The organism is Mesorhizobium sp. M1273 (assembly GCF_040318195.1).
GTDB lineage: Bacteria > Pseudomonadota > Alphaproteobacteria > Rhizobiales > Rhizobiaceae > Mesorhizobium.
In genome coordinates this window covers 56,729-113,452 of sequence record NZ_JAMYLV010000018.1, presented here as the reverse complement: position 1 = coordinate 113,452, position 56,724 = coordinate 56,729, and the positions used below count along the sequence as shown (strand labels likewise).

Below are 56,724 nucleotides of genomic sequence, written 5' to 3'. Positions count from 1 at the left end.
TGCCGTCTGCCAGAAGCTTACGGATGTGGTCGCGGGCAAAGCGGGCGATCTGCGAATTGAAGCCGCCGCACAGACCGCGTTCGGCCGTGCAGACGACAAGCAGATGCACGTCGTCCTTGCCGGTGCCGGTCATCAGCGCCGGGGCATCGCCGCCGCCGCCGATCGCCTGGGTGATGTTGGCCAGCACCGCGCCCATGCGCTCCGAATAGGGACGCGCCGCTTCCGCCGCTTCCTGCGCGCGACGCAGCTTCGCCGCGGCGACCATCTGCATCGCCTTGGTGATCTTCTGCGTCGCCTTGACCGAGGCGATACGGTTACGAAGGTCTTTTAACGAAGGCATGCTTCAAACCTGATCCCGTCCGTCCTGCTCAAGCAAAGGTCTTGGCGAAGGCGTCGATTTCTGCCTTCAGCCTGGCGCGCAGATCGTCGGACAGCGCCTTCTCCTTGCGGATGCCGTCGAGCACGTCCTTGCCGGCCGAGCGCATATGCGACAACAGGCCATGCTCGAACTTGCCGACCTGGTTGATCGCCAGCTTGTCGAGATAGCCGTTGACGCCGGCGAAGATCACCGCGACCTGCTCCTCGACTTTGAGCGGCGAGAATTGCGGCTGCTTCAACAGCTCGGTCAGACGCGAGCCGCGGTTGAGCAGGCGTTGCGTGGCGGCATCGAGGTCGGAGCCGAACTGCGCGAAAGCAGCCATTTCGCGGTACTGCGCGAGCTCGCCCTTGATTGACCCGGCAACCTGCTTCATCGCCTTGATCTGCGCCGAGGAGCCGACGCGCGACACCGACAGGCCGACATTGACCGCCGGGCGCACGCCCTGGAAGAACAGATTGGTTTCCAGGAAGATCTGGCCGTCGGTGATCGAGATGACGTTGGTCGGGATATAGGCCGAAACGTCGTTGGCCTGCGTTTCGATGATCGGCAGCGCCGTCAGAGACCCGCCGCCGTTTTCGTCGTTGAGCTTGGCAGCGCGCTCGAGCAGGCGCGAGTGCAGGTAGAAGACGTCGCCGGGATAGGCCTCGCGGCCCGGAGGACGGCGCAGCAGCAGCGACATCTGGCGATAGGCGACGGCCTGCTTCGACAGATCGTCGTAGCTGATCAGCGCGTGCATGCCGTTGTCGCGGAAATATTCGCCCATGGTGCAGGCGGTGAACGGCGCCAGGAACTGCATCGGCGCCGGATCGGAGGCGGTCGCGGCGATGATGATCGAATAGTCGAGTGCGCCGCGCTCTTCCAGGACCTTGACGAACTGCGCCACCGTCGAGCGCTTCTGGCCGACGGCGACATAGACGCAGTACAGCTTTTCCTTCTCAGGGCCGTTGTCGTGCACCGATTTCTGGTTGAGCATGGTGTCGAGGATGATCGCGGTCTTGCCGGTCTGGCGGTCGCCGATGACCAGCTCGCGCTGGCCGCGGCCGACCGGGATCAGCGCGTCGATGGCCTTGAGGCCGGTCGACATCGGCTCGTTCACCGATTTGCGCGGGATGATGCCGGGCGCTTTGACGTCGACGCGCTTGCGTTCGGTGGCCTGGATCGGGCCTTTGCCGTCAATCGGGTTGCCGAGCGCGTCGACGACGCGGCCGAGCAGGCCCATGCCGACGGGCGCATCGACGATGGCGCCGGTGCGCTTGACGGTGTCGCCTTCCTTGATGTCGCGGTCGGCGCCGAAGATGACAACGCCGACATTGTCGGCTTCGAGGTTAAGCGCCATGCCGCGGATGCCACCGGGGAACTCGACCATCTCGCCGGCCTGGACATTGTCGAGGCCGTAGACGCGGGCGATACCGTCACCGACGGACAGCACCTGGCCGACTTCGGAGACCTCGGCCTCCTTGCCGAAATTCTTGATCTGGTCTTTCAGAATTGCGGAAATTTCCGCGGCGCGGATGTCCATCAGCCGACCTCTTTCAGTGCAAGCTTGAGCGAATTGAGTTTGGTTTTGAGCGACGTATCGATCTGGCGCGAGCCGATCTTGACCACCAGTCCGCCGAGCAGCGACGGATCGACGGTGACCGTGATCGCCACGTCCTTGCCGGCGACGCTTTTCAGCGCTGCTTTCAGCTCGGTTTCCTGGGCAGGCGTCAGCGCATGCGCCGAGGTGACCTCGGCAGCGGTCTCGCCACGGTGTTCGGCGGCGATCTGGCGGAACCCCTTGATCATGCCGGGAACGGCGAACAGCCGGCGATTCTGGGCAACGACGCGCAGGAAATTGCCGGTGAGGCCGGTGATCCCCGCTTTGTCGGCGATCGCGGCGATCGCCTTGGCCTGGTCCTCGCTGGAGAAGACCGGGCTCCTGATCAGCCGCGAAAGGTCAGCGCTGCCTTCGAGCATCGCTTCGAAACTGTTGAGGTCGGCCTCGACGCTGGCGACCGAATTGGTCTGCAGCGCGAGTTCGAACAGCGAACCCGCATAGCGTTCTGCGACACCTGAGATTGGCGATGACGATTGGGCCACGGACCGTCTTTTCTCTTGTCTGACAGGCCGCAGATTGTTGGCGCGAGCAAAAACTCTGGCTAAATCTTTGACCTTACTGCATTTTTCCAAGCACGGAGGCGCGGCTTCCGCTATCCCCGGTCGAAAGTCGATTGCCGTCTAGCACAGGCATTTTCAGACCGCAATGCGTCGTCCGGCATGGTTTTCAGGCACTATTGTCGCATCCGCCGGGCGAGTTCAGCAACCAACCCCGGATTGATCCCTGATTCAGGGCAAAAAGCCGAAGGCGAAGGCAAGCGGCAGCGCCGCCAGCACCAGCTCGACGAGGATGGATGCCCAGTTGAACGGCGTATTGGCGCCGTCCGACATCATCGATAGCAGCCGGCCGAAGGCGGTGAATAGCCAGGAGAAGCCGAGCGCCATGTAGAGCAGCGGCTGCGCCAGGAGGATGCAGCACAGGCTGAGGCCGAGATAGAACCCCGACATCCGGCCGCGCCCCTCGGCGATCGCCGCCGCCTTCTCCGGTCTGACCTGCAGCCGCAGGATGCGGAATGCCAGCTGTGGCGCCAGGAATAGCAATAGGCCGAGCAATAGGGTCGCGACCGCGCTCGACCACGCCAGCCACTCGCCCTGGCTCATCGGCCACGGAAACGCAAATTCCATCTTGTCCCCTCTTAAATGCATATTCAAAATTTCGGGCATTCTAGCGAAGCAAGAGACATACGCCAGATGGGCATCGGCAATTTGCGGAAGCCTGTCCTCTGAGCCCCTTCACAAAAAGCTCTGCGGGTCGATGTCGACCTGGACTCGCACCGAGCCCCTTATCTTCGGCCCCTCGGCCAGCATGGTGCGAATGAACCCTTGCATGTCGGCGCGCCGTTCGCCCTGGATCAGCAGGCGAAAGCGATGGCGGCCGCCGATCAATGACAGCGGCGCCTCGGCCGGGCCGAGCACGAACAGGTCGGTGGCTTGCGGCGCGGCGCGACGCAGGCCACGGGCGTGCGCTTCGGCTTCGGCCCGTGTCGCCGCGCTGACGATGACGCCGGCGAGCCTGCCGAAGGGCGGCAGCCCCGCCCGCTCACGCTCGGCGATCTCGCGCTCGTAGAAGGCCTCGGCATCGCCTGAGACGATCGCGCGCATCACCGGGTGGTCGGGTTGGAAGGTCTGCAGCAGGCCGAGGCTTTTCTTGCCGGTGCGGCCGGCGCGGCCGGTCACCTGGCTGAGTAGTTGGAAGGTGCGCTCGGCGGCGCGCGGGTCGCCATTGGCAAGGCCGAGATCGGCATCGACCACACCGACCAGCGTCATGTTGGGGAAGTTGTGGCCCTTGGCGACGAGTTGCGTGCCGATGACGATGTCGGCCTCGCCATTGGCGATGGCTTCAAGCTCGAGCCGCAGCCGCCGCACGCCGCCCATCAGGTCCGACGACAAGACGATGGTGCGGGCATCGGGGAAATGCGCGACGACCTCCTCGGCGATGCGCTCGACGCCTGGCCCGCAGGCGACCAGATGATCGAGCGTGCCGCATTCCGGACAGGCTTCGGGCCGGCGTTCATTGTGCCCGCAGTGGTGGCAGACGAGCTGGCCGCGAAAGCGGTGCTCGACCAGCCAGGCCGAGCAGACCGGACAGCCGAAGCGGTGGCCGCAGACCCGGCAGAGCGTCAGCGGCGCATAACCGCGCCGGTTGAGGAACAGCAGCGACTGTTCCTTTCTTTCCAGCGTCTGCCGTATATGGCCGAGCAGTACAGGCGACAGGAAGCCGCCGCGTGCAGGCGGCGCGCGGCGCATGTCGATCGTCTTGAGATCGGGAAGTGCCGCCTCGGCAAAGCGCGCCGAAAGCACCGCCCTGCTGTAGCGGCCCTGGCTGGCATTGACTCGGCTTTCGACCGACGGTGTCGCCGAGGCGAGCACGACCGGAAAGCCGCCGATATGGCTGCGCACCACGGCCATATCGCGCGCGTTGTAAAAGACGCGATCCTCCTGCTTGTAGGCGGGATCGTGCTCTTCGTCGACGACGATCAGTCCAAGCTCCCTGAACGGCAGGAACAGCGCCGAGCGCGCGCCGGCGACGACCCGCACGCCGCCTTCCGCTACCTGCCGCCAGACCTTTTCGCGCATCCTTGGCGGCAGATCCGAGTGCCATTCCGCCGGCTTGGCACCGAACCGCTCCTGGAAGCGTTCGAGAAAAGCGTGGGTCAGCGCAATTTCCGGCAGCAGGATCAGCACCTGCTTGCCGCGATCGAGCGCGGCCGCAACCGCCTCGAAATAGACCTCCGTCTTGCCGGATCCGGTTACACCATCGAGCAGGGTGACGCCGAATGTGCCGGTCGCGACGTTGGTGCGCAGCATCTCGGCTGCTTCGCTCTGGTCCGGCATCAGTGAAGGCACGGCGTAGCCGGGATCGGGTGCTGCGACCACCGGCCGCGGCGGGATCATCACCGTCTGGAATACGCCCTGCGCCCGCAGCCCGTCCACCACCGTCGACGACACGCCTGCCGCATGCGCCAGGCCGGATCGCGTCCAGGCAAGTCCGCCTTCGGCTGTCTCCAGCACGCGCATCCTCGCCTCCGTCATCCGGTCGGGCTTGGCGAAGGTGCGCTGCAGCCCTTCGATCCACGGCTCCGGATCGAACGCCTCCGGCGCCCTGAGCAGCATGCGCGCCACCATGCCGGGCGGCGACAGCGTGTACTGCGCCACCCAATCGACAAAACGCCGCATCGCGCGGTCGATCGGCGGGCAGTCGAAAACCTGCTCGATCGGCCGCAACTTCTTCGCGTCGACCATCTCGACGGCGCCGTCCCAGACGATGCCGGCGACCTGGCGGGGCCCAAGCGGAACGCGCACGATCGAGCCCGGCACCACGCGCATACCAGCCGGCACGGCATAGGTGTAGGGGCGCTCGGCGGGCATCGGCACCAGCACCGGTGCGGCCGCGACAAAGGGCGAATCTTCGATCATGAGGCGTGACCTTGCCCCGACTTTGGTCTAGATCAAAGTCCGACCCCGAATGTGCATGACGTGCACATGAAAAATCTTCAGGAGACCGCCATGAAATTTTTTGTCGACACCGCCGATGTCAAGGAAATCCGCGAGCTGAACGATTTGGGGCTGCTCGACGGCGTAACCACCAATCCGTCGCTGATCCTGAAATCCGGCGGCAAGATCGCCGACGTCACACGGGAGATCTGCGAGATCGTCAAGGGCCCGGTCTCGGCCGAAGTCGTCGCCACCGAATACAAGGACATGATGGCGGAGGCCAAGATCCTGGCCAGGATCGCCGACAATGTCTGCATCAAGGTGCCGCTGACGCTCGATGGCCTGAGAGCCTGCAAGGACATCCGGTCGGACGGCCGCATGGTCAACGTCACGCTGTGCTTCTCGGCCACCCAGGCGCTGCTCGCCGCCAAGGCCGGCGCTTCCTTCATCTCGCCGTTCGTCGGCCGCATCGACGACAGCGGCTGGGACGGCATGGAGCTGATTGCCGATATCCGCACCATCTACGACAATTATGACTTCCAGACCGAGATCCTGACCGCTTCGGTGCGTACCGTGAACCATGTCAAGCAGGCGGCGCTAATCGGTGCCGATGTCATCACCGCGCCACCGGCGACGCTCAAGGCACTGGTCAAGCACCCGCTGACCGACAAGGGCCTGGAGCAGTTCCTCGCCGACTGGGCAAAGACCGGGCAGAAGATCGGCTGAAGCGACTATCCTACGAACAAAAAAGGCCGAGCAATCGGCCTTTTTTGCAGATTGCGCACTCCGGAAAGACCTAGCTTGCCGCCGGCTTGCCGTGCTTGATCAGATCCTGGGCGATCGACAGCCGCAGCACATCTGCCAGCTCGCGCGCCGCACGGTTCTCGGCGTCGATCTGGGCCCGGTATGACGCGAATTCCTGGCGCGGCCTGTCGTATGACGACGGAATCGAGCGCTTGCCCCTAGCTATGACCGTGCCCGTCTTGGCATCGCTGAGCACATAGTTGGCGGTCAGCGTTACAGTGCCGGCCGTCGGCTCGTCCTCGTCGGTCGTGACCTGCTCGATTGCCGCCGATTCGACGAGTTCGGAGACGCCGAGATCAAGCGAATAGACCGGCGAAGCCGGCTCGCCGGCGCCCTGGCCGAGCGCGAAGATCAAATTGTTGCGGACCTGCTGGGCGTAGCGGGTCTTGACCGGCTTGACCGAGATCGATGCCAGCTCGGCAGCAGCGCCGACCTGCGAGCCGGCGACCAGCGGCGCGCTCGAATAGAGCGGCCGCACCGTGCAGGCGGAAACCAGCGCCACCGAGGCGAGCAGCCCGCAAAGCACGACACGGCGCAGCGTCAGCTCTGTCTTTCGCGGATCAGGCAACGACATTGACGATCCTCTGCGGCACGATGATCACCTTGCGCGGCGCCTTACCTTCGAGCGCTTTCTGCACGAAGTCGAGAGCCAGAACCGCTTTTTCGACCGCACCTTGGTCCGCGTCTCGGGCAATTGTCAAATCGCCGCGCTTCTTGCCGTTGACCTGGACCGGCAGCACGATCTCGGCGTCGACGACAAGCGAGGCATCGTAGTCCGGCCAGGGCCGTTCGGCGACAAGGTCGGTGCCGCCGAGCGTCTGCCAGCACTCCTCGGCCAGATGCGGCATGACCGGCGCGATCAGGTGCACCAGGATCTCGACGGCCTCACGGCAGGCCGCTTGCAGCGCCGGACCGGCCTTGCCCTCTGCCGCCTCGTTGAGCGGTACGGTCAAGGCATTGGCGAGCTCATAGATGCGGGCGATGGCGCGGTTGAAGGCGAGCTTTTCGATATCCTCGCCGACCGACTTCAAGATCTTGTGCGCGGCCTTGGACACTGTCCCGGCCTCGCCGTCCTTCGCCGCCTCTGGCCGGACTCCGGCGAGCGATTCGGCAGCCGTCGACACCAGGCGCCAGATGCGCTGGATGAAGCGATGCGCGCCGGCCGCACCCTCGTCGGTCCATTCGACATCGCGCTCGGGCGGCGAGTCGGACAGCATGAACCAGCGCGCCGTATCGGCGCCGTAGCCGTCGGTGATCTCTTCCGGACTCACCGTATTCTTCTTCGACTTCGACATTTTTTCGAGCGGACCGATCACCGCCTCTTCGCCGGTGGCGATTTCGAAGGCGCGGCGCTTGCCGTCGGCGTCTTCCAGCCTGACCTCGCTTGGCGCAAGCCAGCGGCCGTTCGAGGCGCCGCCAACCCGATAGGTCTCGTGCACCACCATGCCTTGCGTGAACAGGCCCCTGAACGGCTCGGCGAGATCGACATGGCCGGTCTCGCGCATGGCGCGGGTGAAAAAGCGCGAATAGAGCAAATGCAGGATCGCATGCTCAATACCGCCAATATACTGGTCAACCGGCAGCCATTCAGTCGCGGCCTCGGGATCGGTCGGATCATTTGCCCACGGCGCGGTGAAGCGAGCGAAATACCACGAAGAATCGACAAATGTGTCCATCGTGTCGGTTTCTCGCCGCGCATCCTTGCCGCAACGCGGGCATTTGACGCGCCGCCATGTCGGATGGCGATCGAGCGGATTGCCCGGCCGGTCGAACTCGATGTCGTCCGGCAGCTTGACCGGCAGGTCGGCTTTCGGCACCGGCACCACGCCGCAATCCTCGCAATGGATCATCGGGATCGGGCAGCCCCAATAGCGCTGGCGCGAAATGCCCCAGTCGCGCAGGCGGAAATTCACCTTGCGCTCTGCCATCGGCCGGTTGCCGATGGTCCTTTGTTCCAGCAGCTTCGCCACCTCGTCGAATGCCTGATCCGGCTTCATGCCGTCGAGGAAGCGCGAATTGATCATCGCGCCATCATCGACGTAAGCCTCGTCGATGACCTGGAAGCTTCCTTGATTCTCGCCTTCCGGCATCACCACCGGAATGACCGGAAGGCCGTATCTGTTGGCGAAGTCGAGGTCGCGCTGGTCATGTGCCGGGCAGCCGAAGATGGCGCCGGTGCCATAGTCCATCAGCACGAAATTGGCGACGTAGACGGGTAGCGTCCACCTCTCGTCGAACGGATGGACGACGCGAATGCCGGTATCGAAGCCCTTCTTCTCGGCCGTCTCCAATGCCGCCGCCGAAGTGCCCATATGGCGGACTTCGTCGATGAACTTTGCCAGTGCCGGATTGTCTTCGGCGGCCTTTTTGGCCAGCGGATGGTCGGCCGCAATCGCCATGAAGGACGCGCCGAAGATGGTGTCGGGCCTGGTCGTATAGACTTCGAGCTCATGCTCGCCGGCGATTGGCTTGGCCAGCGGCCAGCGGATCAGCAGCCCTTCTGAACGGCCGATCCAGTTCGCCTGCATCAGCTTCACTTTTTCCGGCCAGTCGTCGAGCTGATCGAGCGAATCCAGCAGATCCTGCGCATAATCGGTGATCTTGAAGAACCACTGCGTCAGCTCGCGCTGTTCCACCAGCGCGCCTGAGCGCCAGCCGCGTCCGTCGATGACCTGCTCGTTGGCAAGCACCGTCATGTCCTCCGGATCCCAGTTGACCTTGGAGGATTTGCGCGTCACCAGCCCCTTCTCGACGAAATCGAGGAACAGCATCTGCTGGCGGTGATAGTAGTCGACATCGCAGGTGGCGAACTCGCGCGCCCAATCGAGCGACAGGCCCATGACCTTGAGCTGCTCGCGCATGGCGGCAATGTTCTGATAGGTCCAGTCCTTGGGATGGACCTTGTTCTGCATCGCCGCGTTTTCGGCTGGCATGCCAAAGGCGTCCCAGCCCATCGGGTGCAGCACGTTGAAACCCTTGGCCCGCTTGTAGCGCGCCACCACGTCGCCCATCGTATAGTTGCGGGTATGGCCGATATGGATGCGCCCCGACGGATAGGGGAACATCTCCAGCACGTAGTATTTCGGGCGCGGGTCGTCATTGTCGGCTTCGAACAGCTTCTTGGCGTCCCAGGCCTTCTGCCATTTGGGCTCTGACGCGCGCGGATTGTATCGTTCGGTTGCCATCGGGTGTTTTTCACTTAAAAGCATGCGCGAGCCGCCGGACAATGCCCGGGCGGCTCAGGAAATGTCGTCGCGGTGTTCACCATGGATTGCCGGACCCGTCAACTGCGGCGATCCGGCGAAAAGCCAAACACAGGCAGGATATTGGCATGGCGAGCGCCGCCGAACAGCTTTTCACGGTCAAGGCAAGGATCGCTGCCGCCGAGCGCGAGGCAGGCCGTGAGGCCGGAGCGGTGACGCTGGTCGCGGTCTCGAAAACCTTCGACGCCGCCGATATCCGCCCCGTCATCGAGGCCGGCCAGCGCGTCTTCGGCGAAAACCGCGTCCAGGAAGCACAAGCCAAATGGCCGGCACTGCGGACGGCGTTTCCCGACGTCGAGCTGCATCTGATCGGTCCGCTGCAATCGAACAAGGCCAAGGAAGCGGTGGCATTGTTCGACGTCATCGAAACCATCGACCGTGAAAAGATCGCCGCAGAGCTGGCCAAGGAAATCGCCAGGCAGGGCAGGACGCCAAGGCTCTATGTCCAGGTCAACACCGGCTCCGAGCCGCAAAAGGCCGGCATCGAGCCACGCGAGGCTGTCGCCTTCGTCGCCCGCTGCCGCTCGGTTCACGCCCTCGCCATCGAAGGGCTGATGTGCATTCCGCCGGCCGACGAGAACCCCGGTCCGCATTTCGCGCTGCTGGAAAAGCTTGGGCTCGAGGCCTGCGTCGACAAGCTCTCCATGGGCATGTCCGGCGACTACGAAACCGCGATCGCCTTCGGCGCGACCAGTGTCAGGGTTGGATCGGCGATTTTCGGCGCCAGATGAGGCACAGCCGGCCTTAGGCCACAAGCTGACATTGACTAAGCCAGCGTATAGAAACGGAACGTTTCGTTCCTATATCGGTCGAGTTATTCTCAACCCGTCTGGAGCCACCATGCGTTACAATCAACTTGGAAATACGGGGATATTCGTCTCCGAACTTTGCCTCGGCACGATGACGTTCGGCGCGGCCGGCGAGAACGCCCAATGGGGCCTGATCGCCAGCCTCGACCAGAAGGGCGTCGACCAGATCGTTGCCCGCTCGCTCGCCGCCGGCGTCAATTTCTTCGACACGGCGGATGTCTATTCCTTCGGCGCCTCGGAACGGCTTCTCGGCCAGTCGCTCAGGAACCTTGGCGTCAACCGTCAGGACGTGATCATCGCCACCAAGGTTCATGGCGCCATGGGCGGCGGCCCGAACCAGCGCGGTTCCTCGCGCGGCCACATCATGGATTCGGTCGAGAGCAGCCTCGAGCGGCTACAGCTCGATCACATCGATCTCTACCAGCTGCACGGCACCGACACGGTGACGCCGATCGACGAAACGCTGCGGGCGCTCGACGACCTGGTTGCCGCCGGCAAGGTCCGCTATGTCGGCGTCTCGAACTGGCAGGCCTGGCGCATCGCCAAGGCGCTGGGTATTGCGGAGCGCAAAGGCTTTGCCCGCTTCGAGACCGTGCAGTCGTATTATTCGATCGCCGGCCGCGATCTCGAGCGCGAAATCGTGCCGCTGCTCAACGAGGAGAAGCTCGGGCTGATGGTCTGGTCGCCGATGGCTGGCGGCCTGCTCTCCGGCAAATACGGACCGGGCGCCCCCGGCAATGGCGAGGGCCGTCGCGCCAGCTTCAATTTCCCGCCGGTCAATGAGGACCGTGCCTGGGCAGCGGTCGCTGTCATGCGCGAGATCGCCGTCAAGCACGGCGTCAGCGTCGCCACGGTGGCGCTCGGCTATGTCCTGGCCAAGCCATTCGTGATGAGCGTCATCATCGGCGCCAGCCGCATGGAGCAGCTGGAACAGAACCTTGCAGCCACCGAGTTGCAGCTCGATGCCGATGATCTTGTTCGCCTCGACGAAGTCAGTGCCCTGCCCGCCGAATACCCGGGCTGGATGCTGGAGCGTCAGGCGGCCGGCCGGCGGCCGGCGCCCTTTGTGCCGAAAAAGTAGTTCAATTTACCTTCGATTTGATGCTTCGGGAGCCGGCAGGCTCCCTATCTTTTTTTGGGCTCAAGTCAGCCGAACAGTCTCGACCAAAAAGTCCAAAAACGCCCGCACCCGCGCCGGCAGATACTTGCCTTGGCCGACATAGACGGCGTGGGTGAGTTCCTCGTCGCCGGGATTGAAATCTTCCAGCAGCGGCAGAAGCCGGCCGGCGGCAATGTCGGCCTCCACATGCCAGCGTGCCAGCCGGGCGATGCCCGCCCCCGAGAGCGCCATCAGCCGCATCGCCTCGCCGTCGCTGACCAGCGTATTTCCGATGATCGACAGGGTGATCGGTTTGCCGGCCGCGTCGATAAAAGGCCAGCCCTCGAGGTGACGAACGAAACGGAATCCCATCCGGTTGTGACGATCGAGGTCGGCGGGCGTCTTGGGCGTGCCACGCGCTTCGAGATACGATGGCGCCGCAACGACGACCACCCGGCTCTGCCCGAGCTTGCGCGCCACCAGCCGTGATTCGCCGAGCGGCCCGGCGCGGATGGCGACGTCAGCGCGCTCCTCCATCAGGTCGATGACATCGTCGGTCAACACCAGATCGACCGAGATTTCGGGGTAGCGCTCTAGGAAACGCGGCAAAAGCGGGATCAGCCGATGCTGCCCGAAAGGCACGTAGCTGTTGATCCGCAGCCGGCCACGCGGCGCGGCACCCGCCGCTGCCTCGCGCTCGGCCGCCGCCATGTCGGCAAGGACGCGCACGCCGCTGTCGAAGAACGCCGCCCCCTCCGGCGTCAGTTGCAGCTTGCGCGTCGAACGGCTGACCAGCCGCGCACCAAGCCGCGCCTCCAGCCGCGCGATCAGCTTGCTCACCGCCGACGGCGTCATCCGCAACGCGCGGGCAGCGGCTGAAAAGCTGCCCGCCTCGACGACGCGGACGAACACTTCGATCTCGCCGGAGCGATTGATGTCGGGCCTGGCCATTGGTGAATCTATTTCACAGACGATGTGCCCGATGCAAGGCTGGTTCACAGCACATCGCGGCACGATCTTCCGGATCGGGGCGTGGGAGGACACGGCGCCCGTCGTCAAAACTGGTCGTCATCGAAGTGGGAACCGCCATGCCCCTTGCTCTTTACGCTCTTGCCGCCGGTGCCTTTGGCATCGGCGTCACCGAATTCGTCATCATGGGCCTGCTGCTCGACGTCAGCACCGATCTCGGCGTCTCGATCTCAGCTTCCGGCCAGCTGATTTCTGGCTATGCGCTGGGCGTCGTCATCGGCGCGCCGCTGCTGACGATCGCGACCGGCCGTTGGCCGCGCAAGACCGTGCTTCTGGCGCTGATGGCGATCTTCACGCTGGGCAACCTCGCTTGTGCGCTTGCCCCAGACTACTGGACGCTGATGGGTGCGCGCGTACTGACCGCCTTCGCCCACGGTACCTTCTTCGGCGTCGGCTCGGTCGTGGCGACCGGACTGGTGGCGCCCAACAAGAAAGCCTCGGCGATCGCCCTGATGTTCACCGGCCTGACCATCGCCAACATCCTCGGCGTGCCCTTCGGCACATGGCTCGGCCAAGCCTTCGGCTGGCGCGCGACCTTCTGGGCGGTGACCCTGGTCGGCATCGCCGCCTTTACCATCATTCTGCTGCTGGTGCCGCGCAGCCGAACAGAGCCTGAGAAGAGCAATTTGCGCGCCGATCTCGCCTTGCTCGGCCGCGCGCCGGTCCTGCTTGGCTTTGCCACCACCGTGCTTGGCTATGCCGGCGTCTTCGCCGTCTTCACCTACATCGCCCCGTTGCTGACCGAGATCACCGGTTTTGACGAGACAGCGGTGTCGCCGATCCTGCTGGTCTTCGGCGGCGGCCTCATCGCCGGCAACCTCGCCGGCGGCAAGTTCGCCGATCGCTGGCTGGTACCGTCCGTTCTCGGCAGTCTCGTCGTGCTGGCGCTGGTGCTCGGCACCATGACCTTCGCCCTGCACAGCCAGGTCATGGCCGTTATCTATGTCGGCCTGCTCGGCGCCGCCGCCTTCGCCACCGTCGCGCCGCTACAGTTATGGGTGTTGCAGAAGGCGCAAGGCGCCGGCCAGAGCCTAGCTTCATCCTTCAACATCGCCGCCTTCAACCTCGGCAATGCGGCCGGCGCCTGGCTCGGCGGCGTGGTCATCGCCCATGGTCCCGGCCTCGGTGCCGTCACCTGGGTCGCGGCGCTGTTGCCACTTTCAGCGCTTGCCGTAGCGGCGTTTGCGCTGCGTCTCGACCGAGATCCTGTCCTCGCTACACCGGAAATCGCGCGGTCATAGAACGCAAACCTCAGCCAATCTTTGAAACAGCCATCCTTCCACAAGGAGCAAACCCATGGATTATCGAAATCTTGGCGCATCAGGCCTGAAGGTCCCGGTGCTCTCGTTCGGCGCTGGAACCTTCGGCGGTTCAGGCCCGCTGTTCGGTGCCTGGGGCAACAGCGATGCGGCGGAAGCACGGCGGCTGGTCGACATCTGCCTTGAGGCCGGCGTCAACCTGTTCGACACCGCCGATGTCTATTCGAATGGCGCTTCCGAACAAGTGCTCGGCGCTGCCATCAAGGGCCGCCGCGACGCCGTGCTGATCTCGACCAAGACCTCGCTGCCGATGGGCGACGGTCCCAACGATGCCGGCTCGTCACGTTCACGCCTGATCAAGGCCGTCGAAGACGCGCTGAAGCGTCTTGGCACCGATTACATCGACCTGCTGCAACTGCACGCCTTCGACGCCGCAACACCGATCGAGGAGGTGCTGTCGACGCTGGACAGTCTCGTGCGCGCCGGCAAGCTGCGTTATGTCGGCGTCTCCAATTTTTCCGGCTGGCAAGTGATGAAGTCGCTCGGCCTGGCGGATAGACATGGCTATCCCCGATACGTCGCCCATCAGGTCTATTACTCGCTGGTCGGACGCGATTATGAATGGGAGTTGATGCCGCTCGGCCTCGACCAGGGCGTCGGTGCGCTGGTGTGGAGCCCACTCGGCTGGGGCCGCCTGACCGGCAAGATCCGCCGTGGCCAGAAGCTGCCTGAGAAAAGCCGGCTGCACGACACGGCAAGCTTCGGACCGCCCGTCGAGGATGAGCATCTCTATCGGGTCGTCGACGCGCTTGATGTTGTCGCCGAGGAAACCGGCAAGACCATACCGCAGATCGCCATCAATTGGCTGCTGCAGCGGCCGACCGTCGCCTCCGTCATCATTGGCGCGCGCAACGAGGAGCAGTTGCGCCAGAATCTCGGCGCCGTCGGCTGGTCCTTGACAGCCGAGCAGATGAAGAAGCTCGACACGGCAAGTGAGGTCACCGCACCCTATCCGTATTTTCCCTATCGCCGGCAGGAGGGTTTTGCCCGGCTGAACCCGCCCGCAGTCTGACGCTCCAAAAGCTGGGCGGCGGCTCCCAGACTGCCGCCCGCCCGGCTAATGCAGAACGAACTCGCCGTCGACCTTGCGCCATTCGTTCGGCGCGATCAGCTTCTGGTGCGTGTAGCTGACCGAATGCAGCGGGCCTTCGAGCTTGGCCTTCCAGAACTCGATGAAGCGGATCAGCACGGGAAATTTCGGGGCGATGTCGTAATCCTGCCAGATGAAGCTCTGCAGCAGATGCGGATGATCTGGGAAGTGATAAAGAATCTTGGCCGTGGTCAAGCCATAGCCCTTGAGCATCAGGTCCATTTCTGAATGGTCGCGCATTGCCGGTCCCCTGGTTGATTCTCCTTCCTCCCAGCCTGAAATTGTGCACCCCATTTGCTTATTCGTCTATTGATATTTCTGCGATCAAACCAGATTCCTCCCGCAAAAACATGCGCTTAGCAGCCGCCTCACGAGAGTGCTGACACCGCCCGGCAAGGCACCTGCGGCATCCCGCCGCGCGAATCCAACGTCTAATGTTGCCGTCACCGCCGAACTGTTAATAATGCGCGCGAATTCGCGGCCGCATCGCCGCGATCCTGCCGGCGGTCAAGCCGGCGGTTTGGTTTTGGGGAGGAAGGCGAAGAAATGTCCGATGTTCATGTCCATCGCGTCCAGCCGGCGTGGAAGAAGAACGCGCTGATTGACAATGACACCTACCTGAAATGGTACGCCGACAGCGTCAAGAACCCGGACAAGTTCTGGGGCAAGCACGGCAAGCGCATCGACTGGTTCAAGCCCTACAGCAAGGTCAAGAACACGTCCTTCGACGGCAAGGTTTCGATCAAATGGTTCGAGGATGGCCAGACAAACGTTTCGTGGAACTGCATCGACCGGCATCTGAAGAAGCGCGGCGAACAGACCGCCATCATCTGGGAAGGCGACAATCCCTACGACGACAGGAAGATCACCTATAACGAACTTCACGCACGTGTCTGCCGCCTCGCCAATGTGATGAAGAAGCACGGCGTCAAGAAGGGCGACCGCGTCACCATCTACATGCCGATGATCCCGGAGGCCGCTTATGCGATGCTCGCCTGCACGCGCATCGGCGCCATTCATTCGGTTGTCTTCGGCGGCTTTTCGCCGGATGCGCTGGCCGGACGCATCGACGACTGCAAGTCGACCTTCGTCATCACCGCCGACGAAGGCCTGCGCGGCGGCAAGACTATCCCGCTGAAGGAGAACACCGACAAGGCGATCGAGATCGCCGCCAAGGCCGGAACGAAAGTCGAAAAGGTCTTGGTCGTGCGCCGCACCGGCGGCAAGACCGGCTGGGCCGCCGGGCGCGACGTCTGGTACCATGACGAGGTCGCCACGGTTAAGGCCGAATCCAAGCCCGAGAAGATGAACGCCGAGGACCCGCTGTTCATCCTCTACACATCCGGCTCGACCGGCAAGCCGAAGGGCGTGCTGCACACCACCGCCGGCTATCTCGTCTATGTCTCGATGACCCACCAATATGTCTTCGACTATCATGAGGGCGATATCTACTGGTGCACCGCCGATGTCGGCTGGGTCACCGGCCACAGCTATATCGTCTACGGGCCGCTCGCCAACGGCGCCACCACGCTGATGTTCGAAGGCGTGCCGAACTACCCGTCGCAGTCGCGTTTCTGGGACGTGATCGACAAGCACAAGGTCAACATCTTCTACACGGCGCCGACGGCGCTGCGCGCGCTGATGGGCGCCGGCGATGCCCATGTCACCAAAACGTCGCGCAAGTCGCTGCGCGTGCTCGGCACCGTCGGCGAGCCGATCAATCCGGAAGCCTGGGAGTGGTATTTCAACGTCGTCGGCAACGGCAAGGTGCCGATCGTCGACACCTGGTGGCAGACCGAGACCGGCGGCATCATGATCACGCCGGTTCCGGGCGCCACCCACCTCAAGGCGGGTTCGGCGACGCGGCCCTTCTTTGGCGTCAAGCCGCAGCTGGTCGACGCCGACGGCAAGGTACTGGAAGGCGAAGCCAGCGGCAATCTTTGCATTGCCGACTCATGGCCGGGCCAGATGCGCACCGTCTATGGCGATCACGACCGCTTCGTGCAGACCTATTTCTCGACCTACAAGGGCAGGTACTTCACCGGCGACGGCTGCCGCCGCGATGCTGACGGCTACTACTGGATCACCGGCCGCGTCGATGACGTCATCAACGTCTCCGGCCACCGGATGGGCACCGCCGAGGTCGAATCGGCGCTGGTTTCGCATGAGAAGGTCTCGGAGGCCGCCGTCGTCGGCTACCCGCACGATATCAAGGGCCAGGGCATCTACTGCTATGTCACGCTGATGGCCGGCGAGACGCCAAGCGAGGAATTGCGCCAGGAGCTCGTCGCCCATGTCCGCAAGGAGATCGGCGCCATCGCTTCGCCCGACAAGATCCAGTTCGCGCCCGGCCTGCCGAAGACCCGTTCCGGCAAGATCATGCGGCGCATCCTGCGCAAGATCGCCGAGGATGATTTTGCCGCGCTCGGCGACACCTCGACGCTCGCCGACCCGGCAGTCGTCGACGACCTGATCGCCAACCGGCAAAACAAGAAGGGCTGATGCAACCCGCATTGGGCGCCGTCACCGAGCTTTGGCGCTATCCCGCGAGCTCGCTCGCCGGCGAGTTTCAGGAGGCGATCTCCGTCGACTGGTATACCGTCGAAGGCGACCGCCTGTTTGATCTTGTCGATACCTCGACCGATGAAATCGCGCGGCCCGACCGCGAAGCGAAATGGCACAAGGTGCCCCGCATCCGCACCCGGCTGTCGCAGGCCGGCAGGCTGGAGGTCGCCATCCCCGACGGACGCTGGCTTTCGGCACCTGGCGCGCAAAGTGATCGCGCGGTTTCCGCGTATCTCGGCTTTGCGGCTTCCATCCGGCCGTTCCGCCGGGAAAATGCGGCTCCGGATTACCTCGGCCCCCTGCTGACGGAACGCTACGTCAAAACCCCTATTCATCTGCTGACCACCGCCTCACTGGCGCGTTTGAAAGTGCTGCATCCAGAGGGCGCCGCCGACGCGCGCCGCTTCCGCCCCAACATCGTCGTCGATATGCCAGAGGTCGAGGGGTCGTTTCCCGAGACGGAATGGATCGGGTGCAAGCTGGCAATCGGCGACCTGCTCCTGACCATCTCCGAGCCGTGCCGCCGCTGCGGCTTCACCATCATTGGCCAGAACGGGTTCGACCACGACCCGGCAATCCTGCGCAGCCTGGTCCGCCACAACGCCCATAATCTCGGCGTCTACTGCACCGTCGACCGACCGGCCCGCGTCGAGATCGGCGCCACGATGCGCCTCCTGTAGCTATCGATACAAATCCGCCCGCGTCGGCGGCAGGCCGCTCGGGCCGCGCGCGCGCCTGGTGACAACGGTCTGGAAGACCTGCGCCGAGGCGCGTTCGAAGGTGATCGAGCAACCGGTGAGATAAAGCAGCCAGAGCCGCGCCTTGGCTTCGCCGACCTCGGCGATGGCTTCGTCGAAGCGTGCGTGGAGACGCTCTGCCCATAGCCTGCAGGTGCGCGCATAGTGCTCGCGCAAGTTTTCGACGTCGTAGACGAGGAACCCGTGCGCCTCGAGATTGCCGAGCGTCATGCCGATCGTATCGAGTTCGCCGCCCGGAAAAATGTATTTGATCAGCGCCTTGAATTCCGGCCCCTTGCGCAGCGTCTTCTTCAAGCTGCCCTTGTCGCGCCGGGTGATGGCGTGGTGCAGATAGATGCCGCCGGGCTTGAGCAGGCGATGGATCCTCGAGAAATAGGCCGCATGGTTGGCAAGCCCCAGATGCTCGAACATGCCGATCGAGGAGATCTTGTCGAAGGAGCCGGACAGCTCGGCATAGGACTTGATCTCGATGGTGATGCGGTCCTCCAGCCCGGCGGCGCGGATGCGTTCACGGGCGAGTTCGGTCTGTGCTTCCGATAGCGAAACGCCGTGGCCGACGACGCCATAATTCTTCACCGCATGGATGAGCATCGCTCCCCAGCCGCAGCCGATGTCGAGCAATCTGTCGCCGGGCTTCAGGCGAAGCTTGCGGCAGATATGGTCGAGCTTGTCTCTCTGGGCCTGATCGATATCGTTGGCGAAATCCTTGAAGTAGCCGCAGCTATAGATCATGCGCTCGTCGAGGAAGAGCCGGTAGAATGCGTTGGAAATGTCGTAATGATGCTGGATCGCCTCCTTGCTCGAACCGCTGACGAAAGGATTGCGGCCGGAAAGATCGGTTCGCGTCGTCATCTGTTTTCGCGAAAACAGCACCGCCGGCAGGTCGCGCAGGATCGCCAGCTTCGGCAATGTCTTGAGCTTCGTCCTGAGCTTGCCGTGCGTGGGCAAGGCGTAGAAATCGAACAGCGATCCGTCTTCGACGTCGACCGCCTTGGCAATCCACATCTCGATCAGCGTCGATAAAGAGGGCCGACGTACGATCTGCCAGACGATGTCCTGGTCGTTGATAGTGAGCACCGGGCCGGTAGCCGGGCCGATCCGCTCGCCTGTCCACAGCCTCACCGCGAAACCCGGCTTCAGCGTCTCGATGACCGTCCGAACAATCCGGGCCGCTCTCTCGGCTGCCTCCATCCCCGTCCTCCCTTACCCGGCAAATAACGGCCCGGAACAATCGCGGCTCGATCTTGCCTGCCCGATCGGCCGGCCGCAAGCCGCCCGAGTGCACAAGCACGCTTGTTCAGGATTTTCGAGTGCCGCGCCTTGCCATTTGCCGGATGACACCCCATCATGAGGAAGTGTTCAACAAATCGAAAGGAGGTGATCCGATGTCGAGTGATTTCGTTTTCCAGAACGTGGCCTCAGCGGATCGCACTTTCGGGAAGCAGTCTTCCCGTTAAGGCGCGAGATGCGCGGCTGGCGACCAACCGTCGCCGCCAGGAGCCGCGCCATGGACGGAAACACGGAAGGCCGCCGACTTCGCGAGAAGCGGCGGCCTTTTCCTTTTTGGGCTGTTGTCCCTTATTTGGTTACGGTCAACATCTCGACGTTGCGCGCTATGTCCTGGAAAGCCTGGTTGAGTTCGGTTCCATTGGCAGCTTGGTAGAAGTGCTTGATCTTGGCGGTGTCCGGGCTCGCGCAATCTTGGAGCGTGGCCTTGGCATTCGTTTCGTTTAGGTCAAACCCAATAGTGAAGATCTCGATGCCGTTGTCGCGCATGGCAGCGCAAAGTTTCTTGGCGGCCGTGCGGGTCGGCTCCTTGCCGGCATCATTGTAGACGTCGCTCACCGTGCTCGCATCGAAGTAGGACAGGTTGAATTCGCCGTCGGTCATCAGGATCGCGATTTTGGCGACCTTTTTTGGATCCATCTTGGCCGGCCGCTGCGAAGTCCTCATTATGCTCCCCCAGTTCTCCGAGAGCATGTACCAGGTCCACTGTACGCCGATATGGCCGGCAGTGCCGCCGGAGGCGATGAAATTCTTGATGACCGTCTTGAGCGCCGTCGCATCCGCCGTCAGCGGCATCAGCGTGGCGGCCGGGCAGGCGGCGGTGCCGGTTTGCCAGGCGAAGGACGACAGCAGGTAGTCGCGGTTGACCATGCTGGCGTCGGGGCCCGCGTCCGAATATTGGTAGGTCCCCTTGCGTTCGGTGGCGCAATTGTCAGGACGGATGAGGCCCGAGACATACTGCACAGCGTCATTGGCCGGCGCCTGTTTGCGTTGGCTGGCGGTGGTTTCCACATAGACGCTGCTGGCGGCAAGTGTACCGGCATTCACCGAATTGGCATAAGGCACGATGGCAACCCGCACGCGCGGTTTGGAGGTGTCCTGACCGCCCAGGAAGCTGTCGACGGCATTCGCCGCAGCCGTCCGCAGATCGATGATTTTCTGGCCTGCCATCGAGCCGGTCACATCGAGCATCATCGCGACTTCGATCTGCTTGTCCGAATAGAGAGCCGTCGTCGATGCGGGAACGCGCTGCATGCTACCCGTGCTGAAAAGCGGGAAATAATAGCTGATATTGACATGAACGTCTGCCTGAACGGTCCTGGCGGTCTGGTCGACGGTCAGTTTGTCGAGAACGATCTGATTGTCCTGCAGGATACCCGCCGTGCTGTTGGCATCGAGAAAGGCCTGCACCGATTTGCTGGCTTCGGCCTCGCTGATAACGCCGGTCGTCAGGTCGCGGGCCGTCGAGGTGACCGCCGCATCGACGACGCCTTGCAGGCTCGATTTCACATTGTAGAGTTGGGATACGTTGACGGCAAAGCCGACACTCAGCGCCAGTACTGAGCCGATTATACCAAACAGGACCGCGAAATTTCCGCTGCGATCCCCGGCAAAGCCGCCGATCGCCTGAACAAGACCCCCGAAACGCCGCATTCTTTCCGCCTCCATTCGCTACAGCCTGCAGCTGTCCGAACGCGCATTGCAGGAATCCGGCCGGATCGCGCCGCCGGGCGCGGGAAAGCGAGCGGCCCCCGCTCAGGCCATTGTTTCCAAACGGTTTCGAGCGGCGACAAGGTAAACAGCGGGTAAACGAAAGCCGCGTCGGCACGGCTTTGTTCAAAAAGCGCTTACCAAGATTCGGGCTCGCAATTCGAGACGGCTGGACTGCGTCCCAATCCGGTACAGACGAGATGTATCGAACAGGATCAGTGCTGCCGCAGTGGCGGCAGGTGGAAATCCGGACTGCGAATGTGTCCGAAGATCAGGCCAGCATCCGTGCGCTGACGGTCTTGTCGACGCCGCGATAGGGCGGCTTGAACAGATTGCCTTCCTGCTCGTGGGTCCAGACCTTGAACAGGCTGAGCCGATGCGGGCCGAAACTGTGCAGCAGCGGCACGTCGGTGGCGTCGCGGCCGCGGGCTATGACGACGCGGCCGATCCTCGGCACATTGTGGCGAGGATCGAAGGTGTACCATCTGCCGTCGAGGAACACTTCCACCCAGGCCGAGAAATCCATCGGCGCCGGATCGGCGGGCACGCCGATATCGCCGAGATAGCCGTTCACGTAGCGGGCCGGGATGTTCATGCAGCGGCAGAGCGTGATCGCCAGATGGGCAAAGTCGCGGCAGACGCCGACGCGCTCCTCATGCGCCTGCGCCGCCGTGCGGGTCGAGCGCGCATAGCCGTAGCCGAAGGACAGGCGGTTGTGGACATAGTCGACGATCGCCTGCACCCGCGCCCAGCCCGGCGGAAGCTGGCCGAAAAGTTGCCAGGCCAGGTCGCCGAGATGGTCGGTCTCGCAGTAACGGCTGCCGAGCAGATAGCCGAGCACCTCGTCCGGCAATTCGGCAACCGGGACTTCCCTGGCCAGCGTGTTGACTTCGTCCGTCTCGCCGCTGTCCTCGACCACCGCGTCATAAAGGATGCGAAAGCTTCCGGCCGGCGCCGTGAAGCGGCGGCAGCTATTGCCGAAAAGATCGTGGTAGACCCTGGTCGGAACCGACGGCGACGTCAGCACGCGCGTCTGCCGCTTGATGTCGGCCTGGCGATCCCGATGGATCTCGAGCAGCGAAACAATCGGCGTGGCTGCAGCGCATTCAATGGCAATTTCATAGCCGAGCCTGATCAGCATCGCCGTCCCCCTACGATCGTCATGGAAGATAGTGCTGGTCAACGCAGGAGAGTGTGCGGCGGTTCCTTGTGGTCGTCAAAAACGGCGCCTCGCGGCTTCCCATACGGACGCGGCAACGTTACGGTCGATCGACACGCGTCTTTCGAAATAATTCCTCCAAAATGACCCCGGGAAACCGATGTTCGCAGGCAGAAAATTCGCGGCCTTCCTGTTCGATATGGACGGCACGATTCTCAATTCGATCGCCGCGGCGGAAAGGGTCTGGGCAGCGTGGGCGCATCGGCAAGGTCTTGACGTCGCCGCATTCCTGCCGACCATCCACGGCGTGCGGGCGATCGAGACCATCGGCCGGCTGGCGCTCCCAGGCGTCGATCCTGCCCGCGAAGCCGAATCGCTTTTGCAGGCCGAGGCGGCCGATGTCGAGGGCATTCGCCCGATTGCCGGCGCCGCGGCCTTCTTGGCGTCGCTGCCGCCTGGAAGCTGGGCGATCGCCACTTCGGCACCGCGCGAACTTGCCTTGCTGCGCCTGCAGGCCGCCGGCATTCCGGCTCCCGCCGTGATCGTCGCGGCGGAGGACGTGGCCCGCGGCAAGCCGGCGCCCGACTGCTTCCGGCTGGCGGCCGCACGGCTCGGCGTCGATGTGCGCGACTGCCTCGTCTTCGAGGACGCGCCCGCCGGCATAGCGGCAGCCGAAGCCGCGGGCGCTGCAATCGTGGTGATCAGCGCCACGCACCGGCATCCGTTGCAGACGCCGCATGCCGCCATCACCGGCTATGGCGCGATCGGCATCGCCGTCGATGACAACGGCTGGATTGCCATCGAAGCGGAACGGACCGCACAGCCTGCTTAACTAGCATCCTGCTTGCGCTAAAAGTCGCTGGTCAGGCCCTTGACCTCCCAGTCGCCATAGCGGCCAGGCTCCTTGCCGCCGCGCCCGCCGATCTCCCTCGGCAGCGTGGCTTCCTGCTCGCGATATTTCTCCCGCCGGGCCTCGGCCTCGACCAAGGCGCGCCTGGCTGCCGGGATCAGCGGCTTTTGCGGCGAGCCGTTAGCATGCGTTTGGCTGGTTTTGTCGATCATGCGATCTTCCGCTAGATTGAAACAGGCCCCGATTGAAACGGGAACCGCTGTTTCCCATCATATAGCGATGGGCCCACAAGGATCGACCCCTTTGTTGGGCCCAAATGGAGCAGACGATGAACACCCTTCGCACCGCCATGCTTTTGGCTGCAATGACGGCCCTGTTCATGGGCGTCGGCTATCTGGTCGGCGGATCCGGCGGCATGATGATCGCCTTGCTGATCGCCGCCGGCACCAATTTGTTCAGCTATTGGAACGCCGACAAGATGGTGCTGTCGATGCACCGTGCGATCGAAGTCGACGAACGCAACGCGCCTGAATATTACGCCATCGTGCAGGGTCTCGCGCAACGTGCCGGCCTGCCGATGCCGAGAACCTATCTCATCGACAATCCGCAGCCCAATGCCTTCGCCACCGGCCGCAATCCGCAAAATGCCGCTGTCGCCGCCAGCACCGGCCTGCTCGAGCGGCTATCGCATGAAGAAGTCGCGGCGGTGATGGCGCACGAGCTCGCCCATGTGCAGCACCGCGACACGCTGACCATGACGATCGTCGCCACCTTTGCCGGCGCAATTTCGATGCTCGGCAATTTCGCCTTCTTTTTCGGCGGCAACCGCGACAACAACAATTCCTTCGGCATCGTCGGCGTGCTGGTGGCAATGATCGTCGCGCCTTTGGCCGCCATGATCGTGCAGATGGCGGTGAGCCGCACCCGCGAATATGAGGCCGACCGGCGCGGTGCCGAAATCTGTGGACACCCGCTGTGGCTCGCCTCGGCGCTTGACAAGATCGCGCGGGGCGCCGAACGCATCCGCAACCCGGATGCCGAGCGCAATCCGGCAACCGCCCATCTCTTCATCATCAATCCTCTTTCCGGCGAGCGTATGGACAGTTTGTTTTCCACTCACCCGAGCACAGAAAACCGCATCGCCGCGTTGCAGAGGATGGCGAGCGAAATGGCCGGCGCACCCGAAGCGGCCGCGACGCCAAGGCCGGCGCCGGAAGGGACCGGGCAGCCGTCTGGTCCGTGGGACAGGGCCGCGCGGCCCGAGAGGCCGGCTGAGCCGGCCAAGCCGAGACCCAATCCCTGGGGACGCAATCCGACCGGCCCCAAAGGTCCGTGGTCGTGAGTTCAGCGAAGCGCCGGCACGGAATTTCAGGCGATCGTGAACACAATTCGAGCGGCGAGGCCGTAGCCGGTCTCGCCGCGCGCAAGGCAGCCGCGCGGCTGCTTGCCGCCGTCATCGACGCGAGGACGCCGCTCGACGGGCTGACCGACCATGAGAACGGTCATCCACAATACAAGGCGCTCGACCTGCGCGACCGCGCTTTGGTGCGCGCCATTCTGGTCACCGCCCTGCGCTACCGCATGACCATATCAGGCCTTTTGGCCCGTCGCCTGGAAAAGCCGCTACCGCCCAACGCCACGGCGCTTTTGCACATTTTGCATGTGGCGGCAGCGCAGATCCTGTTCCTCGATGTTCCCGACAGCGCCGCCGTCGACCTCGCCGTGACACACGCCAAGTCCGATCCGCGCACGGCGCGCTTTTCCGGCCTCGTCAACGGCGTGCTGCGCACGCTGGCGCGGGCCAAGCAGGACGAGCTCGCCGCAGCACTTGCCGCTACCGACGAGGCGCCAAAATGGTTTTCCGACCGTTTGAAAACAGTCTACGGCCTCGACAAGGCCAGGCAGATACTGCTCGCCCATCGCCATGAGGCACCGGTCGACTTCTCGGTCAAGTCGGACCCGGCGCTGTGGGCCGAACGGCTCGGCGGCTTTGTCCTGCCGACCGGCACGGTGCGGGTGGAAAAGCTCAGCGCTTCCGTGACCGAACTGCCCGGCTTTGGGGAAGGCGCCTGGTGGGTTCAGGATGCAGCGGCCAGCCTGCCGGCCCGGCTGTTCGGCGACATCAATGGTTTGCGAATCGCCGACCTCTGTGCCGCGCCGGGCGGCAAGACCGCCCAGCTGATCCTCGCCGACGCCCACGTCACCGCGCTCGACATGTCCAAAACGCGGCTGGCACGGCTGACGCAGAACCTCGAACGGCTCGGTCTGGCCGCCGAGATCGTCCAGGCCGATCTGCTCAAATACGAGCCGAAGGACCTCTTCGATGCGGTCCTCCTCGACGCACCTTGCTCTTCGACCGGCACGGTGCGGCGGCATCCCGACGTCCCCTGGACGAAGACGGCGGCCGACGTCGAAAAACTGGCCAACCTGCAACGCCGGCTGCTTGCCCGCGCCGTCACCCTGGTCAAGCCTGGTGGACGCATCGTCTTTTCCAACTGTTCGCTCGATCCACTGGAAGGCGAAGAGCTCTATCGCGACTTTCTCGCCGGCAATGCGGAGATTGTCGACGACCCGCTTCGGCCGGGTGAGATCGCCGGCATCGACCCGTTTCTGACGCCGCAAGGCACGTTGCGCACCACGCCTGCCGATCTGGAGCTAGGCTCGCCGGGCCGCTCCGGGCTGGACGGCTTCTTCGCCGCCCGCATGCGCAGAGCCGGCTAAGGGCCGATCCTGAAGCGCCGTCCGGCTTCTTGGGGCGAGGAGGCATGGAAAACAGGCTGAACGGCCCCACTGCCGCGGAATTCGCCTTCGCACAAGTTCTTGAATCATATAAACTTGTGCTTGGGTGAGGACGATCAGGAGGGGTTTTGGCAATCGCTGCCGGTAACACGACGCGTCTGTGGACGCTTGTCGCGAGGGAGTTCTGGCGCAAGACGCGCCGGCGCTTGCGCGCCGGGCCACTCTATCGCTGGCGCTACTCAGGCCGCACGCCGGAGCGCGTCCTGATCGCCCCACCGGACCTGCGGCTCGCCGATCCTCAGATCGCGCTCGAGATCTATTACGGCCGCTATCCGCTTTCGGGGCATCTGGTCGAGACCGGCGGCAAATCGCCCTTCCAGATCGACGTGCCCAATCCCGGCTGGCAAAAAACGCTGCATGGCTTTCGCTGGCTGCGGCATATGCGTGCCGCCGGCACCGAGCTAGCCGCCGCCAACGCGCGGGCGTTGGTTTCCGACTGGATTGCAATCCATGGCAGCCATATTTCCGGCGTCGCCTGGGAGCCCGGCACGACGGCCAAGCGTGTCATTGCCTGGCTGCAGCATTCCTCGATCGTGTTGCAGGGCGCCGAATTTCCGTTCTACCGCGCGTTCTTGAAATCGCTCGCCGTCCAGATCCGCTATCTGCGCGCCATGGTGCGCGAGATGCCGGACGGCAAGGACCGGCTGCGCGCCCGCATTGCGCTGGCCTTTGCCGCTTTGTCGCTGCCGGCGCCGGCCTCGGCGCTACGCGGTGCTACCCGCAATCTCGCCGAGGAGCTCGACCGCCAGATCCTGCCTGACGGCGGCCATATCTCGCGCAATCCGATGGCCGTGCTTGAAATCCTCGCCGACCTTCTGCCGTTGCGCCAGACATACGCCAATCAGGCCGAGACACCGCCTGCCGCCCTGATCGGCGCCATCGACCGGATGCTGCCGGCATTGCGCTTCTTTCGCCATCAGGACGGCAGCCTCGCCCGCTTCAACGGCATGGGCGCCACCATTCACGACCGTATCGCCAGCATCCTGCATCACGACGACACCGCCGGCGCACCGTTGCTGCACGCGCCGCATTCGGGTTATGAGCGCCTGTCGATGGGCGGTGTCACTGTGATCGCCGATACCGGCCCGCCGCCCCCTGTCGACGTATCCAATGCCGCTCACGCCGGATGCCTCGCCTTCGAATTGTCGTCGGGCCGCCAGCACTATATCGTCAACGCCGGAATAGACACTTATGGCGCCGCCGAGTTCCGGCCGCTTGCCCGCGCCACCGCCGCCCACTCGACCGCCACCATCAACGACACGTCGTCGGCGCGCTTCAATCACTCCTTGCGCGTCAACGACCTGCTCGGCACGCCTTTGATCGGCGGGCCGCAGCATGTGCCTTGCAAGCGCACCGACCAGAAGGGCAGCCAGGGCTTCATCGCCCGCCATGACGGCTATGCAGCGCGCTTCGGCTTCCTGCATGAGCGCGAGCTGAAATTATCGACCGAAGGCAATGTGTTTGCCGGCAGGGACCGTTTCCTGCGCCCGGGCGGCGCTTCTATCCGCAACAATGGCCGTGACTTCGTCACGGTGCGTTTCCATGTCCATCCCGATATTAGCCTGCTCCAGGATGAGCATGACCGTCTGGTGCTGGCCGCCGACCATGCCGACACCTGGGTGTTTACCTCTACCGAAGTGGTGCCCGAGGTCGAGGAATCGATCTATTTCGCAGGGCTTGGCGGCCCGCGCCGCAGCCGCCAGATCGTGCTTGCGTTCAAGGCCTCGGAAATTTCGGAGGTCCACTGGCAATTGACGCGCACCATCATCGCCGGCCGTCCGGAAAAAGCTGAAGCCGGTGGCAACGGCAGACACTGATCAAGTCTTGCGGCTTGATTTCCGGGCCTCATATGCTACGGCCCGCGGACGCTCTCCAACCAGAACTGGAAAGGCCGCCAGCCCATGGCCGTCGCCGCCAAGAACATTCCCGCGCCCGACCTTGTACCCATCCGTCGCGCGCTCCTTTCCGTCTTTGATAAGACCGGCCTGATCGATTTCGCCAGGGCGCTGGCTTCGGCCGGCGTCGAGCTAGTCTCGACCGGCGGCACCGCAAGGGCGCTTGCCGAGGCAGGCATGGCGGTGCGCGACGTGTCCGAGCTCACCGGCTTTCCCGAGATCATGGACGGCCGCGTCAAGACGCTGCACCCGTCGGTGCATGGCGCACTGCTTGGCGTGCGCGACGATCCCGAGCACGCCGCAGCGATGCGCGACCACGGCATCGAGCCGATCGATCTCGTCGTCTCCAATCTCTATCCGTTCGAAGAGGTGCGTCGCTCCGGCGCCGACTACGCGGCGATCGTCGAGAACATCGACATCGGCGGCCCGGCGATGATCCGTGCCTCGGCCAAGAACCACGCCTATGTCGGCATCGTCACCGATCCCGATGACTATGCCTCGGTGCTCAACGCGCTGGAGATGAATTTCGGCTCGTTGTCGCTGGATTTCCGCAAGAAGCTGGCAGCCAAGGCCTTTGCCCGCACCGCCACCTACGATGCGGCGATCTCGGGATGGTTCGCCGAGGCGCTTGAGATCGAGCATCCGACATGGCGCGCCTTCGGCGGCAAGCTGCAGTCGGTGATGCGCTATGGCGAAAACCCGCATCAGGGCGCCGGCTTCTATGTCAACGGCGACAGGCGGCCGGGCGTCGCCACGGCGCGCCAGCTTCAGGGCAAGCAGCTTTCCTACAACAACATCAACGACACCGACGCTGCCTTCGAGCTGGTCGGCGAGTTCGACCCGTCGCGCTCCGCAGCAATTGCCATCATCAAGCACGCCAACCCGTGCGGCGTCGCTGAGGACGCTTCGCTGCAGGCGGCCTATGCCAAGGCGCTGGCCTGCGATCCGGTCTCGGCCTTCGGCGGCATCGTCGCCATGAACCGCATCCTCGATGCCGGAACCGCCGAAGAGATCGTCAAGACCTTTACCGAAGTGATCATCGCACCGGAGGCGTCCGAAGAAGCAGTGCGCATCATTGCCGCCAAGAAGAACCTACGCCTGCTGGTCACCGGCGGCCTGCCCGACCCGCGCGCGGCGGGCCTTGGCTTGAAATCGGTTGCTGGCGGTTTGCTGGTTCAGGGCCGCGACAACGCGGTGGTGGATGACCTCGAGCTGAAAGTGGTGACCAGGCGCGCTCCGACTCCGGCCGAATTGGCCGATCTGAAATTCGCTTTTCGCGTGGCAAAGCACGTCAAGTCGAACGCCATCGTCTATGCCAGGGATGGCGCTACAGTCGGCATCGGCGCTGGCCAGATGAGCCGGGTCGATTCCTCGCGCATCGCGGCGCGCAAGGCGCTCGACGCCGCCGAGGCTGCCGGCCTGACGGAGCCCTTGACCGGGGGCTCGGTCGTCGCCTCGGATGCCTTTTTCCCGTTCGCGGATGGGCTTTTGTCGGCAATCGAAGCCGGCGCCACAGCCGTTATCCAGCCCGGCGGCTCGATGCGCGACGACGATGTCATCGCCGCCGCCGACGCTCACGGCATTGCCATGGTCTTCACCGGAGTGAGGCATTTCCGGCATTGAACGCGTTACCCCCGCTGTGGGAGAAGGCAAGAGCAGCTCACTCCGCCGGCCGATCCGCCGGATAGGGCGTGCCGATCAGGATTGCCATGCCGGCGCCAAGGAACAGCACGATCGCCGCCATGCCGAGCCGCGCCGAGCCGCTGGCCAGGGTGATCGTGGCCACCATGAAGGGTGCGGCAAAACTGGTTGCCCGGCCGGCCAGCGCATAGATGCCGAAATAGCGGCCCGATTCGGCAGCGGAGACGCTGCGCGCCATGTAGGAGCGCGACGATGCCTGCACCGGCCCGAAAGCAAGCCCGATCAGCAGGCCGTAGAAAATGTAGGCTTTTTCCGCCGCCGTGCCGAACAATCCGCCGCCGTCCAGTCCGGGCATCACCCAGGCGCCGAACAGCGTATAGCCCGGGCCGGTCGAGACGATGCCGAGCGTAGCGATGCTTAGCATGACCAGCGAAATCATCACTATGGTCTTGGAACCCAGTGCTGTGTCGAGGCGTGCGGCAACCAGGCAGCCGACGATGGCAACGACGTTGAGGATGATGCCGAACAGGCCGATCTCGGTAATCGACCAATGGAACATTGCCGCCGCAAACGTTCCGCCCAGCGCCAGCAGTGCATTGACGCCGTCCTGATAGATCATGCGGGCGATGAGAAAGCGAAAAATGCCGCTGCGCTTGCGCACTTCGGCCAGCGTCGACTTCAGTTCCGACAGGCCTTCGCGCACCGCCGGCCCGATTGGAATGCCTTTGATCGCATCAGGCGTGAAGAAGAACATCGGCAGGATGAACAGGAAATACCAGGCCGCCGACAACGGTCCGGTGGCGCGCGCGTCCTCGCCGAGCCTGGGGTCGAGGCCGAAGATCGGGTCGAGCCCAACGACGGTCTTGCCGGTTTCAGGCGAGCCGGCCATGACGGTAACGACGAAGATCAGTGCGATCATGCCGCCGAGATAGCCGAGTCCCCAGGCCATGTTCGAGATCCTGCCGATGTCGCTCTTCGGCACCAGGCGGGGCATCATCGAATCGTTGAAGACAGTCGAGAATTCCGCCGCGACCGACGCCAGCGAGAACAACACCACGACCAGAAAAAGATTAGAGCCGGGCGCGGCGAACCACAGCAGGGTGAGGCAGGTGATCTTGACCGCGGCGAAGAAGGCTATCCACGGTTTGCGTGGTCCGGTCTGATCGGCGATCGAGCCGAGGACCGGCGACAAAACGGCAATGACGACGCCGGCGGCGGCAATGCCGTAGCCCCAGGCCGCTTGCCCGGTCTCTGGATTGCTGGCCATGCGCGAGACGAAATAAGGACCGAAGATGAAGGTGGTAACGACCGTGAAAAACGGCTGTGCCGCCCAGTCGAACAGCATCCATCCCCAGATGCCGCGTCCCGATGCCCGCTGCACTGCCATCTCAGCCATGTCCCCTCCGCTGGAGCTTGCTTCATGCCGATCGAATCGGAATGATGCTCCGTCTTGTTGTTGAGCACGATCTTGTCCAAAAGCCGATCGTCACTTTTTGGGATCATGCTCCGGCGCCCCCCAACGCAGGGCGCTGTTCGCTCTATGGCGTAGTTCTTCCCGGCAATCCCGCGCGATGTGGAAGACGTCTCACAGCCCTGTCAGATCGCTCATCAGGCCGGACGCCACCGACAGCCGCGACACGGTGATGTCGCCGCCCTCGGTCAGAGCCTGCAGCCGCTCGCGGATGCGTCCGACCCGTTCGCCGCCCGCCTCCAACCATGCTGTCACCGGATCCGCCGCCTCGGCATGACTGGTGAGTGCCGCCACCGCGATGCCGCGCCTGGCGGCGCCGATCGTGTCGGTGGCACGCGAAAGCGCCAGTTGATCGTAATAATCCGAGGGCGTGATCGAGCGCGCCGCATCTTCGACGCGCGGTATGCGGAAGACATCGCTGACTGCAAAAAACGCCTTGGCGGCAGCGACGATGCCGGCAGTTGCCGTCCGCGCCGTCAGCGCAATGTCGGGGATGAGTTCCGCCACATCGGTCAACGCCAGTTGCTCGGCCAGGCTCTCGGGCGCGCCGCCCTTCGACAGACTGTGCCGCCGCTCCTCGATCCGCTCGCGCGAGAAGGCCGGCAACAGCGCAACGAGCTTCGGCTCCAGCGCCTTGCGCGCATCCTGCAACTCGGTGATCCGCTGCCCGAGCGGTGCGGTGCCGGCATCGTTCTTCAGGTACCAGCCGCTGGTCACATAGATCAGCCGGCTGACCGCCTGATAGAGGTCGAGCTGGATCTGTCCGTCGATCCGGTTGTCGAGCGCGTCGATCTGGCGATAGAGCGCCGGCAGCGCAAAGCCATCCCGCACCACGGCGAAGGTGCGCACGACATCGGCGGCACTGCGCCCGGTCGCTTCCTGCAGCCTGTTGACGAAGGACGGGCCGCCGCGATTGACCAGGTCATTGGCGACGGCACGGGCGATGATCTCGCGGCGCAGGCGATGGCCGTGGATTTCCGCCGCATATTTCTTTGCCATGCGGTCGGGAAAGTAACCCATCAGGTCGCGGTCGAAATGCGGATCGTCCGGCACGTCGCTGGCGACGATATCGGAAAACAGCACGATCTTGGCATAGGCAAGCAGCACGCCGAGCTCGGCCCGTGTGAGCGGCTCGCCGCGCGCTTAGCGCTCGGCAAAAGCCGCCGGCGACGGCAGCGTCTCGACGGCACGGTCGAGCAGCCCGCGCGCCTCGAGCGCCTCCATGAAGCGGCTCTGATGGGCAATGTCGGCAAGGCCGCGCTTGCGAGCAAGGGACAGCGCCAGCGTCTGCTGGTAATTGTTGGACAGCACCAGGGCGCTGACCTCGTCGGTCATCTCGGCCAGCAATTTGTTGCGCGACGGCCGCGTCAGCGATCCCTTCCGCATGGCGGAAGCCAGCGCGATCTTGATGTTGACCTCGACGTCTGAGCAGTTCACGCCGCCCGAATTGTCGATCGCATCTGAGTTGCAGCGGCCGCCATTCAATCCGAATTCGATGCGCGCCCGCTGTGTGACGCCGAGATTGGCGCCTTCACCGATGACCTTGGCACGCAGGTCGAGCGCGGTGATGCGGATCGCGTCATTGGCACGGTCGCCGACGTCCTGGTTGGTCTCGCCCGATGCCCTGACATAGGTGCCGATGCCGCCGAACCACAAAAGATCTGCCGGCGCCTTGAGGATGGCACTCATGATCTCGACCGGCGTGGCCGTTATCTTGCCGAGGCCGATAGCTGCAGCCGCGGCGGCCGGCAAGGTGATCGACTTCTGGCTGCGCGAGACGATGATGCCGCCTTCGGACAGCTTCGTCTTGTCGTAATCCTGCCAGCTTGAGCGAGCGAGAGCGAACATACGCCGGCGCTCGGCCATCGAAGCGGCCATGTCGGGATCGGGATCGATGAAGATGTCGCGATGATCGAAGGCGGCGATCAGCCGGGTCTGCTCCGACAGCAGCATGCCGTTGCCGAACACGTCGCCCGACATGTCGCCAACGCCGACGACGGTGAACGGCGTGGTTTGGATGTCGCGGTTCATCTCGCGGAAATGCCGCTTGACCGCTTCCCAGGCGCCCTTGGCGGTGATGCCCATCTTCTTGTGGTCGTAGCCGGCCGAACCGCCGCTGGCGAAAGCGTCGTCGAGCCAGAAGCCGTGCCTTTCGCTGATGGCGTTGGCGATGTCCGAGAAGGTCGCCGTGCCCTTGTCCGCGGCGACGACGAAATACGGATCATCCTGATCGCGCCGCACGACGCCGACTGGCGGGATGACGCCATCCAGCCCGATATTGTCGGTGATCGACAACAGGCTGGAAACGTAATTCTTGTAGGCGGCCATGCCGGCCTCGAAAATTGCGTCGCGCCCGGCGCTCATCGGCAGCTTTTTCGGGTAGAAGCCGCCCTTGGCGCCAACCGGCACGATCACCGCATTCTTGACCTGCTGTGCCTTGACCAGGCCGAGCACCTCGGTGCGATAGTCCTGCGCACGGTCCGACCAGCGCAGGCCGCCGCGCGCGACCGGGCCGAAGCGCAGATGCACACCCTCGACCTCGGAGCCGTAGACGAAGATCTCCCTCCATGGCCGCGGCGCCGGCAGCCCGTCGACCGATTGCGAATCGAGCTTGATCGCCAGCGATTGGCCTTTCTGTTTCGTATCGGCAACGAAATGATTGGTGCGCAGCGAGGCTTCGATCAGGTTCAGATAACGGCGGATGATGGTGTCGTCGTCAATGTTGGGAACGTCTTCCAGCGCATCCGTGATCTTGGCTTTCAGATGTTTGGCCTGAACGACGCCTTCCGTCTCGGCCGTCGCGCCGAGGCGGGCGACAAACAGCGCATGCAGGTCGCGGGCGATCTCGGGATAACGGTTGAGCGCGGCGGCGATGAAATCCTGGCTCTGCGGGATGCCGGCCTGCTGCAGATAGCGGCCATAGGCGCGCAGGACGGTGATCTCGCCCGACCACAGGCCGGCGGTCTGGGCAAGGCCGTTATAGCCGTCATTGTCGACATCACCGCGCCAGACGGAAAGGAACGCATCCTCGAACAGCGCGCCGCCATTGCCGAGGTCGATCGGCCTGCCGTAGCTGTTCTCGAGTTCCATGTCGTGGATGAAGACCATGCCGGGCTGATCACTATTGATCATGCCGGATTGATTGTCGCCGACCTCGAAAGTGCGCTCGCTGATGACGCGGAAACCAATGTTTTCCAGCACGGGCACGCGCCGCGACAGCGCCACCGGGCTGCCATGGTGATAGATCTTCAGTGCCGCCTGATGCGGCTTCTGGTCGGCGTGACGGTAATAGTCGATGGCGATCGGATTTGACGCATCGAGCTTGGCGATGCGCCCGGCATCGGCCAGCGCCACGCCCGGCCGAAAACTGTCGCGATAGCTTTCCGAAAAACGCGAGGCGATGGCCGTGAGTCTCGCATCGGCGCCGGTCTCGGTCGCGGTCTCGCGCAGGGCATCGTCCCAAGTCCGTACGATGTCGCGGATCGCCGCCTCGATCGTTGCCTGCTCGACCTTCGGCGTCTTGCCGCCGGAGCGGCCGATGATGAAATGGACGCGCGCCAGCCCGCCTTCCGGGAAGGCCGGGTAATAGGCGGACAGCCGGCCTTCGAAGACGGTCTTCAGATAGGTGCCGATCTTCTCGCGCACGACGCTGTCGTAGCGGTCGCGCGGCACGAAGACGAGCACGGAGACGAAGCGGTCGAACTGGTCGACACGCACCAATGCCCTGACGCGCGGCCGCTCGATCAAGCCCAGTATGGCTTCGGCATGCTTGCGCAGGATCGGCACCGGAACCTGGAACAGCTCGTCGCGTGGATAGCTCTCCAGCACGTTGATCAATGCCTTGCCGGAATGGTCGCTTGGATTGAAGCCGGATTTGGCGATGACGGTTTCCGCCTTCGAGCGCAGATAGGGGATTTTCATCACCGAGCGCGTATAGGCAGTCGAGGTGAACAGGCCGACGATACGGAGCTCGCCTGAAAGCACGCCTTTGCCGGTGTAGGTCTTGACGCCGATGTAGTCGAGGTAGATGCGGCGGTGCACCGACGACTTGGCGTTGGCCTTGGTGACGATCAGCGGTTCCGGCCCATGCAGGAAGGCGCGGATTTCCGGCGTCGTGCTCACCGCTTCGGTGCCGCGTCTGAGCACCAGCACGTCGGGATCGGAAAGGATGCCGAGGCCGGGCTTTTCGGCGCGCTCGAGCATGCCGCTCGTCTCGCCGCCGGTATAGTTGAATTCGCGCATGCCGAGAAAGGTGAAGTTGTCGTCGCGCAGCCATTCGAGGAAGGCGATCGCCTCGGTGACATGGGCCTTGTCGAGCGGCACTGGCGAGTAGCGGAATTCCGAGATCGCCTGGTCGAGGCGGGCAAGCATCGGCTTCCAGTCGGTGACGGCGGCTCGCACCTGGCCGAGCAGTTTCGTCAGGCGTGCGGCCAGGCCTTCGGCCTGCTCGGCCGAAAGGCGGCCGATATGGACATGGATGACGCTCAGTCGGTCATGGCTGTGGTCGCCCTTGGCATAACCGCCATCGCCGAGGATTTCCTCGACGCCGTTCTTGCCGTGCCTGACGACTATGACTGGATGGGTAACCAGCAGCGGCTCGCCGGCGCTTTCTGTAATCTCGCCGAGGACGGAATCGAACAGGAACGGCATGTTGTCGTTGACGACAGTGATCACCGTCATCGGCCGGCCCTGGCGGACGACACCGGAATCGACGTCTATGGCAACGACGCAGTCGTCCTTCTTGTGCCTGGCCACTGCGCGGCCGGCGAGTTCGGCAGCGCGTTCGAGATCGATGACGTCGTAGGCGGCGACATCTTCGGCCGGAGCTCGGGCCAGCAGGTAGTCGGCAAGCCTGCCGGGCTTTTCACCACCCGCGGCTTCACCCCTCGTCAGGCCGGCTTTTTTCAACCGGCTCGCTGACTTTACGCTGGCCATGAGTCCCTCCCGTCACATGTTTTTGCGGCTATGCTAACAGATGACGGGTATTTGGCGACAAAGGTTTGACGGCTTGCGACGAAATGTCGGAATTCACCGGCAGCCTGGCGAAAAAGAGGAGAGATCCGCCATGACGGACAAAATCACCGCGCTTGACCTGGCACCGGCGGAGCTGAGCGACGCGACCAAGGCCTATTTCACCAAGTGCCGGGAGAAGCTCGGCCTCGTTCCCAACGTGCTGCTCGCCTATGCCTTCGACGAGAAGAAGCTGCGCGCTTTCACCGACATGTACAATGATTTGATGCTGGGTGAATCCGGCCTGTCGAAACTCGAGCGCGAGATGATCGCGGTGGCCGTCTCATCGGTCAACCATTGCTACTATTGCCTGGCCGCGCATGGCGCGGCGGTGCGCCAGCTTTCCGGCGACCCGGCCTTCGGCGAGATGATGGTGATGAATTTTCGCGCCGCCAAGCTGTCGGACAGGCAACGCGCCATGCTCGAATTCGCGGTGAAGCTGACCGGGCAGCCGGCAAATATCATCGAAGCGGACCGGGCGGCGCTGCGGCAAGTCGGCTTTTCCGACCGCGACATCTGGGACGTCGCCTCGACCGCGGCGTTCTTCAACATGTCGAACCGGCTGGCATCGGCAATCGACATGCGGCCGAACGATGAATACCATGCGATGGCGCGATAGGGCATCGCCGTTGCGAGCCAACCGCACATTATATTAGCTACTTCGCATTCTCGTTGCTTGTTTGCCGGTTTGGTCCGATGATCGGCATGCGGCATGACCGCATGCCGGTTCGATGCCGCCGATCAGAGGAGGAGAACATGGCGAAATTTCTCTACGTCTATCACGGCTCGGGCAAGATGCCGACCGAGGAGGCCGAACGGAAGGCAGCGATGGATGCCTGGAACGGCTGGTACGGCAAGCTTGGCTCAGCGGTGGTCGACGGCGGCAATCCAGTCGGCATGTCGAAGACCCTGCTGCCTGGCGGCAAGGTCGAGAACAATGGCGGCAGCAATCCGACCGCCGGTTACACCATCATCGAAGCAAAGGACATCGACGATGCCGTCGGCAAAGCCAAGGATTGTCCTATCTTGACGGACCCGGGTTTCAGCGTCGAGATCGCGCCAATAATCGAAATGGGTTGACGCGCCGGCTCAGGACCGCGCGGCGATCGCCGCCGCAGCGCCGGCCATGGTACCGGCGCTGATGCGGTTGGCGATTTTCATCGCCCGCTTGCTCCTCAAGAGCTTGCGCGCCTGCGATGCGGCGAGCACCCATGTCAAATCGATGGCGACCAGGACCACTGCCATGGTCGCCGTCAATTCGATCCAGCCGACCATGCTGACCGAACCGAGGTCGATGATGGTCGGCAGCAGCGCCAGATAGAACATCATGATCTTGGGGTTGCCGAGCGTCACGGCCATGCCGGCAAAGAACAGTCTGACGGGCGAATCTTCGCGCGGCAGCGCGCCTTCCTTGGCCTCGACCGGTGCCGTCCACATCTTCCAGGCAAGCCAGCCGAGATAGGCGACGCCGACCCACTTCACGACGACAAAGGCAAAGTGGAACGTCTGCGCCACCACGGCGAGGCCAAACACCGCCAGCGACAGCCAGATCGCTTCGCCGATCCACATCGCAAGCAGGAACGGGAACACGTCGCGAAACCCTTTCGAGATGACCCGCGCCACAAGAGCGGCGATCGATGGGCCGGGCGAGCCGGCGGCAACAAGCAGGGCGCCGGCAAAAATCAGCAGCGATGTGAAATGCATGACGCGGATCCCGTTTGAAATGTTTGGGTCGTTCAAGATAACCCAACTGGTCCGACGACAGTAGCGTCCACCGAAAGAAGGCTTGTCGGCCAGGCACCTCGCGGCTAGAAATGTCGTCCCGACATCATTTCGAGCTTCACTTTGCCTTCGTAACCGCCGGTCTCGTCAACTCCCCCAACACAGAGCAGGGCGTCGCAGTCGCGATGCCTATTTTCACATCATGTGTTCCTCGGGTGGCGATTCGAGACCGGTTTGGCACTGCTGAACCGCTGTCGCGCATAACCACCCGCGACACTGATTTCCAACTGCCGCAGTCTCTCGCCACGCCGTGCCCGCATGGGTTCTCGATATCGCCGATCTGACGAACTTCCCGACGGGAAGGGCTTTTCGGCATGCCTTCGATACTGCGTATCCGCTGGACGATCACACCCAAGACCGCACCTCGACCTCACCTCAACTGCAATCGCTGCGGCGGCCTGAAAGCCTATCGCTGCAGCGGCAAATTCCGGGTCAATGCCAACGGCAAGCGCATTGACGCCTGGTTGATCTACCGCTGCATCGACTGCGACAATTCCTGGAATTTCGGCATTCTGGAGCGCTGCAGCCGCCGCGATATCGAACCGACAATATTGCAGGCGCTCGAAAGCAACGATCCGGTCCTGGCGCGGCGCCATGCCTTCGATGTTGCCGCATTGCGAAGCAGTATCGGGCGCGTCGAGGAGTTTCCCGAAGCCGTCGTTCATAAGCAGGCGCTCGGGGATAGACCGGAAAATACCAGCGCGCTCGAACTTCAGCTCTGGCTCGAAATGCCGACAGCGCTGCGGCTCGACCGGTTGCTCGCCAACGAACTCGGTGTCTCGCGATCGCGGCTTCAGGTTTGGGAAGAGAAACGATTGCTGGTGGTTGGTCCGGACGGAGCCAAAGCCTTGCGCAAGCCAGCGCGGGCGGGAACGGCGATTCAGATCCACCTGTCTGGCGAACCAGACCGGGACAAAATCATTTCGGCTGCAGGTGAATGAGGCAACGGCAGGGAATCCGTACGGCCAGGGGTCAGTTGCCCTCTTTGGAGGCCGAGCCAATCAAACCCTTGGCCGCATCGAGATCGCAGTCGGCGACTTGCACATGGATCAAGCCAAGCCTGCCCGTGTCGAGAAGATAATTCGCGAGAGCATAAATTCCATACGCGTCGAGCATCGACACGCAAACTTCGGCCTCGGGTCGATTGTCGTATATGACAGCCGTGACGAGTTTACCGCTCATTGCGCGGTATTGCCCTTTACGCCGCGCCGACCACTTTCGCCGACTTCTCAAAACGCTTGCGCTCATTCGGATCGAGATAGAGCTTGCGCAGGCGGATGGTCTTCGGCGTCACTTCGACCAGCTCGTCGTCCTGGATCCAGGCCAGCGCGCGTTCCAGCGTCATGCGGATCGGCGGTGTCAGCTTTACCGCCTCGTCCTTGCCGGCGGCGCGGATGTTGGTCAGCTTCTTGCCCTTGAGCACGTTGACTTCGAGGTCGTTGTCCCTGGAATGGATGCCGATGATCATGCCCTGATAGACCTTGACGCCCGGGTCGATGACCATCGGGCCACGGTCTTCCAGGTTCCACATGGCGTACGCCACCGATTCACCCTGTTCGTTGGAGATCAGCACGCCGTTGGTACGGCCCGGCAGCTCACCCTTGTAAGGTTCATAGGCATGGAACAGCCGGTTCATCACAGCGGTGCCGCGCGTGTCGGTCAACAGTTCCGACTGGTAGCCGATCAACCCGCGCGTCGGCGCGTGGAAGACGATGCGCTGGCGATTGCCGCCCGAAGGGCGAAGCTCGACCATCTCGGCCTTGCGCTCCGACATCTTCTGCACGACGACGCCGGCATGCTCCTCGTCGACGTCGATGACGACTTCCTCGACCGGCTCCAGCAATTCGCCGCTATCGCCCTTCTGCATGACGACGCGCGGCCGCGACACGGCGATCTCAAAACCTTCGCGGCGCATCGTCTCGATCAGCACGGCCAGCTGCAATTCGCCGCGGCCGGAAACGAAGAACGAATCTTTGTCAGGTGATTCCTCGATCTTCAGCGCGACATTGCCTTCGGCCTCGCGCAGCAGGCGGTCGCGGATGACGCGGCTGGTCACCTTGTCGCCTTCGGTACCGGCCAGCGGCGAATCGTTGACGAGGAAAGACATCGTCACAGTCGGCGGATCGATCGGCTGCGCGTGCAGCGGCTCGGTCACCGACAGGTCGCAGAAGGTGTCGGCGACAGTGCCTTTCGACAGGCCGGCGATGGCGACGATGTCGCCCGCCTGCGCCTCGTCAATGGGCTGGCGCTCGAGCCCGCGGAAAGCAAGGATTTTCGAGATTCGGCCGGTTTCGACCTGGGTGCCGTCATGGTGCAGCACCTTGACCGCCTGGTTGGATTTCAGCGTGCCGGATTCGATACGGCCGGTGATGATGCGGCCGAGGAAAGGATTGGCTTCCAGGATGGTGCCGATCATGCGGAATGGGCCGGGATGAACGGTCGGGGCCGGCACGTGCTTGATGACGAGGTCGAACAGCGGCGCCAGAGCCTGGTCCTTCGGACCTTCGGGGTTTTCCGAGACCCAGCCGTCGCGGCCTGAACCGTAAAGGATAGGGAAGTCGAGCTGCTCGTCGGTAGCGTCAAGTGCTGCAAAAAGATCGAACACCTCGTTGACCACTTCGACGTGGCGGGCATCTGGCCGGTCGATCTTGTTGATGACGACGATCGGCTTCAGTCCAACCTTGAGTGCCTTGCCGACCACGAATTTGGTCTGCGGCATCGGCCCCTCGGCGGCGTCGACCAGCACGATGGCCGAATCCACCATCGACAGAATGCGCTCGACCTCGCCGCCGAAGTCGGCGTGGCCGGGCGTGTCGACGATGTTGATGCGGGTGTCCTTCCAGTCGACCGAGGTCGCCTTGGCCAGGATGGTGATGCCGCGTTCCTTTTCGAGGTCGTTCGAATCCATGGCGCGCTCGGCGACGCGCTGGTTGTCGCGGAACGAGCCGGACTGTTTCAGAAGCTGGTCGACGAGGGTGGTTTTTCCATGGTCGACGTGCGCGATGATCGCGATATTGCGGATTTTCATGTTTTGGTCTCGGGAGCGTTGCAGGCAGCAGGCCAAAAGGCGCTGCCTCTTTCGGTTGGGCGGCTCATACAGGGTTTTTCGCAATTGCGAAAGAGGAGGCGAGCCACCAAATAAAGTCACCAAATCTTAAATGTCTTGGTGTGAAGTGGAATTATTAACCAAGGCGGAACCTTTCATGGTCCGGACAGTTCGAATTTCATGATCGAGATAGGCATCAAACTCCGGCCGATTTTGGCATGTACCGCGCTCGCCGTCCTCCTCGCGGCCGGCGCGGCGCAATCGGCGGCGTCGTTCAAGGAGACGCGGTCTGCTTTGCCGTCCGACAAGCCGTCGGCGGAGCAGCTTTTTGCCGATGCTCCCGATGGCGTCGATCCGGTGGTGACCGGGCCGGTCAGCGCCGCCTTCAAGCAGCGGCAGCAAAATGCCGGATGCGACAGCGCCGTCTGGCCCAACATTCCCGTCGTCTGCTATCCCGATTGATATACGTTCCTACCCTCGGGCTGGCCCGAGGGTAGTGGCGCCGTCGCTCACGCCGACCGCACCGGATCGAGCGTGACCTTGTAGAGTTCGCTGTCGTCGCGATCCATCAGCCGCACCGTCAACTGTTCGGTGGCGCCATCGATCTCGACGAGCCCGAAGAACTGCAGGCCGGCCGAAGGCGCCAGGTTTTGACCCTGTTCGGCAGTTGGTGCCTTTATGAACTTCAGCTCCGGGCCGAATGTCATATCGAAACCATTAGGCCCGAACGTCCCGGAATGGATCGGACCCGAAACGAATTCCCAAAACGGATCGAAGTCCTGGAACTGCGCCTTGTCCGGATTGTAGTAATGCGCGGCTGTGTAATGCACGTCTGCGGTGAGCCAGACAGTGTTGCTGATACCCGCATTCTTTATATAGCGAAGAAGGTCGGCAATTTCCAGCTCACGCCCTTTGGCCGGGCCATTGTCGCCATTGCTGACCGCCTCGGCCCCTACCTTCTTGGTGCCGTCGTTCCAGACGACGAGGCCGAGCGGCATGTCGGCGGCGATGATTTTCCAGGTTGCGTTGGAATTCGCCAGTTCACGCTTCAGCCACTTGATCTGCTGTTCACCGAGGATGCGCGATTGCGGCGTCATCGTCTCCTGCATATCCGGACCGTTGGGGCCGCGGTAGGAACGCATGTCGAGGAAGAACACGTCGAGCAGCGGACCATAGGCGATCTTGCGGTAGACGCGGCCGGGCTCCGACGGCTCGTAACGGATCGTCGTCATTTCGTGGAAGGCGCGCGCCGCACGTGCCGCCAGCACATGGATGGATTTTTCAGTGTAGCGATCGTCGGCGCTCAGGTCCTTCGAGTCCGACCAGTTGTTCAGCACCTCGTGGTCATCCCACTGATAGAAGGTCGGACAGATGGCGCTGAGCGCCAGCACATGCCTGTCCATCATGTTGTATTTCCACTGCGCCCGGTATTCGTCCAGCGTCTCGGCAACCTTGCGCTTCTCGTCGATCAGCACTTTGTTTTTCCACTTGCCGCCGTTGGGCAGGTCGACCTCGTCCTTCATCGCACCATCGGCATAGATCGTATCGCCCGAATGCAGGAAGAAGTCGGGCGTGTGCTTGGCAATGGTGGCGTAGGTCTTCATGCCGGTCTCGTCGATGCCCCAACCTTGGCCGGCGGTGTCGCCCGACCAGGCAAAGCGAATGTCGCGCTTCGAGGCAGGTGCCGTGCGGAAGCGGCCGACGACCGGCTCGGAAACGGCGTTGATGTCGGCAAGATCGGCCGCGACCATGCGGTAGAAGATGTCCTGGTCGGAGGCGAGATCGGTAAGCAGCCGCTTCACCGTATAATCGCTGGCCGGCGAGGTATCGAGCGGCGCGAGGCGGACGGCATTGGTGAAGCTTTCGGTCGGCGACACCTCGAACATGACGCGCGACGGCCGGTCGGTGCGTGTCCAGACCATGCCGCTGGTGGCGTCGACGTCGCCGGACTGGATGCCATGGGTGAAAGCCGGGCGCTGATTGGCGCGCGAGTAATAGGGGAGGGCGAGGCCCGAGGCGCCGACCAGGCCAACGGCGCTGGCCGACGTGACGAAAGCGCGCCGCGTCATCGAAATCTTGTTCATGGCTGTCTCCTGGATGGCATTGAACGTCGCCGCCAAGCTCCAGCTTCAATGTTTCAGGCACATTTCGAAACGATGAAGGTTTGATAACAGTGAACAGGCTGGCGAATCTCCCTCCTTGAGGGGGGATGTCGCCAAAGGCGACAGAAGGGGGTCGTCTTGCGCGGAGCGCCGGCCTCCTGCATCGGCGATAAGAGGCCGAGCCCGGTTCGACCGACCCCCTCTGGCCGCTTCGCGGCCATCTCCCCCTCAAGGGGGGAGATTAGCACGGCCGATTGCGCCCTACGCCGCCTGCGGTTCCGGATCAAACGCCGGGCGGCTGGTGTTGATCAGCAGCGAGATGCAGGCGGCGGCTATTGCCGTCATACCGGCGATCAGGAAGGCAAGCTCGTAATTGCCTTGCAGCTCGCGCATGGTGCCGCCGAAGAAGGCCGCTGTCGCGGCGCCAACCTGATGGCCGGCGACGATCCAGCCGAAGACGATCGGCCCGCTGCGGTCGCCGAACGCCTCGTTGGAAAGCCTGAGCGTCGGCGGCACGGTGGCAATCCAGTCCAGTCCGTAAAACACCGCGAAGATGATCAGGCTGGTCGCCGAGAAGCCGGAATAGGGCAGATAGATCAGCGACAGGCCGCGAATGCCATAATAGACGCCGAGCAGCTTGCGCGGGTCGAAACGGTCGGTAAGCCAGCCCGACAGCGTCGTGCCGATCAGGTCGAAAATGCCCATCATCGAGAGCAGGCCTGCGGCCTGCACTTCGCCAATGCCCATATCGCCGCAAAAGGCGATCAGATGCGTGCCGACCAACCCGTTGGTGGTGAAGCCGCAAACGAAGAAGGTGGCGAACAGATACCAGAAGACGCGCGTGCCGGCGGCGCGGCGCAGCGTGCTCAATGTGTGCGAAAGGAAATTGCCTTGCGAGGCTGGCGGCACCGGCGGCACGTCGTCGGCATCGGCGCCATAGCGGACCATGCCGATCGACGCCGGGCGCTCCGGCACCAGCATATAGACCAGCGGCACCAGGCAGGCGGTGGCCACGGCAATGGCGATGGCGACCGGCTTCCAGCCGCCCGACTGGGCGAGCGAGGCGAGCAGCGGCAGGAAGACCAGCAGCCCGGTGGCACTGGACGCCGACATCAGCCCCATCACCAAGCCGCGATTGGTCTTGAACCAGCGGTTGACGATGGTCGCGCCGAGCACGGTGGCGACGGCGCCCGAGCTGACGCCGGAAAACACGCCCCAGGTGAGGAGCAGATGCCACGGTTTGGTCATCAACAGGCTGAGCGCGGTCGATCCCGACATCAACAGCAGCGCGGCAAGCAAGGTGCGGCGCAGCCCGATCCGCTCCATCAGCGCCGCGGCAAACGGCCCGGTCAGGCCATAGAGGAAGATGCCGGTGGCCGCCGCCAGCGACACCACGTCGCGCCGCCAGCCGAAACTGTTCTCCAGCGGCAGCATCATGACTGCCGGCGCCGAACGCAGGCCCGCTGCGATCAGCAGGCAGAGGAAGATGACGGCGACCACGACGAAAGCGTAGCGCTGGCCAAACGGGCGGGATTGAGCTATCATGTTACTGACCGGTACGTTGCAGGAGCGCGAAACATACGTACCGACCGGTAACATTGTCAACCAGCTAATCGGCAGACCAGGCATGAAAAGCATTGAACCAACGATCAAGGCGAATGACGCACCGCCGCCTCGCGCCGCCGAACGGATTCTCCAGGTGGCGCGCGATCTGTTCTACCGGCAAGGCATCAGGGCGATCGGCGTCGACGAGATCGTGCGGCGTGCCGGCGTCACCAAGCCCAGCCTCTACCGCAGCTTTCCGTCCAAGGACGAGCTGGCCGCATCCTACCTCCGGCACTATGACCTCGAATTCTGGGAGCGTTTCGACGAGGCGGTGGATGCCCATCCCGGCGATCCGCGCGCGCAGATCGTCGCCTTCCTGACGCGTGTCGGCAAGCGTACGCAAAGGCCCGACTATCGCGGCTGCGGCATGACCAATGCCGCGGTCGAATATCCCGAACATGGCCATCCGGCCCGCGTCGTGAGCGAGGCCAACAAGCAGGAACTGCGCCGCCGCCTGCATGCCATGGCGGCAGAGATGGGCGCCGGCGACGCCGACACGCTGGGCGACGGGCTGCTGCTCCTGATCGAGGGCGCCTATATTAGCGGCCAGCTGTTCGGTGCCGGCGGGCCGGCGAAGTCGGTGGCCCGCAACGCCGATCTTCTGATAGAGGCAAGCTTGAAGAAATAGTGGTCCGTTTTACAAGACCACTGTGCGCAGCCTGACTTCCTCTAGGCTGCCGCTAAATTTGACGGTACGCTGCGCCCCCCGAACTGAGTTGTTCCGCCATGCGCGCTCTCTTGATCCCGCTTGCCCTCGCCGGTTTCTGCCAGGCGGCCCGGGCCGGCGACATATCCAGCGTCTATACCGATCTCGATTGGGAGAAGGACTGCGTCACCTATGCCCAAGCGGAAGAAGGCGACGGCGACTGGGCCGATCTCGCCTGTTCGGGCTACCGCGGCTACCCGGTGATGGTTTCCTACGACGACGCGCGGGAATCGCTGTTCTACGGCTTTCCACCTGGCGACATGACCACGGTCTGGGAAAGCTTTTCCGGTCTCAATTCGGCTGGACCCAAGGTCGAGTGGCGTATCGAAACCAACGGCAAAACTGCCATTCCTTTCGCCGTCATCCATCGTCGCTCGATCAGCGATAGCGAGGGCGAGAACAAGTCGACGGAAGTGCTGATTGTGGCCAAGGTTGCCCAGCCTGACGCCCACGAAGGCTGCACGATCGGCCTTGTGCTCGCCACCGGCAATCCCGCCGCCAACGATCAGGCGCGCAAGCTTGCCGACGAGAAGGCACGCACCTTCGCCTGCGGCAAGGACAAGCGTGAGGTGCTGGGCGACGCGCCCGCTTTCGGCCGCGTCGACAACTGATTATTTGCGCCCGATAATTACTTGCGCCTGGCCCGCTCGATTGCCTCGACGATCATCTTCTTGGCATAGGCCGCATCGTACCAGCCTTCGATCTTGACCCATTTGCCGGGTTCGAGATCCTTGTAGTGCTCGAAAAAGTGCTGCACTTGCTGGCGGGTGATGTCGGGCAATTGCGTGTATTCGTGGACGTCCTCGTAGCGCAAGGTCAGCTTGGGCGAAGGCACCGCGATCACCTTCTCGTCCTGGCCGGCATTGTCCTCCATCACCAGCACGCCGATCGGCCGGACATTGATGACGCAGCCTGGCACCAGCGCGCGCGTGTTGCAGACCAATACGTCGATCGGGTCGCCGTCGCCCGATAGCGTATGCGGTACGAAACCGTAATTGCCGGGATAGCGCATCGAAGTGTGCAGGAAGCGGTCGACGAACAGCGTGCCGGCCTCCTTGTCCATCTCGTACTTGATCGGCTCGCCGCCGATCGGCACCTCGATTATGACGTTGACGTCCTCGGGCGGGTTCTTTCCGCTGGCAATCGCTTCGATACGCATCGCTTTATCCCTCTCTCGATTGCAGATCGATAGCGGGCGACGGCGAATGGTGCAATGCGGCGAATGGTACGGGGAGATCGTCCGAACCGAAAACCGGCCGGATCATGCGCTGGCCGTCATTCCCAGACGAAAGCGACCTTCTTCAGCGCCTTCTGCTCGAAGATCTCGACGCCTTCGGCAACATCGCGGCCACCGGCGCCGGCATAGAAGGCAAGTGCGTTCTGATTGTCTTCCAGCGCCCAGACCACCATGCCTTTCAGGCCATGGTCGGCCAGCCGTGCCCGCGCGGCCGAGAACAGCCGGCTGCCGAGCCCGATGCCTTGATATTCCGGCCGCAGGTAAAGTTCGTAGATCTCGCCCTGCTGCCTGAGTTCGCGGGCGCGGTTCTTGCCGATCGTCGCATAGCCGGCAATTTTGCCGCCGATTTCGACGACCAGGACGGTGGCAGCGCGGCGAATGGCATTCGCCCACCAGTCGGCGCCGCGGCGGTTGATCATCGATGTCAGCGTGCGGTGCGGGATGATGCCCGAATAGGCGCCGCGCCAGGCCTCGAGATGCACGTCGGCGATGGCGGCTGCATCGCCCGGTTCGGCTTTCCTGATGTCGATGCTCAGCGTATTCATGATTGGTTAACCATAAACCCGCCGCGCCCGATTGCAAGAGTCCGGTCAACCGCCGCGATGCTTTCACACAGCCGGACGGTGCGTCCTTGAGACGCTGCGAAACCGCTTTTGGCGAGATCAAATCTCGACCAGATGGTCGTCCAGTTCGTTGCTGTCGCCGGTCGAGACCGGAAAATGCTCGGCCAGTACCCCACCGACTGCTTGGATCGCCTTGACGAACCCCTCGGCAAGCCGATCGTCGCCGGCATGCGCCGTAAGGTCGCGGACGACACCGTCCCAGACATGCTGGCCGACACGAGAATCGATGCCGCTGTCGGCGACCACCTCGGCGTAGCGCTCGGCAATCGAGACGAACACCAGCACGCCAGTGCGCGCCGTGGTGCGGTGGACGTTGCGGGCGAGGAACTGCTTCATCGCATTGGCGTGGGCGGCCTGGTAGCGCAGCCGCCTCGGCACCAAATGGATGCGCAATGCCGGCAATGCCCACAACAGGATGAGCACACTGGCAAGCGCCAGAAGCTCGGCGATGACGAAATGCGGCAAGCGGATCGACAGCCACCAGGCTTCCAGCCCGTAACCGACGGCGAGGCTGACGACGAGCATGCTGAGCATCGCCATGAAAGCGGCCGGGAAGAAATAGCTGTCGCTGGCATGCGCCACGACGCAGTAGATCTCGCCGTCGGTCTTTGATTCGGCAGCGCGGATCGCATCGGCGATGCGCTCATGATCCTCGGGGCTGATCGGTCGTGTTGCCATGATTGATGTCTCACCAGCTTCCTGAAGAACCGCCGCCGCCGGACGAGCCGCCGCCGCCTGAAACCCGCCGCCCGAACTTCCGGACGACCAACCGCTGCCGGAACTTCCAGACGACCAGCCACTGCCTGACGAGGTCCCGGACGTCCAGCTACCGCCGCCGGAAGATGACGAAGCTGGCCCACGGCCGTAGCGGAACGTCATGCCCAGCCACTTGTACACGCCCGGCGACAGCTTCGTGCCGAAGATCGGCGGCAGGAACGCCATTGCCAAGCCGCCGAAGAACATCGTCGCCCACAGGACGATGAACAGCATGAAGATGGGATCGACAGGATTGTCATTCGCCGGATTGCGCTTGCCGCGCGCCTCCAGTTCTTCGGGATTGCCTTCCAGCACCATGATCATGTCGTCGACAGCCTTGCTGATGCCGCCTGAGAAATCGCCGGCACGGAAGGCCGGCACCATGTCGTTTTCGATGATCAGCTTGGTGTGCAGGTCGGTCAGCGTGCCTTCCAGCCCATAGCCGACTTCGATGCGCATCTTGCGGTCGTTCGGCGCCACCAGAAGCAGGACGCCGTTGTTCTCCTTCGCCTGGCCCAGTTTCCAGGCGCGGAACAGCCGGTTGGCGTAAGGCTCGATCTCCTCGCCGTCGAGGCTGGGGATGGTCGCGACGACGATCTGGTCGGACCCTTTGGTCTCGAACTCGGCAAGCTTCTGCGTCAGCGCCGCCTCGGTCGCGGCATCGATGATGCCGGCATTGTCAACGACCCGTCCGGTCAGCGCCGGCAGTGCGGCGGCAAGGGCGGTGAGCGGGAGGAGGAGAAGGCTTTGGAAGACGAGCAGGAAGGCCAGGCTGGCGTTCTGTCGCGCCCCCCTCTGTCCTGCCGGACATCTCCCCCTCAAGGGGGGAGATCGGCTGTCAGGGCTGTTTTCGCCAATCTCCAACGATGCAGGATGGGCGGTGAAGCCAAAGCTGCCAATCTCCCCCCTGGAGGGGGAGATGCCCGGTAGGGCAGAGGGGGGCGCTACGGAGTGCAAGGCCAATAGGGACCACGCTCACCGGCTGTTCTTCACCCGCCTTGCGTGGTGTTGGTGCCGAAATCGACCTTCGGCGGCTGCATCTTATCCTCCTCGATGGTGAAATTCGCAAACGGCTGGTTGCCGCGGAACCACAAGGTCGCCCAGATCACCGACGGGAAGGTCCTCAGCGTCAGATTGTACTCTCTCACTGCCTGGATATAGTCGCGGCGGGCGACCGTGATCCGGTTCTCGGTGCCTTCGAGTTGTGCTTGCAGCGCCAGAAAGTTCTGGTTGGCCTTGAGATCGGGATAGTTCTCCACCACCGCCAGCAGGCGCGACAGCGCGCTGGTCAGGCCGGCCTGGCTGTCCTGGAATTTCTTGAAGGCTTCCGGATTGTTCAGCGTTTCCGGCGTCACGGTCACCTGCGTCGCCTTGGCGCGCGCTTCGACCACGGCATCGAGCGTGTCCTTCTCGTGCGCCGCGTAGCCCTTGACCGTGTTGACCAGATTGGGGATGAGATCGGCGCGGCGCTGGTATTGATTCAACACCTCGCTCCATGCGGCCTTGGCGTTTTCCTCAGCTGTTGGAATGGTGTTGTAGCCGCAGCCGGCAAGCAGCGGCAGCATGACGGCCATAACCAGGAACGCAGCTAAATTACGGAAGATTGGCGGCGAAGAAAGGCGCTGGGCAAGCATGATAAGTCCCCTCGATAGCATTGGCAGGCGAAGCATTAGCACAATCCTTGCGTAAGAAAATGACTTCGGCCGAGAAGTGTTACTGGTTTCTGCCATTCGCCGTCGGGCCCTGTGACAGACGAGGCGAACGGGTTAAGCTCGGCATAAAACGGGACATCACCATGGCGAAACGCCACGACAGCGACGCGGAATCGCGCCGCATCATCGAACGGGTGGCGCGCGAGACCGACCCGGGGGGCACCTCGTTCCTTGCACGAACGACTAAAGGCGCGCGCGACCACGTCACTGCGGCCGATGCCGACCGGTCGGACCCGATCGAATATTGGGGCACCCGCATCGGTCGGGCAGCGGGCTTGCTTATTGCCATCGGCCTGTTGATCTGGCTCGTGCTTTTCGTCACCAGGGGCAGTTAGGAAAAATCAATGAGTGCCGAAAAAACCGACGCGCCGCGCGCGGTCATCGTCGTCTCCAGTCATGTCGCCCGTGGCTCGGTCGGCAACCGTGCCGCTGTCTTTGCGCTGGAGACGCTCGGCTTTCCGGTTTGGGCGGTACCGACCGTCATCCTGCCCTGGCATCCGGGCCATGGCCGGGCCACCCGCATTGTGCCGCCGCTGGACCAGTTCAGGGCGCTGATGGCCGACCTCGAGCGCGCGCCGTGGCTGGGCGAGGTCGGCGCCGTGCTGTCCGGCTATCTCGGCGAGGCTGGCCAGGCCGAAGCCGTCGCTTCGCTGGTCGGCGCGGTCAAGGCGAAGACGCCGGACGCCCTCTATGTCTGCGATCCGGTGATGGGCGATTCGGGCGGGCTCTACGTACCTGAGCCGACCGCAATCGCCATGCGCGACCGGCTGATGCCGATCGCCGATATCGCCACGCCCAACCGCTACGAGCTGGAATGGATGGCCGGAGCGCCGCTGCCCGACTTGAAATCGGCAATGGCTGCAGCCCTGCAGGCCGGCCCACCGGCCATGCTGGTCACATCGGCGCCGGCGATGATGGCCGGCGGCACCGGCAATTTACTGCTCGCCGGCAGGGAGGCACTGCTTGCCGAACACCGGCTCATCGACAAGCCGCCGAATGGGCTCGGCGACCTGACGGCGGCCGTCTACCTGGCGCGGACCCTGTCCGGCCAGCCGGCCGCCAAGGCGCTGCAATCGACCACGGCGGCGGTCTACGAGATCCTGGCGCGGACCGCCAAGCGCGGCGGCGACGAGTTGCAGCTCGAGACCGATGCCCAGAGCCTGTCGCACCCGATGGCGATGGTGCAGCTTCGCCATCTGCTGCATCCGGAACGGGACCGCCGGGCGTGACGCAGGCCGAAGACGCCGTGCCCCAGGATGATGCGCCCAAGGATGTTGCGCCCGACGATGTTATGCCTTGGGGTGTTGTGCTTGTCGGCGTCGACGGTTGCAAGGCCGGCTGGATAGCCGTCCGCCACGATCCCGGTGCGGCACCGTCGACAGCCGTTTTCCCGAGCTTCGCGGCGTTGCTCGACCGACTGCCCGCCGACTCGTTGGTAGCGGTCGATATGCCAATCGGCCTGCCCGATTTCTCGCAAAGAGGCGGTCGCGGCCCGGAGGCGCTGGTGCGGCCGCTGCTCGGGGCGCGGCAGTCCAGTGTCTTTGCCATCCCCTCCCGCGCCGCGCTCTACGCGGAGATCGAAGCCTTCACCACGGTCGATGCCTGGTACGCCGCACATCGCAAGGCAAGCGAGGTGGCCAGGACGACATCAGATCCGCCGCGCGGTGTCTCGATCCAGGCCTTCGGCATCTTCGCCAAGATCCGCGAGATCGATTCGCTGCTGATCGCGCGGCCCGAACTGCGCAGCCGCGTCTTCGAATCGCATCCGGAAGTTGCTTTCTGCAAACTGAACGGCGACCGCGCTATGCGCCTGCCGAAGAAGATCAGGGGCAACATCAATCCGGCCGGCATGGCCGAACGCAAGGCGCTGCTTGCCCAGCATGGTTATAGCCAAGATTTTCTCGACCAGACGCCGCCGCGCGGCGCGGCCGCCGACGATTTCCTCGACGCCGCGGCGATGATGCTGGTTGCCGGACGCATCGTCAGAGGCGAGGCAATGCCGTTTCCGGATCCGCCGCTCGCCGATCGTTTCGGTATTCCGGTCGCCATTTGGGCCTGAGGACCGGGGCGTCAGGAGCGTGATCTGAGCGCCTCGTTGAGTGCCCACATATCCTTCTCCTCGGGCGCGGTCTCCAATCCGAGCACGGGAACTTGCTTACGCAAATGGTCGTGGTGGGTGCGCACGCCATATTCGAGATCGGAGAGGTAAAAACCTCCGAAGGCTTCGGACAGCATGGATTCGTTGGACCATATCGAAAGCTGCACGTCCTCGGCCAGCGTGTCGCGGTCGATGCGGTAGGATAGGTAGCGGGCTGCCGCCTGTTCCCTGGTCTCGTCGCGATAGCGGTAGATGGCGCCGCGCAGCAGCGTCTCACCCGTCGACAGCGGAAATTCCTGATAGAACTGCACCGATTCCGGCATGATCGACAGCACGTTGTTCGGGAAGATGCCGTAGTAGATCCAGGCCTTGCGCAGGTGTTCCGGCAGGTGCTTCGCCTCGGGTGCGAGCTTGATGTACTGCGCGACGCTCCAGCGCCGTCCGGCATGCGGATTGTAGGTGGCGAACGAGCGCGACACGCCGTTGACGAACGGCTCGTCGAAATAGGTCGCACCGTAAAGGTCCTGCAGCGCCGGATGCGCCATGGCGACGTGGTAGCCTTCATTGTCGACATCGCGCACCGACTTCCAGTTGACCGGCGTCCTTTGGGTCCAGATGCCCCAGGACGGCACCATCTCGGCGACGCCGTAATGGGCAATCTCGGCTTCGATCGGCTTCAACAGCTCGGCCACCGATGGCTGCGGCCCACCCTTGCGGAAACGGATGAAGATGAAGCCCATCCAGATTTCGAGCTCGAGCGGCATCAGGCCGAAATCGGTCTTGTCGAGGTCGGGGAATGAACGGGGGCGGGCAGCACCGCGCAGCGTGCCGTCGAGATTGTAGACCCAGCCATGAAAGGGGCAGACCAGCGCATTCTTGCAAGTGCCCTGGCTGTCGGCAACGACGCGACTGCCGCGGTGGCGGCACATATTGTTGAAGGCGCGCACAACGCCATCCTTGCCGCGCACGATCAGCGCCCGCTCGCCGACCACATCCATCGTCAGATAGTCGCCGGCGTTCGGCACGTCGCAGACATGGCCGGCGATCTGCCAATGGTTGCGGAAGACGTGCTCTTTCTCGAGTTCGAGCAAGGCGTCGGAATGATAGCTCCAGCCCGGCAGCCCCCGCCGATCCCAATCGTTGGGGATTGCCACGTCACGCAGATGCGGGTTCATAAAGGCTCTTTATTTATTGAATGGTCATTCAATAAAAGCATATTTTCCATTGAAATGCAATGGCTTGGAAAAATGGGGCTAAGTCTTGACGGGAAATCGAACGGGATTCGAGAGCCCAGTCCGAACGATCGAAGCCGGGAAAATCCCGGGAATTCCAGACGTTAATCCCCTTACACTTGTTGAGCGCCCGACGCTCCGTGGGCCTGGAAAGGCGACGTGGATCTGGTGCCGTGGGTAGCGGAAAACGAGCAGAGAATGCCACCGGTGCTGCCGGCTACGCCGGATCGGTTTGCCCAGGAATGGCCGCGGGCTTGGTTTCATGCCGGTTACACAATCGTTAATTCATCATCGTTGGCCGGTTACAAGGTGCGATTAGGTTCGTTTCAACAGAGAAAAGAAGAAGACCGAAGGAAACGACGATGCGTACGAAAATCCAGATCACCGATACCGACCTTCGCCAGCAGGGTCCCCAGCGTAACGACCGGCGCCCGAAGCTGGCGCTGCGCCAGCGCGCCAGTGATCATCCAATGGCGATGTTCATGCTGCTGGCGGCTGCCGCATTTGCCGGCATGGCGTTGACACCGACCGTCGGTCCGGCCTTCGCCTCACTGAACCCGCCGGCCAACCTCATCGATGGCGCGACGACCACCACCAAGACGGCGCGCCTGCCGGCGCCGGAGATCGATTTTGCCTGCAAGGGGCAGGCCTGGGGCGCCGAGAGCCTGGAATGCCTGCGCGTCATCGCCGCCCAGTCGGGCAAGGCACGGCCGGTCCGCATGATCGCCAACGCCGCCCCGCTGACTGATACGCCGAACGTTTTTTGATTTTTTTGCGAGCGCCCTCCAGCACTCCAGTCAGGCTCCCGCCGCAATGTCGGCCGGGAGCCTTTTTCTTCCGCGAGAGATCGCGGAGTTAGCCGCCCAGACCGGCCTGCTCGGCAATGGCCGAGAGCACGCCGCGCACATCCAGCGTGCTGAACGGTTTTTCGAGGATTGGCGGCCGCTGCGGCGCCGGCAGCGCCTCGATCTCGCCTTTCGCGCCGATCAGATCGCCGGTGACAAGCACGAAGCGCCGCGCCAGACCCGGCATTTCGGCGAGTAGCTCGCGATAGGCGGCTATGCCGCTGGTGCCGGGCATGCGCAAATCGGAAAACACGATGTCCGGCGGGACATGGCCGCTCAGCGTCGCGGCGGCCGAGACCCAGGCCGGCACGATCCGCGACTTGATGCCCATCAACTCCAGAATGTCGGACAGCGACGCCGCGACATCCGGCTCATCGTCTATGATCAGCGCGTGACGCAAGCCGCTCGACCGCGACGGACTGTCGCTAGCGGCGGCCGCGCCAGCAGCGATCGCCGGCAGCTGCACGACAAAACGCACACCTCTCGGCGAAACCTCCTCGAACCAGATATTGCCATTGTGCCGCTCGATGATCGATTTCGAGATCGACAGGCCGATGCCGGTACCGACACCGACCGGCTTGGTGGTGAAATAGGATTCGAATATGCGTGAGCGTATCGCTTCCGGCACGCCTGGTCCGTTGTCCTCGACCGAGAATCCGGGATTGCCGCGGTCGCTGCGAAACGTCCGGACCTTGATCCGGCGGTCGCCGGCAACGCCGGCCAAGGCGTGCTGGCTGTTGATGAGGAAGTTGGCGGCCACCTGCGTCACGTGGTCGGCATCTGCCATGGCCAGCAGCGGGCCGCTGGCGAAATCGGTGTCGATGATGATGCCGCTCGACCGTGCGCCATAGGCGGTCACTTCGAGTGCGGCGCGGATCACCTGGTTGAGGTCGGTTTCGGCCTGTGCGGCCGGGTGCAGGCGGACCATCGACAGGAAGCTCTTGACGATACGGCCGCAGCGCTCGGCAGCGGCGCGCACCTTTTCGGCGCGCACCTTGGTCTGCGGATCGGCGGCAAATTCATGCAGCAGCGTCGACTGGGCGACGACCACGGCCAGCGGGTTGTTGAGCTCGTGCGAAACGCCGGCAAGCAGCGAGCCCATCGCCGCCATCTTCTCGTTCTGGTGCAGTTTTTCGCGCTGGCGGTTGATTTCCTCCTCGGCGCGCAATCTGTCGCGCAGGTCGCGGATAGAGCCGAAGATCAGCTGGCGATCGGCGACCCGCATCTCGGTTGCCGTCAGCTCGATCGGAAAAACCTCGCCGGCGGCGTTCTGGGTGACCGTTTCGAGCCGCTGGCCGACCATCGGCGCGCCGCGGCCCGACATATATTCGGCGCCGGACGCATAGCCCTTGCGGTAATATTCCGGCACGACCGTGTCGAGCAGGTCCTTGCCGAGGATATCGCTGCGCCGATAGCCGAACATCTTCTCGGCGGCCGGATTGAATTCGATGATCGAGCCGGTCTCGTCGATGACGATGATGGCGTCGAGCGAGGCCTGCAGCATGGTGCGGCGAATGACGTCGCTGGCATGCGCGTCGGAGGGCGATCGTTCGATGGCATCGCCGATGGCGAGTGCCACCATGTGCAGCGCCGCCTCTTCCTGGTCGGTCCATTCGCGTTCGTTGACGCAGTCGTTGACCGCCAGCGTGCCCCACAAATTGCCGTGCGAAAAGACCGACACCGACAGGAACGACTTGATGTTCTGCTTTTCGAAATCGGTCCGCAGAAAGCCTTCGAGATCGCGTGTGTGCCCGGCGAATATCTTGCCTTGGCGCTCGTCCTCCGCCAGCCGTTCCAGCAATGGGTCCGAATCGACGACCGACTGCACGATGACGGTAGGCGATGCCAGTTCGCCGCCAAACCGGGGGGCGATCCAATAAGCGGCGACCGACTGGGCGAAACCCTGGCCGGGCAGTTCGCGCAGGCGAAACAGGATGCCGCGGTGACAATCCATGGCTTCGCAAAGCGTCTGGAGGATACCTTCCATCTCGCGCTGCCAATCGCCGGCTTCGCGCAGCCGGCGAACCACATGCACGGCCACCATCGCCGCGCCCTGCCTGGCGCCCTGCGTGTCCGCGCGTGCTGTTTCAGCCGTCATGGTCATTTCCTGGCCTTGGCTTGCTCAAGCCGCCAGGCCTCAGTTATTTTCACCGGCCGGCAGCGAGAAGATATAGCCTTCGCCGCGCACCGTGCGCAGGAATTTCGGGTTGGCCGGGTCCGCTTCGATCTTCTTTCTCAGCCGCATGATGCGGATGTCGACCGCGCGGGACGATTCCGGATCCTCGACGAAACCGATCGCCTCGGAGATCGCTGCCCGCGTCAACAGCCGGTTGGCGCGCGTCAGGAACACCTCCAGGACGTCGAACTCGCTCTTGGCCATGTCGATGACCGCACCGTTGGCGCCGGTGACGAGCCTGCCGTCGAGATCGGCGTGAAAGGGTCCGAAGCTCACGGACCGGCGGCCGCCGGATGTCTCAGCCTTGGCCTTTTGTGGCTCGGTCGGCTCAGGAACGCGACGCAGCACGCTGCGCACCCTGGCCAGCACTTCGCGCAATTCGTAAGGCTTGACGATGTAATCGTCAGCGCCGAGCTCCAGTCCGACGATGCGGTCGAGCGCGGTACCGGCGGCCGTCGCATAGATGATGCCGATCGGCATTTTCGACCGCATCCAGCGGCCGAGCGACAGGCCGTCCTCGCCCGGCATGGCGATGTCGAGAATGGCCAGATGGAAGGACTGGGTTTCCAAAAGGTCGCGCGCCGCCGCCGCACTTTCGGCCGTGGCCACATCATAGCCGCTGGCGCCGAGATACTCGGCGACCGCATCCCTCAGATCGGGCTCGTCCTCGACGATGACAATTCGTGCCCGCACGATGCTTTCGCTCCCGCTTTCAGTGGAAAGTAGATTGGGTATAAACATGATGTCCAGCACTCTTCTTGGGTTGCCGTATGCGGGGTAGAAAAACATGGCTGCACGATCCGTTATCGCGCTTGTTTCCGTCGCTGAAGTAATTG

General features: G+C 63.4%; 49 protein-coding genes and 2 pseudogenes (2 of these 51 only partly in view). 23 read left to right on the top strand and 28 right to left on the bottom strand.

Annotation, left to right across the window (positions count from 1 at the left end; genetic code table 11):
* The 5 genes from NKH30_RS19920 to NKH30_RS19900 all read right to left on the bottom strand — a co-directional run.
* Positions 1-340, bottom strand: partial view of a F0F1 ATP synthase subunit gamma gene (locus NKH30_RS19920; RefSeq protein WP_352471280.1) — the 5' end (the start) only. It extends 545 nt beyond the left edge of the window; the window shows 340 of its 885 coding nt (coding positions 1-340); its start codon is at positions 338-340; the stop codon falls past the left edge of the window.
* A 28-nt stretch (positions 341-368) separates the two neighbouring features.
* On the bottom strand, positions 369-1,898 hold the full coding sequence (gene atpA / locus NKH30_RS19915) for a F0F1 ATP synthase subunit alpha (protein WP_352489181.1): 1,530 nt from the start codon (positions 1,896-1,898) through the stop codon (positions 369-371).
* Complete coding sequence (locus NKH30_RS19910; protein WP_352996678.1) at positions 1,898-2,458, bottom strand: F0F1 ATP synthase subunit delta; 561 nt, start codon at positions 2,456-2,458, stop codon at positions 1,898-1,900. The genes atpA and NKH30_RS19910 overlap by 1 nt, the downstream gene beginning before the upstream one ends.
* 246 nt (positions 2,459-2,704) lie before the next feature.
* Positions 2,705-3,100, bottom strand: a complete 396-nt coding sequence (locus NKH30_RS19905; protein ID WP_352772110.1) for an AGROH133_08824 family phage infection protein — start codon at positions 3,098-3,100, stop codon at positions 2,705-2,707.
* A 108-nt stretch (positions 3,101-3,208) separates the two neighbouring features.
* The gene (locus tag NKH30_RS19900) at positions 3,209-5,392 is read right to left on the bottom strand and encodes a primosomal protein N' (protein WP_352772112.1); all 2,184 of its coding nucleotides are present in this window, start codon (positions 5,390-5,392) and stop codon (positions 3,209-3,211) included.
* A gap of 90 nt (positions 5,393-5,482) precedes the next feature.
* Here NKH30_RS19900 and fsa point away from each other — a divergent pair, with 90 nt between their 5' ends.
* Positions 5,483-6,136, top strand: coding sequence for a fructose-6-phosphate aldolase (gene fsa / locus NKH30_RS19895; protein ID WP_023719712.1), 654 nt, complete (start codon positions 5,483-5,485; stop codon positions 6,134-6,136).
* A 70-nt stretch (positions 6,137-6,206) separates the two neighbouring features.
* Here fsa and NKH30_RS19890 read toward each other — a convergent pair whose 3' ends face one another.
* Positions 6,207-6,788, bottom strand: a complete 582-nt coding sequence (locus NKH30_RS19890; protein ID WP_352772114.1) for an LPS assembly lipoprotein LptE — start codon at positions 6,786-6,788, stop codon at positions 6,207-6,209.
* The gene (gene leuS, locus NKH30_RS19885) at positions 6,775-9,399 is read right to left on the bottom strand and encodes a leucine--tRNA ligase (RefSeq protein WP_352772116.1); all 2,625 of its coding nucleotides are present in this window, start codon (positions 9,397-9,399) and stop codon (positions 6,775-6,777) included. The genes NKH30_RS19890 and leuS overlap by 14 nt, the downstream gene beginning before the upstream one ends.
* Positions 9,400-9,545: 146 nt before the next feature.
* On the opposite strand from leuS, the gene NKH30_RS19880 reads away from it, so the two are divergent.
* A complete protein-coding gene (locus NKH30_RS19880) occupies positions 9,546-10,208 on the top strand; it encodes a YggS family pyridoxal phosphate-dependent enzyme (protein WP_352471288.1) in 663 nt (220 codons plus the stop codon).
* A gap of 109 nt (positions 10,209-10,317) precedes the next feature.
* Complete coding sequence (locus tag NKH30_RS19875) at positions 10,318-11,367, top strand: aldo/keto reductase (protein WP_352996675.1); 1,050 nt, start codon at positions 10,318-10,320, stop codon at positions 11,365-11,367.
* A 60-nt stretch (positions 11,368-11,427) separates the two neighbouring features.
* Here NKH30_RS19875 and NKH30_RS19870 read toward each other — a convergent pair whose 3' ends face one another.
* Entirely contained in the window at positions 11,428-12,336 is a 909-nt protein-coding gene (locus tag NKH30_RS19870; RefSeq protein WP_352500794.1) for a LysR family transcriptional regulator, read from the bottom strand.
* 137 nt (positions 12,337-12,473) lie between these two features.
* Here NKH30_RS19870 and NKH30_RS19865 point away from each other — a divergent pair, with 137 nt between their 5' ends.
* Positions 12,474-13,655, top strand: a complete 1,182-nt coding sequence (locus NKH30_RS19865; RefSeq protein WP_352471291.1) for an MFS transporter — start codon at positions 12,474-12,476, stop codon at positions 13,653-13,655.
* A gap of 55 nt (positions 13,656-13,710) precedes the next feature.
* A complete protein-coding gene (locus NKH30_RS19860) occupies positions 13,711-14,745 on the top strand; it encodes an aldo/keto reductase (RefSeq protein WP_352683663.1) in 1,035 nt (344 codons plus the stop codon).
* Positions 14,746-14,790: 45 nt separating this feature from the next.
* On the opposite strand, the gene NKH30_RS19855 is transcribed toward NKH30_RS19860, so the two are convergent.
* The gene (locus NKH30_RS19855; RefSeq protein ID WP_023678111.1) at positions 14,791-15,063 is read right to left on the bottom strand and encodes an usg protein; all 273 of its coding nucleotides are present in this window, start codon (positions 15,061-15,063) and stop codon (positions 14,791-14,793) included.
* Positions 15,064-15,369: 306 nt separating this feature from the next.
* Here NKH30_RS19855 and acs point away from each other — a divergent pair, with 306 nt between their 5' ends.
* Entirely contained in the window at positions 15,370-17,325 is a 1,956-nt protein-coding gene (gene acs, locus NKH30_RS19850) for an acetate--CoA ligase (RefSeq protein WP_352996673.1), read from the top strand.
* Positions 17,325-18,068 (top strand): MOSC domain-containing protein, encoded by a 744-nt coding sequence (locus NKH30_RS19845; RefSeq protein ID WP_352996671.1) that lies wholly within the window; start codon positions 17,325-17,327, stop codon positions 18,066-18,068. Before acs ends, NKH30_RS19845 begins: the two co-directional genes overlap by 1 nt.
* On the opposite strand, the gene NKH30_RS19840 is transcribed toward NKH30_RS19845, so the two are convergent.
* The 3 genes from NKH30_RS19840 to NKH30_RS19830 form a co-directional block, all read right to left on the bottom strand.
* Positions 18,069-19,337 (bottom strand): class I SAM-dependent methyltransferase, encoded by a 1,269-nt coding sequence (locus NKH30_RS19840; RefSeq protein ID WP_352996669.1) that lies wholly within the window; start codon positions 19,335-19,337, stop codon positions 18,069-18,071.
* Positions 19,338-19,724: 387 nt separating this feature from the next.
* Positions 19,725-21,086, bottom strand: coding sequence for a pilus assembly protein TadG-related protein (locus NKH30_RS19835; RefSeq protein WP_352996667.1), 1,362 nt, complete (start codon positions 21,084-21,086; stop codon positions 19,725-19,727).
* A 328-nt stretch (positions 21,087-21,414) separates the two neighbouring features.
* A complete protein-coding gene (locus tag NKH30_RS19830) occupies positions 21,415-22,284 on the bottom strand; it encodes a transglutaminase-like domain-containing protein (RefSeq protein WP_352979075.1) in 870 nt (289 codons plus the stop codon).
* Between the two features lie 178 nt (positions 22,285-22,462).
* Between NKH30_RS19830 and NKH30_RS19825 the strand changes: the two genes are divergently transcribed.
* A complete protein-coding gene (locus NKH30_RS19825; RefSeq protein WP_352451228.1) occupies positions 22,463-23,134 on the top strand; it encodes an HAD-IA family hydrolase in 672 nt (223 codons plus the stop codon).
* Positions 23,135-23,151: 17 nt separating this feature from the next.
* Here the strand turns inward: NKH30_RS19825 and NKH30_RS19820 are convergent, their stop codons facing one another.
* Entirely contained in the window at positions 23,152-23,364 is a 213-nt protein-coding gene (locus NKH30_RS19820) for a DUF1674 domain-containing protein (RefSeq protein ID WP_352772133.1), read from the bottom strand.
* Positions 23,365-23,480: 116 nt separating this feature from the next.
* On the opposite strand from NKH30_RS19820, the gene htpX reads away from it, so the two are divergent.
* The 4 genes from htpX (at position 23,481) to purH (ending at position 29,469) form a co-directional block, all read left to right on the top strand.
* On the top strand, positions 23,481-24,494 hold the full coding sequence (gene htpX / locus NKH30_RS19815) for a zinc metalloprotease HtpX (RefSeq protein ID WP_352540910.1): 1,014 nt from the start codon (positions 23,481-23,483) through the stop codon (positions 24,492-24,494).
* On the top strand, positions 24,485-25,873 hold the full coding sequence (locus tag NKH30_RS19810; RefSeq protein WP_352996665.1) for an RsmB/NOP family class I SAM-dependent RNA methyltransferase: 1,389 nt from the start codon (positions 24,485-24,487) through the stop codon (positions 25,871-25,873). Before htpX ends, NKH30_RS19810 begins: the two co-directional genes overlap by 10 nt.
* Before the next feature lie 146 nt (positions 25,874-26,019).
* Complete coding sequence (locus NKH30_RS19805; RefSeq protein WP_352540908.1) at positions 26,020-27,768, top strand: heparinase II/III family protein; 1,749 nt, start codon at positions 26,020-26,022, stop codon at positions 27,766-27,768.
* A gap of 84 nt (positions 27,769-27,852) precedes the next feature.
* A complete protein-coding gene (gene purH / locus NKH30_RS19800) occupies positions 27,853-29,469 on the top strand; it encodes a bifunctional phosphoribosylaminoimidazolecarboxamide formyltransferase/IMP cyclohydrolase (RefSeq protein ID WP_352540907.1) in 1,617 nt (538 codons plus the stop codon).
* A 37-nt stretch (positions 29,470-29,506) separates the two neighbouring features.
* Here purH and NKH30_RS19795 read toward each other — a convergent pair whose 3' ends face one another.
* The gene (locus tag NKH30_RS19795) at positions 29,507-30,883 is read right to left on the bottom strand and encodes an MFS transporter (RefSeq protein WP_352540906.1); all 1,377 of its coding nucleotides are present in this window, start codon (positions 30,881-30,883) and stop codon (positions 29,507-29,509) included.
* A 189-nt stretch (positions 30,884-31,072) separates the two neighbouring features.
* Positions 31,073-35,893: pseudogene (locus tag NKH30_RS19790) on the bottom strand (NAD-glutamate dehydrogenase).
* 130 nt (positions 35,894-36,023) lie between these two features.
* Between NKH30_RS19790 and NKH30_RS19785 the strand changes: the two are divergent.
* Entirely contained in the window at positions 36,024-36,587 is a 564-nt protein-coding gene (locus tag NKH30_RS19785; RefSeq protein ID WP_352613247.1) for a peroxidase-related enzyme, read from the top strand.
* Between the two features lie 137 nt (positions 36,588-36,724).
* A complete protein-coding gene (locus tag NKH30_RS19780) occupies positions 36,725-37,048 on the top strand; it encodes a YciI family protein (protein ID WP_023678126.1) in 324 nt (107 codons plus the stop codon).
* Between the two features lie 9 nt (positions 37,049-37,057).
* On the opposite strand, the gene NKH30_RS19775 is transcribed toward NKH30_RS19780, so the two are convergent.
* Positions 37,058-37,672 carry a LysE family translocator gene (locus NKH30_RS19775; RefSeq protein WP_352613245.1) on the bottom strand — a complete coding sequence of 205 codons (615 nt, stop codon included), beginning with the start codon at positions 37,670-37,672 and terminating at the stop codon, positions 37,058-37,060.
* Between the two features lie 392 nt (positions 37,673-38,064).
* Between NKH30_RS19775 and NKH30_RS19770 the strand changes: the two genes are divergently transcribed.
* Entirely contained in the window at positions 38,065-38,691 is a 627-nt protein-coding gene (locus NKH30_RS19770) for a DUF1062 domain-containing protein (RefSeq protein WP_352540902.1), read from the top strand.
* A gap of 31 nt (positions 38,692-38,722) precedes the next feature.
* On the opposite strand, the gene NKH30_RS19765 is transcribed toward NKH30_RS19770, so the two are convergent.
* Positions 38,723-38,932 carry a hypothetical protein gene (locus NKH30_RS19765; RefSeq protein ID WP_352772143.1) on the bottom strand — a complete coding sequence of 70 codons (210 nt, stop codon included), beginning with the start codon at positions 38,930-38,932 and terminating at the stop codon, positions 38,723-38,725.
* Positions 38,933-38,948: 16 nt separating this feature from the next.
* Complete coding sequence (typA, locus tag NKH30_RS19760) at positions 38,949-40,778, bottom strand: translational GTPase TypA (protein WP_352451241.1); 1,830 nt, start codon at positions 40,776-40,778, stop codon at positions 38,949-38,951.
* A gap of 198 nt (positions 40,779-40,976) precedes the next feature.
* Here typA and NKH30_RS19755 point away from each other — a divergent pair, with 198 nt between their 5' ends.
* On the top strand, positions 40,977-41,258 hold the full coding sequence (locus NKH30_RS19755; protein ID WP_352451242.1) for a hypothetical protein: 282 nt from the start codon (positions 40,977-40,979) through the stop codon (positions 41,256-41,258).
* A 47-nt stretch (positions 41,259-41,305) separates the two neighbouring features.
* Here the strand turns inward: NKH30_RS19755 and NKH30_RS19750 are convergent, their stop codons facing one another.
* Together NKH30_RS19750 and NKH30_RS19745 are read right to left on the bottom strand one after the other, a co-directional pair.
* Positions 41,306-42,880, bottom strand: a complete 1,575-nt coding sequence (locus NKH30_RS19750; RefSeq protein ID WP_352540899.1) for an alkaline phosphatase D family protein — start codon at positions 42,878-42,880, stop codon at positions 41,306-41,308.
* Positions 42,881-43,159: 279 nt separating this feature from the next.
* The gene (locus tag NKH30_RS19745) at positions 43,160-44,443 is read right to left on the bottom strand and encodes an MFS transporter (protein ID WP_352474677.1); all 1,284 of its coding nucleotides are present in this window, start codon (positions 44,441-44,443) and stop codon (positions 43,160-43,162) included.
* 82 nt (positions 44,444-44,525) lie between these two features.
* On the opposite strand from NKH30_RS19745, the gene NKH30_RS19740 reads away from it, so the two are divergent.
* Together NKH30_RS19740 and NKH30_RS19735 are read left to right on the top strand one after the other, a co-directional pair.
* Complete coding sequence (locus tag NKH30_RS19740) at positions 44,526-45,131, top strand: TetR/AcrR family transcriptional regulator (RefSeq protein ID WP_352772148.1); 606 nt, start codon at positions 44,526-44,528, stop codon at positions 45,129-45,131.
* 98 nt (positions 45,132-45,229) lie between these two features.
* Entirely contained in the window at positions 45,230-45,820 is a 591-nt protein-coding gene (locus NKH30_RS19735; protein ID WP_352772151.1) for a hypothetical protein, read from the top strand.
* A gap of 17 nt (positions 45,821-45,837) precedes the next feature.
* On the opposite strand, the gene ppa is transcribed toward NKH30_RS19735, so the two are convergent.
* The 5 genes and pseudogenes from ppa to NKH30_RS19710 form a co-directional block, all read right to left on the bottom strand.
* Positions 45,838-46,368, bottom strand: coding sequence for an inorganic diphosphatase (gene ppa, locus NKH30_RS19730; protein ID WP_352451245.1), 531 nt, complete (start codon positions 46,366-46,368; stop codon positions 45,838-45,840).
* A gap of 116 nt (positions 46,369-46,484) precedes the next feature.
* Positions 46,485-46,991: a GNAT family N-acetyltransferase gene (locus NKH30_RS19725; protein WP_352996662.1), complete on the bottom strand. Its 507-nt coding sequence runs from the start codon at positions 46,989-46,991 to the stop codon at positions 46,485-46,487.
* Positions 46,992-47,108: 117 nt separating this feature from the next.
* Positions 47,109-47,747, bottom strand: coding sequence for a TPM domain-containing protein (locus tag NKH30_RS19720; RefSeq protein WP_352540896.1), 639 nt, complete (start codon positions 47,745-47,747; stop codon positions 47,109-47,111).
* A gap of 10 nt (positions 47,748-47,757) precedes the next feature.
* Positions 47,758-48,596 (bottom strand): annotated as a pseudogene (locus NKH30_RS19715) (TPM domain-containing protein).
* 218 nt (positions 48,597-48,814) lie between these two features.
* The gene (locus NKH30_RS19710; protein WP_352470713.1) at positions 48,815-49,459 is read right to left on the bottom strand and encodes a LemA family protein; all 645 of its coding nucleotides are present in this window, start codon (positions 49,457-49,459) and stop codon (positions 48,815-48,817) included.
* 161 nt (positions 49,460-49,620) lie between these two features.
* Between NKH30_RS19710 and NKH30_RS19705 the strand changes: the two genes are divergently transcribed.
* The 3 genes from NKH30_RS19705 to NKH30_RS19695 all read left to right on the top strand — a co-directional run bounded on the left by NKH30_RS19705 (position 49,621) and on the right by NKH30_RS19695 (position 51,596).
* Positions 49,621-49,872 carry a hypothetical protein gene (locus tag NKH30_RS19705; protein WP_023678142.1) on the top strand — a complete coding sequence of 84 codons (252 nt, stop codon included), beginning with the start codon at positions 49,621-49,623 and terminating at the stop codon, positions 49,870-49,872.
* A 9-nt stretch (positions 49,873-49,881) separates the two neighbouring features.
* The gene (gene pdxY / locus NKH30_RS19700) at positions 49,882-50,766 is read left to right on the top strand and encodes a pyridoxal kinase PdxY (protein WP_352772159.1); all 885 of its coding nucleotides are present in this window, start codon (positions 49,882-49,884) and stop codon (positions 50,764-50,766) included.
* Positions 50,767-50,828: 62 nt separating this feature from the next.
* On the top strand, positions 50,829-51,596 hold the full coding sequence (locus tag NKH30_RS19695; protein WP_352772225.1) for a DUF429 domain-containing protein: 768 nt from the start codon (positions 50,829-50,831) through the stop codon (positions 51,594-51,596).
* A gap of 11 nt (positions 51,597-51,607) precedes the next feature.
* On the opposite strand, the gene NKH30_RS19690 is transcribed toward NKH30_RS19695, so the two are convergent.
* A complete protein-coding gene (locus NKH30_RS19690) occupies positions 51,608-52,810 on the bottom strand; it encodes an aromatic ring-hydroxylating oxygenase subunit alpha (RefSeq protein ID WP_352470716.1) in 1,203 nt (400 codons plus the stop codon).
* A 419-nt stretch (positions 52,811-53,229) separates the two neighbouring features.
* Here NKH30_RS19690 and NKH30_RS19685 point away from each other — a divergent pair, with 419 nt between their 5' ends.
* Positions 53,230-53,634: a hypothetical protein gene (locus tag NKH30_RS19685; protein ID WP_352470717.1), complete on the top strand. Its 405-nt coding sequence runs from the start codon at positions 53,230-53,232 to the stop codon at positions 53,632-53,634.
* 88 nt (positions 53,635-53,722) lie between these two features.
* Here NKH30_RS19685 and NKH30_RS19680 read toward each other — a convergent pair whose 3' ends face one another.
* Together NKH30_RS19680 and NKH30_RS19675 are read right to left on the bottom strand one after the other, a co-directional pair.
* The gene (locus NKH30_RS19680) at positions 53,723-55,810 is read right to left on the bottom strand and encodes a PAS domain S-box protein (protein ID WP_352470718.1); all 2,088 of its coding nucleotides are present in this window, start codon (positions 55,808-55,810) and stop codon (positions 53,723-53,725) included.
* A gap of 39 nt (positions 55,811-55,849) precedes the next feature.
* Complete coding sequence (locus NKH30_RS19675) at positions 55,850-56,629, bottom strand: response regulator (RefSeq protein ID WP_352470719.1); 780 nt, start codon at positions 56,627-56,629, stop codon at positions 55,850-55,852.
* A gap of 46 nt (positions 56,630-56,675) precedes the next feature.
* Here NKH30_RS19675 and NKH30_RS19670 point away from each other — a divergent pair, with 46 nt between their 5' ends.
* Positions 56,676-56,724 carry the 5' portion of a response regulator transcription factor gene (locus NKH30_RS19670; protein WP_292663715.1) on the top strand. The gene runs 638 nt beyond the window's last position, so the window shows 49 of its 687 coding nt (coding positions 1-49); its start codon is at positions 56,676-56,678; its stop codon lies off the right edge, out of view.

What these genes read in the sequence shown, in the direction of transcription:
- atpA (WP_352489181.1), bottom strand. Translation starts at nt 1,898, where the DNA reads ATGGACATCCGCGCCGCGGAAATTTCCGCAATTCTGAAAGACCAGATC.
- NKH30_RS19905 (WP_352772110.1), bottom strand. Translation starts at nt 3,100, where the DNA reads ATGGAATTTGCGTTTCCGTGGCCGATGAGCCAGGGCGAGTGGCTGGCG.
- NKH30_RS19900 (WP_352772112.1), bottom strand. Translation starts at nt 5,392, where the DNA reads ATGATCGAAGATTCGCCCTTTGTCGCGGCCGCACCGGTGCTGGTGCCG.
- fsa (WP_023719712.1), top strand. Translation starts at nt 5,483, where the DNA reads ATGAAATTTTTTGTCGACACCGCCGATGTCAAGGAAATCCGCGAGCTG.
- NKH30_RS19890 (WP_352772114.1), bottom strand. Translation starts at nt 6,788, where the DNA reads ATGTCGTTGCCTGATCCGCGAAAGACAGAGCTGACGCTGCGCCGTGTC.
- leuS (WP_352772116.1), bottom strand. Translation starts at nt 9,399, where the DNA reads ATGGCAACCGAACGATACAATCCGCGCGCGTCAGAGCCCAAATGGCAG.
- NKH30_RS19880 (WP_352471288.1), top strand. Translation starts at nt 9,546, where the DNA reads ATGGCGAGCGCCGCCGAACAGCTTTTCACGGTCAAGGCAAGGATCGCT.
- NKH30_RS19875 (WP_352996675.1), top strand. Translation starts at nt 10,318, where the DNA reads ATGCGTTACAATCAACTTGGAAATACGGGGATATTCGTCTCCGAACTT.
- NKH30_RS19870 (WP_352500794.1), bottom strand. Translation starts at nt 12,336, where the DNA reads ATGGCCAGGCCCGACATCAATCGCTCCGGCGAGATCGAAGTGTTCGTC.
- NKH30_RS19865 (WP_352471291.1), top strand. Translation starts at nt 12,474, where the DNA reads ATGCCCCTTGCTCTTTACGCTCTTGCCGCCGGTGCCTTTGGCATCGGC.
- NKH30_RS19860 (WP_352683663.1), top strand. Translation starts at nt 13,711, where the DNA reads ATGGATTATCGAAATCTTGGCGCATCAGGCCTGAAGGTCCCGGTGCTC.
- NKH30_RS19855 (WP_023678111.1), bottom strand. Translation starts at nt 15,063, where the DNA reads ATGCGCGACCATTCAGAAATGGACCTGATGCTCAAGGGCTATGGCTTG.
- acs (WP_352996673.1), top strand. Translation starts at nt 15,370, where the DNA reads ATGTCCGATGTTCATGTCCATCGCGTCCAGCCGGCGTGGAAGAAGAAC.
- NKH30_RS19845 (WP_352996671.1), top strand. Translation starts at nt 17,325, where the DNA reads ATGCAACCCGCATTGGGCGCCGTCACCGAGCTTTGGCGCTATCCCGCG.
- NKH30_RS19840 (WP_352996669.1), bottom strand. Translation starts at nt 19,337, where the DNA reads ATGGAGGCAGCCGAGAGAGCGGCCCGGATTGTTCGGACGGTCATCGAG.
- NKH30_RS19835 (WP_352996667.1), bottom strand. Translation starts at nt 21,086, where the DNA reads ATGCGGCGTTTCGGGGGTCTTGTTCAGGCGATCGGCGGCTTTGCCGGG.
- NKH30_RS19830 (WP_352979075.1), bottom strand. Translation starts at nt 22,284, where the DNA reads ATGCTGATCAGGCTCGGCTATGAAATTGCCATTGAATGCGCTGCAGCC.
- NKH30_RS19825 (WP_352451228.1), top strand. Translation starts at nt 22,463, where the DNA reads ATGTTCGCAGGCAGAAAATTCGCGGCCTTCCTGTTCGATATGGACGGC.
- NKH30_RS19820 (WP_352772133.1), bottom strand. Translation starts at nt 23,364, where the DNA reads ATGATCGACAAAACCAGCCAAACGCATGCTAACGGCTCGCCGCAAAAG.
- htpX (WP_352540910.1), top strand. Translation starts at nt 23,481, where the DNA reads ATGAACACCCTTCGCACCGCCATGCTTTTGGCTGCAATGACGGCCCTG.
- purH (WP_352540907.1), top strand. Translation starts at nt 27,853, where the DNA reads ATGGCCGTCGCCGCCAAGAACATTCCCGCGCCCGACCTTGTACCCATC.
- NKH30_RS19795 (WP_352540906.1), bottom strand. Translation starts at nt 30,883, where the DNA reads ATGGCTGAGATGGCAGTGCAGCGGGCATCGGGACGCGGCATCTGGGGA.
- NKH30_RS19785 (WP_352613247.1), top strand. Translation starts at nt 36,024, where the DNA reads ATGACGGACAAAATCACCGCGCTTGACCTGGCACCGGCGGAGCTGAGC.
- NKH30_RS19780 (WP_023678126.1), top strand. Translation starts at nt 36,725, where the DNA reads ATGGCGAAATTTCTCTACGTCTATCACGGCTCGGGCAAGATGCCGACC.
- NKH30_RS19775 (WP_352613245.1), bottom strand. Translation starts at nt 37,672, where the DNA reads ATGCATTTCACATCGCTGCTGATTTTTGCCGGCGCCCTGCTTGTTGCC.
- NKH30_RS19770 (WP_352540902.1), top strand. Translation starts at nt 38,065, where the DNA reads ATGCCTTCGATACTGCGTATCCGCTGGACGATCACACCCAAGACCGCA.
- NKH30_RS19765 (WP_352772143.1), bottom strand. Translation starts at nt 38,932, where the DNA reads ATGAGCGGTAAACTCGTCACGGCTGTCATATACGACAATCGACCCGAG.
- typA (WP_352451241.1), bottom strand. Translation starts at nt 40,778, where the DNA reads ATGAAAATCCGCAATATCGCGATCATCGCGCACGTCGACCATGGAAAA.
- NKH30_RS19755 (WP_352451242.1), top strand. Translation starts at nt 40,977, where the DNA reads ATGATCGAGATAGGCATCAAACTCCGGCCGATTTTGGCATGTACCGCG.
- NKH30_RS19750 (WP_352540899.1), bottom strand. Translation starts at nt 42,880, where the DNA reads ATGAACAAGATTTCGATGACGCGGCGCGCTTTCGTCACGTCGGCCAGC.
- NKH30_RS19745 (WP_352474677.1), bottom strand. Translation starts at nt 44,443, where the DNA reads ATGATAGCTCAATCCCGCCCGTTTGGCCAGCGCTACGCTTTCGTCGTG.
- NKH30_RS19740 (WP_352772148.1), top strand. Translation starts at nt 44,526, where the DNA reads ATGAAAAGCATTGAACCAACGATCAAGGCGAATGACGCACCGCCGCCT.
- NKH30_RS19735 (WP_352772151.1), top strand. Translation starts at nt 45,230, where the DNA reads ATGCGCGCTCTCTTGATCCCGCTTGCCCTCGCCGGTTTCTGCCAGGCG.
- ppa (WP_352451245.1), bottom strand. Translation starts at nt 46,368, where the DNA reads ATGCGTATCGAAGCGATTGCCAGCGGAAAGAACCCGCCCGAGGACGTC.
- NKH30_RS19725 (WP_352996662.1), bottom strand. Translation starts at nt 46,991, where the DNA reads ATGAATACGCTGAGCATCGACATCAGGAAAGCCGAACCGGGCGATGCA.
- NKH30_RS19720 (WP_352540896.1), bottom strand. Translation starts at nt 47,747, where the DNA reads ATGGCAACACGACCGATCAGCCCCGAGGATCATGAGCGCATCGCCGAT.
- NKH30_RS19710 (WP_352470713.1), bottom strand. Translation starts at nt 49,459, where the DNA reads ATGCTTGCCCAGCGCCTTTCTTCGCCGCCAATCTTCCGTAATTTAGCT.
- NKH30_RS19705 (WP_023678142.1), top strand. Translation starts at nt 49,621, where the DNA reads ATGGCGAAACGCCACGACAGCGACGCGGAATCGCGCCGCATCATCGAA.
- pdxY (WP_352772159.1), top strand. Translation starts at nt 49,882, where the DNA reads ATGAGTGCCGAAAAAACCGACGCGCCGCGCGCGGTCATCGTCGTCTCC.
- NKH30_RS19695 (WP_352772225.1), top strand. Translation starts at nt 50,829, where the DNA reads ATGCCTTGGGGTGTTGTGCTTGTCGGCGTCGACGGTTGCAAGGCCGGC.
- NKH30_RS19690 (WP_352470716.1), bottom strand. Translation starts at nt 52,810, where the DNA reads ATGAACCCGCATCTGCGTGACGTGGCAATCCCCAACGATTGGGATCGG.
- NKH30_RS19685 (WP_352470717.1), top strand. Translation starts at nt 53,230, where the DNA reads ATGCGTACGAAAATCCAGATCACCGATACCGACCTTCGCCAGCAGGGT.
- NKH30_RS19680 (WP_352470718.1), bottom strand. Translation starts at nt 55,810, where the DNA reads ATGACGGCTGAAACAGCACGCGCGGACACGCAGGGCGCCAGGCAGGGC.
- NKH30_RS19675 (WP_352470719.1), bottom strand. Translation starts at nt 56,629, where the DNA reads ATGTTTATACCCAATCTACTTTCCACTGAAAGCGGGAGCGAAAGCATC.